The organism is unidentified bacterial endosymbiont, from assembly GCF_918320885.1.
In the GTDB taxonomy this organism is placed as follows: Bacteria; Pseudomonadota; Gammaproteobacteria; order Enterobacterales.
The window spans coordinates 1,322,784-1,380,454 of record NZ_OU907312.1 but is presented as its reverse complement, the minus strand read 5'-3'; the positions used below and the strand labels follow the sequence as shown (position 1 = coordinate 1,380,454).

The 57,671-nt window shown below is 50.7% G+C and carries 50 protein-coding genes, 2 tRNA genes, 1 other RNA gene and 5 pseudogenes (2 of these 58 cut by a window edge); 20 read left to right on the top strand and 38 right to left on the bottom strand.

Going from position 1 to position 57,671, the window contains the following annotated elements; genetic code table 11:
* Positions 1-754: pseudogene (locus NL324_RS07005) on the top strand (reverse transcriptase domain-containing protein) (its annotated part extends 266 nt beyond the left edge of the window); the annotation flags it as partial.
* Between the two features lie 40 nt (positions 755-794).
* Here NL324_RS07005 and NL324_RS07000 read toward each other — a convergent pair.
* The 4 genes and pseudogenes from NL324_RS07000 to NL324_RS06980 form a co-directional block, all read right to left on the bottom strand.
* A pseudogene (locus tag NL324_RS07000) lies at positions 795-1,960 on the bottom strand (IS3 family transposase).
* A gap of 58 nt (positions 1,961-2,018) precedes the next feature.
* Complete coding sequence (locus tag NL324_RS06990) at positions 2,019-3,641, bottom strand: phage/plasmid primase, P4 family (protein ID WP_253306889.1); 1,623 nt, start codon at positions 3,639-3,641, stop codon at positions 2,019-2,021.
* Between the two features lie 94 nt (positions 3,642-3,735).
* Positions 3,736-4,299, bottom strand: a complete 564-nt coding sequence (locus tag NL324_RS06985; protein WP_253306888.1) for a hypothetical protein — start codon at positions 4,297-4,299, stop codon at positions 3,736-3,738.
* Positions 4,300-4,414: 115 nt separating this feature from the next.
* Complete coding sequence (locus NL324_RS06980) at positions 4,415-4,612, bottom strand: DNA-binding protein (protein ID WP_253306887.1); 198 nt, start codon at positions 4,610-4,612, stop codon at positions 4,415-4,417.
* 375 nt (positions 4,613-4,987) lie between these two features.
* Between NL324_RS06980 and NL324_RS06975 the strand changes: the two genes are divergently transcribed.
* The 4 genes from NL324_RS06975 to NL324_RS06960 are packed head-to-tail and all read left to right on the top strand — an operon-like array spanning position 4,988 to position 7,489.
* Positions 4,988-5,206 carry a hypothetical protein gene (locus NL324_RS06975; RefSeq protein WP_253306886.1) on the top strand — a complete coding sequence of 73 codons (219 nt, stop codon included), beginning with the start codon at positions 4,988-4,990 and terminating at the stop codon, positions 5,204-5,206.
* Positions 5,203-5,709, top strand: coding sequence for a DUF2924 domain-containing protein (locus NL324_RS06970; protein ID WP_253306885.1), 507 nt, complete (start codon positions 5,203-5,205; stop codon positions 5,707-5,709). Before NL324_RS06975 ends, NL324_RS06970 begins: the two co-directional genes overlap by 4 nt.
* On the top strand, positions 5,706-7,061 hold the full coding sequence (locus NL324_RS06965; RefSeq protein WP_253306884.1) for a recombinase family protein: 1,356 nt from the start codon (positions 5,706-5,708) through the stop codon (positions 7,059-7,061). Before NL324_RS06970 ends, NL324_RS06965 begins: the two co-directional genes overlap by 4 nt.
* The gene (locus tag NL324_RS06960) at positions 7,058-7,489 is read left to right on the top strand and encodes a hypothetical protein (RefSeq protein WP_253306883.1); all 432 of its coding nucleotides are present in this window, start codon (positions 7,058-7,060) and stop codon (positions 7,487-7,489) included. Before NL324_RS06965 ends, NL324_RS06960 begins: the two co-directional genes overlap by 4 nt.
* On the opposite strand, the gene NL324_RS06955 is transcribed toward NL324_RS06960, so the two are convergent.
* From NL324_RS06955 to NL324_RS06935, 5 genes are read right to left on the bottom strand one after another with little or no spacing between them, the layout of a single operon-like run.
* On the bottom strand, positions 7,480-7,998 hold the full coding sequence (locus NL324_RS06955) for an immunity 42 family protein (RefSeq protein ID WP_253306882.1): 519 nt from the start codon (positions 7,996-7,998) through the stop codon (positions 7,480-7,482). The two genes, NL324_RS06960 and NL324_RS06955, sit on opposite strands and share 10 nt — an antisense overlap.
* Complete coding sequence (locus tag NL324_RS06950; RefSeq protein WP_253306881.1) at positions 7,995-8,810, bottom strand: immunity 42 family protein; 816 nt, start codon at positions 8,808-8,810, stop codon at positions 7,995-7,997. The genes NL324_RS06955 and NL324_RS06950 overlap by 4 nt, the downstream gene beginning before the upstream one ends.
* Complete coding sequence (locus NL324_RS06945) at positions 8,807-11,038, bottom strand: hypothetical protein (RefSeq protein WP_253306880.1); 2,232 nt, start codon at positions 11,036-11,038, stop codon at positions 8,807-8,809. Before NL324_RS06945 ends, NL324_RS06950 begins: the two co-directional genes overlap by 4 nt.
* A 13-nt stretch (positions 11,039-11,051) precedes the next feature.
* Positions 11,052-11,357 (bottom strand): hypothetical protein, encoded by a 306-nt coding sequence (locus NL324_RS06940; protein WP_253306879.1) that lies wholly within the window; start codon positions 11,355-11,357, stop codon positions 11,052-11,054.
* Positions 11,358-11,362: 5 nt separating this feature from the next.
* On the bottom strand, positions 11,363-15,670 hold the full coding sequence (locus NL324_RS06935; protein WP_253306878.1) for a polymorphic toxin type 17 domain-containing protein: 4,308 nt from the start codon (positions 15,668-15,670) through the stop codon (positions 11,363-11,365).
* 49 nt (positions 15,671-15,719) lie between these two features.
* Here NL324_RS06935 and NL324_RS06930 point away from each other — a divergent pair, with 49 nt between their 5' ends.
* Together NL324_RS06930 and NL324_RS06925 are read left to right on the top strand one after the other, a co-directional pair.
* Positions 15,720-16,019 carry a transposase gene (locus NL324_RS06930; RefSeq protein WP_253305847.1) on the top strand — a complete coding sequence of 100 codons (300 nt, stop codon included), beginning with the start codon at positions 15,720-15,722 and terminating at the stop codon, positions 16,017-16,019.
* Positions 15,935-16,885, top strand: coding sequence for an IS3 family transposase (locus tag NL324_RS06925; RefSeq protein ID WP_366516351.1), 951 nt, complete (start codon positions 15,935-15,937; stop codon positions 16,883-16,885). Before NL324_RS06930 ends, NL324_RS06925 begins: the two co-directional genes overlap by 85 nt.
* A gap of 37 nt (positions 16,886-16,922) precedes the next feature.
* On the opposite strand, the gene NL324_RS06920 is transcribed toward NL324_RS06925, so the two are convergent.
* The 4 genes from NL324_RS06920 to smpB form a co-directional block, all read right to left on the bottom strand.
* Positions 16,923-20,756: a two-partner secretion domain-containing protein gene (locus NL324_RS06920; RefSeq protein WP_253306877.1), complete on the bottom strand. Its 3,834-nt coding sequence runs from the start codon at positions 20,754-20,756 to the stop codon at positions 16,923-16,925.
* Between the two features lie 65 nt (positions 20,757-20,821).
* A complete protein-coding gene (locus NL324_RS06915; protein WP_253306876.1) occupies positions 20,822-22,603 on the bottom strand; it encodes a ShlB/FhaC/HecB family hemolysin secretion/activation protein in 1,782 nt (593 codons plus the stop codon).
* Between the two features lie 390 nt (positions 22,604-22,993).
* Positions 22,994-23,379, bottom strand: a transfer-messenger RNA (tmRNA) gene (gene ssrA, locus NL324_RS06910).
* A gap of 100 nt (positions 23,380-23,479) precedes the next feature.
* Positions 23,480-23,959 (bottom strand): SsrA-binding protein SmpB, encoded by a 480-nt coding sequence (smpB, locus tag NL324_RS06905; protein ID WP_253306875.1) that lies wholly within the window; start codon positions 23,957-23,959, stop codon positions 23,480-23,482.
* Positions 23,960-24,126: 167 nt separating this feature from the next.
* Between smpB and NL324_RS06900 the strand changes: the two genes are divergently transcribed.
* Positions 24,127-24,573, top strand: coding sequence for a type II toxin-antitoxin system RatA family toxin (locus NL324_RS06900; RefSeq protein WP_253306874.1), 447 nt, complete (start codon positions 24,127-24,129; stop codon positions 24,571-24,573).
* Complete coding sequence (locus NL324_RS06895) at positions 24,551-24,853, top strand: RnfH family protein (RefSeq protein ID WP_253306873.1); 303 nt, start codon at positions 24,551-24,553, stop codon at positions 24,851-24,853. Before NL324_RS06900 ends, NL324_RS06895 begins: the two co-directional genes overlap by 23 nt.
* Before the next feature lie 102 nt (positions 24,854-24,955).
* On the opposite strand, the gene bamE is transcribed toward NL324_RS06895, so the two are convergent.
* From bamE to nadK, 4 genes and pseudogenes are all read right to left on the bottom strand, one after another.
* The gene (gene bamE / locus NL324_RS06890; RefSeq protein WP_253306872.1) at positions 24,956-25,357 is read right to left on the bottom strand and encodes an outer membrane protein assembly factor BamE; all 402 of its coding nucleotides are present in this window, start codon (positions 25,355-25,357) and stop codon (positions 24,956-24,958) included.
* A 78-nt stretch (positions 25,358-25,435) separates the two neighbouring features.
* Complete coding sequence (recN, locus tag NL324_RS06885) at positions 25,436-27,103, bottom strand: DNA repair protein RecN (protein WP_253306871.1); 1,668 nt, start codon at positions 27,101-27,103, stop codon at positions 25,436-25,438.
* Positions 27,104-27,225: 122 nt separating this feature from the next.
* Positions 27,226-27,539: pseudogene (gene sugE / locus NL324_RS06880) on the bottom strand (quaternary ammonium compound efflux SMR transporter SugE).
* 188 nt (positions 27,540-27,727) lie between these two features.
* A complete protein-coding gene (nadK, locus tag NL324_RS06875) occupies positions 27,728-28,615 on the bottom strand; it encodes an NAD(+) kinase (RefSeq protein WP_253306870.1) in 888 nt (295 codons plus the stop codon).
* Positions 28,616-28,783: 168 nt separating this feature from the next.
* Between nadK and grpE the strand changes: the two genes are divergently transcribed.
* The 6 genes from grpE to NL324_RS06845 all read left to right on the top strand — a co-directional run bounded on the left by grpE (position 28,784) and on the right by NL324_RS06845 (position 34,942).
* Positions 28,784-29,377, top strand: a complete 594-nt coding sequence (gene grpE, locus NL324_RS06870; protein WP_253306869.1) for a nucleotide exchange factor GrpE — start codon at positions 28,784-28,786, stop codon at positions 29,375-29,377.
* Positions 29,378-29,428: 51 nt separating this feature from the next.
* Positions 29,429-31,468, top strand: coding sequence for an excinuclease ABC subunit UvrB (gene uvrB / locus NL324_RS06865; RefSeq protein WP_253306868.1), 2,040 nt, complete (start codon positions 29,429-29,431; stop codon positions 31,466-31,468).
* Positions 31,469-32,272: 804 nt separating this feature from the next.
* A complete protein-coding gene (locus NL324_RS06860) occupies positions 32,273-32,689 on the top strand; it encodes an ankyrin repeat domain-containing protein (protein ID WP_253306867.1) in 417 nt (138 codons plus the stop codon).
* Positions 32,690-32,749: 60 nt separating this feature from the next.
* Positions 32,750-33,268, top strand: a complete 519-nt coding sequence (locus NL324_RS06855) for a helix-turn-helix domain-containing protein (RefSeq protein ID WP_253305868.1) — start codon at positions 32,750-32,752, stop codon at positions 33,266-33,268.
* Positions 33,235-33,759: an IS630 family transposase gene (locus tag NL324_RS06850; RefSeq protein WP_301282740.1), complete on the top strand. Its 525-nt coding sequence runs from the start codon at positions 33,235-33,237 to the stop codon at positions 33,757-33,759. Before NL324_RS06855 ends, NL324_RS06850 begins: the two co-directional genes overlap by 34 nt.
* A complete protein-coding gene (locus NL324_RS06845) occupies positions 33,725-34,942 on the top strand; it encodes a hypothetical protein (RefSeq protein ID WP_253306866.1) in 1,218 nt (405 codons plus the stop codon). The genes NL324_RS06850 and NL324_RS06845 overlap by 35 nt, the downstream gene beginning before the upstream one ends.
* Here the strand turns inward: NL324_RS06845 and NL324_RS06840 are convergent.
* From NL324_RS06840 to NL324_RS06815, 6 genes are all read right to left on the bottom strand, one after another.
* On the bottom strand, positions 34,931-36,190 hold the full coding sequence (locus NL324_RS06840) for a Na+/H+ antiporter NhaC family protein (protein WP_253306865.1): 1,260 nt from the start codon (positions 36,188-36,190) through the stop codon (positions 34,931-34,933). The two genes, NL324_RS06845 and NL324_RS06840, sit on opposite strands and share 12 nt — an antisense overlap.
* Before the next feature lie 90 nt (positions 36,191-36,280).
* Positions 36,281-37,555, bottom strand: a complete 1,275-nt coding sequence (tyrS, locus tag NL324_RS06835) for a tyrosine--tRNA ligase (protein ID WP_253306864.1) — start codon at positions 37,553-37,555, stop codon at positions 36,281-36,283.
* Between the two features lie 31 nt (positions 37,556-37,586).
* On the bottom strand, positions 37,587-38,225 hold the full coding sequence (gene pdxH / locus NL324_RS06830) for a pyridoxamine 5'-phosphate oxidase (RefSeq protein WP_253306863.1): 639 nt from the start codon (positions 38,223-38,225) through the stop codon (positions 37,587-37,589).
* On the bottom strand, positions 38,222-38,578 hold the full coding sequence (gene grxD / locus NL324_RS06825) for a Grx4 family monothiol glutaredoxin (RefSeq protein WP_253306862.1): 357 nt from the start codon (positions 38,576-38,578) through the stop codon (positions 38,222-38,224). Before grxD ends, pdxH begins: the two co-directional genes overlap by 4 nt.
* Positions 38,579-38,729: 151 nt before the next feature.
* The gene (locus NL324_RS06820; protein WP_253306861.1) at positions 38,730-39,314 is read right to left on the bottom strand and encodes a superoxide dismutase; all 585 of its coding nucleotides are present in this window, start codon (positions 39,312-39,314) and stop codon (positions 38,730-38,732) included.
* 123 nt (positions 39,315-39,437) lie between these two features.
* A tRNA-Arg gene (locus NL324_RS06815) sits at positions 39,438-39,511 on the bottom strand.
* Positions 39,512-39,674: 163 nt separating this feature from the next.
* Between NL324_RS06815 and folD the strand changes: the two genes are divergently transcribed.
* Positions 39,675-40,532 carry a bifunctional methylenetetrahydrofolate dehydrogenase/methenyltetrahydrofolate cyclohydrolase FolD gene (folD, locus tag NL324_RS06810; RefSeq protein WP_253307158.1) on the top strand — a complete coding sequence of 286 codons (858 nt, stop codon included), beginning with the start codon at positions 39,675-39,677 and terminating at the stop codon, positions 40,530-40,532.
* Positions 40,533-40,598: 66 nt separating this feature from the next.
* Positions 40,599-41,267, top strand: coding sequence for a uracil-DNA glycosylase (gene ung / locus NL324_RS06805; protein ID WP_253306860.1), 669 nt, complete (start codon positions 40,599-40,601; stop codon positions 41,265-41,267).
* Between the two features lie 122 nt (positions 41,268-41,389).
* Here the strand turns inward: ung and NL324_RS06800 are convergent, their stop codons facing one another.
* The 6 genes from NL324_RS06800 to mnmA all read right to left on the bottom strand — a co-directional run bounded on the left by NL324_RS06800 (position 41,390) and on the right by mnmA (position 47,527).
* On the bottom strand, positions 41,390-41,758 hold the full coding sequence (locus tag NL324_RS06800) for an RES family NAD+ phosphorylase (protein WP_366516348.1): 369 nt from the start codon (positions 41,756-41,758) through the stop codon (positions 41,390-41,392).
* Between the two features lie 33 nt (positions 41,759-41,791).
* A complete protein-coding gene (locus tag NL324_RS06795; RefSeq protein WP_253306859.1) occupies positions 41,792-42,217 on the bottom strand; it encodes an Xre family toxin-antitoxin system antitoxin in 426 nt (141 codons plus the stop codon).
* Between the two features lie 121 nt (positions 42,218-42,338).
* Complete coding sequence (gene ychF, locus NL324_RS06790; protein ID WP_253306858.1) at positions 42,339-43,427, bottom strand: redox-regulated ATPase YchF; 1,089 nt, start codon at positions 43,425-43,427, stop codon at positions 42,339-42,341.
* A 359-nt stretch (positions 43,428-43,786) separates the two neighbouring features.
* Positions 43,787-44,563 (bottom strand): porin family protein, encoded by a 777-nt coding sequence (locus NL324_RS06785; RefSeq protein WP_253306857.1) that lies wholly within the window; start codon positions 44,561-44,563, stop codon positions 43,787-43,789.
* 410 nt (positions 44,564-44,973) lie between these two features.
* A complete protein-coding gene (gene purB / locus NL324_RS06780) occupies positions 44,974-46,347 on the bottom strand; it encodes an adenylosuccinate lyase (RefSeq protein WP_253307157.1) in 1,374 nt (457 codons plus the stop codon).
* A gap of 22 nt (positions 46,348-46,369) precedes the next feature.
* Positions 46,370-47,527 (bottom strand): tRNA 2-thiouridine(34) synthase MnmA, encoded by a 1,158-nt coding sequence (mnmA, locus tag NL324_RS06775; RefSeq protein WP_253306856.1) that lies wholly within the window; start codon positions 47,525-47,527, stop codon positions 46,370-46,372.
* 233 nt (positions 47,528-47,760) lie between these two features.
* On the opposite strand from mnmA, the gene nfo reads away from it, so the two are divergent.
* Positions 47,761-48,618 (top strand): deoxyribonuclease IV, encoded by an 858-nt coding sequence (nfo, locus tag NL324_RS06770; RefSeq protein WP_253306855.1) that lies wholly within the window; start codon positions 47,761-47,763, stop codon positions 48,616-48,618.
* A gap of 115 nt (positions 48,619-48,733) precedes the next feature.
* Here the strand turns inward: nfo and NL324_RS06765 are convergent.
* A tRNA-Val gene (locus NL324_RS06765) sits at positions 48,734-48,809 on the bottom strand.
* Positions 48,810-49,073: 264 nt separating this feature from the next.
* Here NL324_RS06765 and NL324_RS06760 point away from each other — a divergent pair.
* Positions 49,074-50,432, top strand: a complete 1,359-nt coding sequence (locus NL324_RS06760) for an NCS2 family permease (protein WP_253307156.1) — start codon at positions 49,074-49,076, stop codon at positions 50,430-50,432.
* A gap of 8 nt (positions 50,433-50,440) precedes the next feature.
* On the opposite strand, the gene nth is transcribed toward NL324_RS06760, so the two are convergent.
* The 6 genes from nth to NL324_RS06730 all read right to left on the bottom strand — a co-directional run bounded on the left by nth (position 50,441) and on the right by NL324_RS06730 (position 54,758).
* A complete protein-coding gene (nth, locus tag NL324_RS06755; RefSeq protein ID WP_253306854.1) occupies positions 50,441-51,076 on the bottom strand; it encodes an endonuclease III in 636 nt (211 codons plus the stop codon).
* A 9-nt stretch (positions 51,077-51,085) separates the two neighbouring features.
* Entirely contained in the window at positions 51,086-51,802 is a 717-nt protein-coding gene (locus NL324_RS06750) for an electron transport complex subunit E (protein WP_301282764.1), read from the bottom strand.
* Positions 51,799-52,425, bottom strand: coding sequence for an electron transport complex subunit RsxG (rsxG, locus tag NL324_RS06745; RefSeq protein WP_253306853.1), 627 nt, complete (start codon positions 52,423-52,425; stop codon positions 51,799-51,801). Before rsxG ends, NL324_RS06750 begins: the two co-directional genes overlap by 4 nt.
* 28 nt (positions 52,426-52,453) lie before the next feature.
* On the bottom strand, positions 52,454-53,221 hold the full coding sequence (locus NL324_RS06740; RefSeq protein WP_253306852.1) for a TraB/GumN family protein: 768 nt from the start codon (positions 53,219-53,221) through the stop codon (positions 52,454-52,456).
* Positions 53,222-53,370: 149 nt separating this feature from the next.
* Positions 53,371-53,835 carry an NfeD family protein gene (locus NL324_RS06735; RefSeq protein WP_253306851.1) on the bottom strand — a complete coding sequence of 155 codons (465 nt, stop codon included), beginning with the start codon at positions 53,833-53,835 and terminating at the stop codon, positions 53,371-53,373.
* Complete coding sequence (locus NL324_RS06730) at positions 53,832-54,758, bottom strand: SPFH domain-containing protein (protein WP_253307155.1); 927 nt, start codon at positions 54,756-54,758, stop codon at positions 53,832-53,834. Before NL324_RS06730 ends, NL324_RS06735 begins: the two co-directional genes overlap by 4 nt.
* A 452-nt stretch (positions 54,759-55,210) precedes the next feature.
* On the opposite strand from NL324_RS06730, the gene NL324_RS06725 reads away from it, so the two are divergent.
* A complete protein-coding gene (locus NL324_RS06725; protein WP_253306850.1) occupies positions 55,211-56,551 on the top strand; it encodes an ankyrin repeat domain-containing protein in 1,341 nt (446 codons plus the stop codon).
* Positions 56,552-56,627: 76 nt separating this feature from the next.
* Here NL324_RS06725 and pta read toward each other — a convergent pair.
* Positions 56,628-57,614, bottom strand: a pseudogene (pta, locus tag NL324_RS06720) (phosphate acetyltransferase); the annotation flags it as partial.
* A gap of 40 nt (positions 57,615-57,654) precedes the next feature.
* Positions 57,655-57,671: pseudogene (locus tag NL324_RS06715) on the bottom strand (IS3 family transposase) (it continues 1,149 nt past the right edge of the window).

The following is a 57,671-nucleotide window of genomic DNA, read 5'->3' as shown; positions in this document are numbered from 1 at the left end:
GGAAGCGGTAAAACGAGTCTATATTCCTAAACCACACGGCAAACGGCGCCCTTTGGGTATCCCAACAATTCGGGATCGCGTAGTGCAAACGGCGGTGATGTTGGTCTTAGAACCTATATTTGAGGCTGACCTGCCCCCTGAGCAGTACGCCTACCGTCCAAAGCGTGGGGCGCTTAATGCCGTGAAACAGGTCCATCGCCTGCTCAGCAGAGGGCTAACGCAGGTGGTTGATGCCGATCTATCGTCGTACTTTGACGGCATCCCACATGCGCAGCTACTCAACTCTGTGGCCCGCCGTATAGTGGATCGGATGCTACTGCATTTAATCAAGCAGTGGTTGAAGGCCCCTGTGGAAGAGAGTGATGCCCAGGGGAGCAAGCGACGCACTACCCAGAATCGGGACAGTGCGCGTGGCACGCCACAAGGGTCGCCAATCTCCCCCTTGCTATCAAACCTCTATATGAGGCGGTTCATTTTAGGCTGGCGCAAATTAGGTTTACAACGGCGGTATCAGGCACATATTGTGTCCTATGCCGATGATCTAGTGATCTGTTGCCGCCACGAGGCAGGGAAGGCTCTGGCAGCGATGCGCCAGTTGATGATTCGGTTGGGGCTGACAGTCAATGAGGAGAAGACTCGTATTTGCCAGGTTCCTGGAGAAACCTTTGATTTTCTGGGGTACACCTTCGGTCGATGTTACTCCCCCAAAACGGGGCGCGCGTACCTAGGTACACGCCCCTCGCGGAAGAGCCTATGATCTTGCCACCTTTTTTTAGACACAGAGAAGAGAAACCTTAAGCGACCTGGGATAACCAATTTTTTTCAAAATTTACAGGAGACAGATAGCCTAGCGTTGAGTGCCGTCTCTGTCGGTTATAAAACACTTCTACGTATTCAAAAATGCTCAATTTGGCTTGTTCTCTGCTCTCAAAACGTTCAAAGTGGGTGTGCTCTGTTTTTAAGGTATGGAAAAAACTCTCTGCTACTGCATTGTCATAACAATTGCCCGTACTACTCATGCTAAGCGTTATCTGGTGATGCGCCGATACAGCCTTGAATCCTTTGCTGGTATACTGGCTGCCTCGGTCGGAGTGGTGGATGAGACCTGCAGCAGGCTTCCTCCGTGTTATTGCCTGGCGTAATGCTGCGGCTACTAACTCGGTGGTCATGTGAGCTTGCATATCCATCCCCACGATACTACGAGAGAACAGGTCCAGTACGATAGCAACATACAACCATCCCTCTTGGGTCGGAATATAGGTAATATCTGCTGCCCAGTATTGATCAGGGCGAGTGGCTGTGAACTTCTGCTTGAGTAAATTAGGCGCCACTGCGGCCTTTGGATCGACTATTGTGGTTACCTTAAATCGTTTTTTCATCTTAGCCGCAATATGGGCTGCTTTCATTAGCCGACAAACCCGTTTGCGTGAACAGCGCTCACCTCTAGCTCGTAACTCAGCATGGATACGTGGGCTACCGTAAATTTGGTTGCTTATGGTATAAACCTCTTTAATTTCAGATATTAAACGCTCATCCTCACAATAGCGCTTGGATGGCTCAGCCTTGATAAACTGATAATAGCCACTGCGGGATACACCTAACACGTTGGACATCCTCTCTACGCTGAATTCCCCAGCATGCTTTTGCATAAACTGGTATTTTACTTGCGGGCCACTGAGAAGATGCCCAAGGCTTTTTTTAGGATATCCCTCTCTTCGCGTGCTATCGCCAATTCTTTCCGCAATTGACTGAGCTCAGCATCAGACGCTTTCAGGTATCCTTTGCCCGGGAAAGCCTCTGCACCATCCTTGTTATGCTGATGGACCCACCCTGCCAATGTACTCTTGGGAACTCCCAATTCCTCGCTCAATTGACAGAGCGTTTTACCAGTGCTGTGATACAGCTTTACCGCATTCAGCTTGAATTCCTTATCATAGCTCCTTGATTCCCCTTGATTCATAACTTCACCTCAAAAAGTAACAAAAAATTATACGCTTTGTTCCTCTTCGTTGTGTCCGTTAAAGGGTAGCAAGATCAGCCGCATAGTCACCCACCAGGGTGGACAAGGTGTTCACAAAAACACTTTTGCCATTGGCCCCGGTGCCATAGAGAAAAAATAGCGCCTGCTCCCGCGTGCTCCCGGTTAAGCAATAGCCAAACACCCTTTGCAGGTAATTGATCTGCTCTGTGTTACCGCCGGTGACTTGGCAGAGAAACTGTAACCAGTTTGAACAGTGACTGTTGGGCACTAAAGTCGCCGTTGCCATTTTGGTCATGCGATATTCACGGTTGTGGGGAGAGAGCTGCCCAGTTTGTAGATCGACTACCCCACCCGGGGTGTTCAGCATCCACTCATCAGCATCCCACTCATCGCTAGTAGCGGCGTGTCGTCGATCGCTTTTTATCAGCCGTTCCACGCTGCTCATGGTACTGGCTGCCGCCAATTTGCAGGCCAGTCGCGGAGTCTCTGCCTTGAGGGCTGCTTGCCGGCAGAGGTGACGAACCCGATCGGCCGCTGCTAAGGTCTCTTCAATCCGCCAGCGCTGACCCTCCCAGAGTAGCCATTTGCCCCAGGCGGCCACATAGCGCCACTCCTGTTGATAGTGATGCGTAAACAGCAGCGTGAGGGCATCTTCGGTGTTGATAATAGAGGGTATTGAGAGATTATCTGCTAGGATCTGATCGCTCTCCGCGGCCGGGGGCTGGAGGAGTACCCGGGTCCCATGTTGAATAAAAACCCTGCAGTCAAAGTCTTCAGCGAGGGCATCGGCAGCATCCCAGCCAGCGGGTTTATTGGGGGGAAGGGTTAGAATAGCGACGGAAGCGGCCTGTGCCGCTAGGATGGCTTGGGCAGCGCGCTGAGCGTACGCCTGGCCGGGCGGATCGTTGTCTGGCCAAATCAGCACCTCTTTCCCCGCTAATGGCGTCCAAGCGGTTTTTGCTATCGGCGCCTGCGCGCCATTCATGGCGGTGGTCGTGGTGATGCCGATTTTTATCAAGGCTGCCGCACACTGCTCCCCCTCGACTAAAACTACCTGAGTGGCTTGCTTAATGCCTGGAAGGTGATACAAGGGGCGTGGCGTGGGCGCTTGATACTTTCTAGCACGCACATCCCAAGGGCAGAACAGCTTGCCTTGAGGCGTATCATAGCGATAAACGCAGGCAAGCAGCTCGCCTTGGTCGCTGAGATAGTGCCACTGCTGGGTAGGTGCGCCCCGCTCGTCAAGATACACCCCTGGCTGGGGTTGGCGAGGTGGCGTAGGGAGCGGGGCGGTAGAGTCCATTCCCAACCACTGCTGGAGCTCCTTCAAGAGTTGGAGGAAGTCATTCGTGGAGGTGAATTGTTGTGAGCCAGCACACAGTGCGAACACATCGCCACCCTCATCGGTGGCAAAATCTTTCCAAAAACCGCGTTTGTCCCCTTGGAGCTCGACCACCAGGCTTTTGCCACGATCACCGGCCAAATTACCGATAAAAAACTTACCATGGCGGCTATACCCTTGGGGAAACAGCGTTTGTAGCAGGCGCTCTAGCTGTGCCAGTAGCCCGTTCCGGAGTGCCTGCAGATCATGGAAACCGCTCACCATCTGTTGATCAAGGGCGTTATTAAAATCAAACCAGTTAGGGTTATTATCAGTCATGAAAGGTATTCTCCAATAATTAGTCTGTTGGGCTGCCAGCGCCCTCCAATGGCGCCAATAATGAGTGGATAAGTTATCTAAGAAGGGGTAGTAGTTATCTATCACTGCCCCAGAAGGTAGGCAGGTCCTGATGAGAATCATCACTACCCCTGGGGGCCAGCTGCTCTAGCAGCAGCCCTGGATAGTCGGGATGGCCCGGCATCAAGGCGGTTTTAATAACATTATTACCACTGGCTTTTTCCACCTCGATTTTTGCCAGAAACTCCAGGCCCTCAAGCGCCTCAAAACCATAGATTAAGCGCGCCTGTTGGGCTGCCGGGCTCTGGTCCAGGGGCTGAATACCATTTGCGGAGTGGAGGATCGCCTTAATAAAACTGCGACCCCGGAGGCCCCACTCTGCGCCTTTGGGGCTGTAGAGGCCGATCAGCGACCAGATTTTGCGCTGTTGATAGAGGCCTGCTAGTACAGTAAATTCACAGTTTAGGTAAATAGCGCCGCTGCTCTCATTTTTAGTTGCCCAGCCGCCCTCCCAGCCTTGTGCCTGATCGTTATAGCCACCCGGTCGAATATGTAGACTGACTTGAGTCATCGTCCCATGGGGAATTAACGCCACGGTGTGTTGATCGGGCGCAGTATTAAAATCAAAAAAGTTCATCATTAAGCCTCAAGTTAGTTGGTTAATTCAATGAGTTAAAATCTTAACTACTCATTTTTTAAGACAAAAGGTACAGCCTTAGTGGTTTTTTATGGATTTATTCAATAGTAGTCAGGTTTTATTTTCTGCTATGAGAAGTACTCCGACGTAAACTGGTTAATTCAAACTCTTCAATATCCTCCAGACGATACAGTACTCGCCCTTGCAGTTTTAAAAAAATAGGACCGATTCCCTTACTGCGCCAACGCTCTAAAGATCCTTCACTTAGATCCCAACGGGTCGCCAATTGATTTTGATTCAAGTGTCTAATGCTCATAAAGTTCTCTGATGGATAATGTGTTTTATTATTTATTCACCCGGTCAATTGAGTAGGGTTCTTGAGTGACCATCATCCGTGCCACTGATCAAAAATGCCAGCCAGAGATTCAGGGCATTTGTGGAGTATTGAGGGCTATTGCGAGGATAACGCGATTTTATTTAATTTTATTTTTGGCCGCCAAAGCTATTTGGGGTAGCCATCGATTGCCAACCGTAGCCACCAGCCCGTTGTCACCGAATGCTCAGAGCCCATCAGCTGTCAAATTCTGTCAACGCTAGCCCGTACTCCCCGCCAGCGGCTAGAAATCTCTGCCTAGCATTCCAGTGTGGTGATCGGGATGATAGCGTTTATTGAACCCCTGGAGTGCTACCGATGGAGACCATCCACTCATTACTGCCCGCGCAAATGACCCCAGAGCAGCGCTGCCTAGCCATCGCCGCCATTCTGGCCACTGGCCTGTGCCGACTGCGGGCTAAAAACAGCGGTATAACCCCGGATAAACTTACAGAGCGTCAGGTTTTACTTGGCTTTCGCAGCCAGCCGAGCGTTCATAGGGGCCCTGCTACTCTCTCACCCAAGGAACCTGCATGAAAATTCGGAGAAGCAGCCCTTCGAGCGGCGCCTCAGTGATGGCACAAATTGTTAATCTGCCGCAACTGGGGATGCCAGAACTCAAAGCGCTATGGCAACAGCTCTTTAGCAGTGAAGCCCCCACCCATAATCGCCGCTTTCTAGAACGGCGGATCGCCTACCAGCTGCAGCTACTGGAGTACAGCAAAACCAATCAGCCGCTAGTCACGCGTAATCAGCAGCGTATTGAGCAGCTAATCGCCCTAGAACAACAACCATCGCCAAAGCGCGCCGCCAGTCGGGCGTTGCTGCCGGGGACACTCCTGAGTCGCCACTACCAAGGGGTTGATCATCAGGTGGTGGTCCAGGACGCTGGCCGCTTTATCTATCAGGGGAGGCCCTACAGCAACCTGTCGCAGCTAGCCAGAGAAATCACTGGCACCCGCTGGTCGGGGCCGCTATTTTTTGGCCTAAAAGCGCGCCCTAAAGGCTCCACCGCGACGAAACAGCGGGGTGGTCGATGAACGAGGTGATTCAGCAACGCCAGCGCTGCGCAGTCTACACCCGCAAATCGACTGATGAGGGGCTAGAGCAGGAGTACAACTCCATCGATGCCCAGCGGGATGCTGGTCATGCCTACATTGCCAGTCAACGCACGGAGGGCTGGCTGCCGGTGGCGGATGATTACGACGATCCCGCTTACTCCGGCGGCCATATGGAGCGTCCAGCCCTGCAGCGGCTGCTGGCAGACATTGAGGCGGGGCAGATTGATATCATTATTATCTATAAAATTGACCGCCTGACCCGCAATCTCAGCGATTTTTCCAAAATGGTCGAGCTATTTGATCGCCAAGGGGTCTCCTTTGTCTCGGTAACCCAGCAGTTCAACACCACCACCTCGATGGGGCGGTTGATGCTGAATATCTTGCTCTCCTTTGCGCAATTTGAACGGGAGGTGACCGGCGAGCGCATCCGCGATAAGATTGCCGCCAGCAAACGTAAAGGGATCTGGATGGGCGGCACCCCACCGCTGGGCTACGATGTTCAAGATCGCCGCTTAGTCCACAACCCGGCAGAAGCCCAACTGGTGCAGCAGATTTTTCACCGCTTTATAGCCCTGGGTTCTAGCACCTTGTTAGTGAAAGAGCTACAGCAAACGGGCGCCACCTCCAAAAGCTGGACCACCCAGCGGGGACAGGTTCGCCAGGGCAAACTGATTGATAAGAGTTTGATCTACAAATTGCTCAATAACCGCCTTTATTTGGGGGAGCTGCAACATCAAGGGCAGTGGTACCCGGGGGAGCAGGCAGCAATCATCGATCAAGCCACCTGGGATAGCGTCCAGGCGATCTTGGACACACACCGCCGAGTCCGCAGCAACCACACCCGGGCCACGGTGCCTTTTTTGCTGAAGGGGTTGCTGTTTGGCAGTGATGGCCGGGCACTATCGCCCTGGCAGACGGTCAAGAAGCAGAGTGGCCGCTGCTATCGCTACTACATCCCACAGCGGGATGCCAAGGAGTACGCGGGGGCCTCAGGCGTCCCCAGGTTACCGGCGGCACAACTAGAGGCAGCAGTCTTTGAGCAGCTACGCCGCCTACTGCGCTCCCCCGATTTACTGGAACCGATACTAACACAGGCCCAGCAACACGATCCCAGCCTGGATGAGGCCCAAGTCACAGTAGCGATGATTCAGTTGGATACTGTGTGGGCAGAGCTGTTCCCAGCGGAGCAGGCAAGGATTTTTAAGCTGTTAATTGAGAAGGTGGTGGTCTCAGCGGATAATTTAGAGGTGTGCTTACGGGCTACCGGCCTGCAACGCTTGGTCGGTGAGCTGCGCCAACCGCAGGTCCAAATAAAGAAAACCGCCGCATGAAAGAGATCAGGATCCAGAGCAGTGGTGAAACAGGCGTGCTGACTGCCAGCGATGGCCGGGTAACCTTATCAGTGCCTATCCAGATCAAGCGCCGTGGCTGGCATAAGGTCGTTAGGCTGCCGAACGGCAACCCACTAAAGCCACCGTGCCCAGAGAAGCCCACGCCACTGCAGTTAGCCTTGGCCCGCGGCCACCGCTGGCTAGCGCTGCTGGAGTCAGGCCAGGCGTCCAATCTAGCCGAGGTCGCCAAGCAAGTGGGGGTGGATAGCGCCTATGTCAGCCGGATAGTCAACCTCACCACCCTGGCACCAGATATCGTTGAAGCTATCCTTGATGAGACTTTGCCGTCCACCGTTACCTTATTCATGCTAGCCTCTAATACGCCCCTGCTGTGGGAGGAACAGCGGCAAAGGTTCCGTTATCGATAACCCTTGCCGCCAGTTTGTTCAAATCGAGTGACTTTCAAAGGGCCCGGGTAATTCCTGACTATCTCTTGGCTACAAAACTCGACCTCTTCGATTTTTGGCAGGCTATTAATCAAGCGTTCAATAGTTCCTCGAGGGTAACGTTGTTCTTGAAAGGTTTCGGCATAATCTGTCGAATAAAAAAATCGATCATCCTTGGTGGTAAACCCTAAACAACAACAGAACCCAAAATCTTCCAACATACCCACTTGTAGCCGGATAATACCGGGCGGCGGTTCTACAAAATCAATTGCTGCCAGCGCACCTGAAGCTAGCTCAGGGGGCTGCTTTGATAACCCAAGCTGTAAACTGCTCTTTAGCCCCTCGAGCGTGGGGTATAGATCGACTAAGGTTCCTTGTCCCGGCAATAACCTTTCATCAATCACAAAGTTGATCATGCCATACTTAACCGTATCATAAATCGCTACTAGCTCAAGCTGGATGCCGATAACAAAAATATCGCCATAAATCATTTGATTGACCACCCGAATTCTTTATGTAAACTGGCTTTCACATCAAGAGGCAACTTCAGGGGATTGCTACAGTGATTGGTACTGCCGCTCCAGTAATAATCCCCGGTATGGGTCGGTGAGAAGCGATGAATATGACCCTCGGCATCTTGGGTATACCGATGTAGTATCGCTTTGGGTAGTCGACGTGAAGCTTCAAAGAGTCTTTGACAATGCGGGGGTACATTCTCCAATTGCTTAACTTTATCATTCATCCATTGTTCGCTTAATACCAGAGGGGATTGATGATCATTGCTGCTAGAGTAATCCCAGTCGCTGGTTTGTTTAAATCCAGTTGCACTTAATTGCCCTACAAAATCTTTGACTACATCTTGGCTACAAAAGTCAATATCTTCTATTTTGGGCAGGCTGTTAATTAACCGTTCAATGGTCCCCTGGGGGTAACGTTTTTCCTGATAGGTCTTACCATAATCCATAGAATAAAAAAATCGATCTTCATTGCCATCAAATCCTAGGCAACAACAGAATCCAAAATCTTCTGCCATGCCAGATGACAAATGAATAACACCTGGGGGTTCATCTAAAAAATCAATTTGCTCTAAAGGCAGCATTCCGATATCGGGCATCCTTTTTTTTAACCCAAACTGTAGGCTATGCTGTAAATCTAAAATTGTTGGGTAAAATTCTATCCCCATCCCCTGACCCGGAAATAATTTCCCATCAAATACAAAATTAAACATTCCGCACTTGATGGTATCACAAACCATCCCTAACTCTAGCTGAATACCAATAACCAAAACATCACCGTAAATCATTTAATTTTCCACCCAAATTCTTTGTCCAGCTTTGCTTTTACTTTATTCGTTAAATCCAATGGATTGTTTTTATCGGCGGTACTACCATTCCAGTGATAAATACCATCTCTGGTTTGGGCGAAGCGGTGGATATTACCTGCTGGGTCTCTAGTATACCTAACAGTGCTCCCGGGCAGCGCTACTGAATCACCGAATAGCTCCTGGGAGTTTCTGGGCTCAATTCCTACACGAGGGTCAAATCCTTGCCCTCCGGGGGTGTGTTTCTCATTGGAGTGCACACTCAAGCCATTATCAGCAGGCACCGTCGAAGGGATTGGTAAGCGGTTATCGACACCATTCCCAGCCTTCCTTGCCTCCATTATAAGATCTTTGAAGTGCGTTTCTGGAATTGATTGACCAGGGAGAGTGGTTGGCTCTGTTTCAACAATCGGTAAACTTACTGTCGTCGACAGCGGCTCAGCGGCCGGGGTAGTATATTTATTAGGCTGCTGCTCTGCCGTTGGGGTGGTATATCTGTTGGGCAGCGCATCAGGGATTTGCTTCTCACCAGTGTGGTTTGGTAAAGTTCCTGAAGGAAGTGCTGAAAAACCGGCGGGCAGGTACTTATCCTGTAGGGATTCCAGGTAGCGTTTGCTGCCTTCATAGTCATGCAGCGAGCGCCTCACGAGCAGCTGCTCTTTATCCGCATGGGTCATATGCTGATTGAGCTGAATCTCCATGATACACAGCTCAACCTCTCTTCCGCGCTGACTGCCGCGTTCAGCCACCACCTGTTCCATGGCCTTCCTGCCAGCAAGTATTTCTTTGGCATCTCGGTAGTCTTGATGCCCCTCTTGAACCACAGAGGCTGTCTTAGCTAATAGGGCCCCTACGGCACTCCCAACAGCTGCTGTGCCCACTGCAGTGGCAGTTATCGGCGCTCCAATTGCTGCCAGACCCACCAGAGGCACTGCGGCGGCGCTATTGTTCTCTGTTTCAATAGTTGCCGCCGCATTGGCCAGAGCCGCCTCGCCGCCGAGGGCGTGGGTGGTGCCGGTGATGAGGGTGGAGACGAGGTTTTTGCGGGCTTCCCGCTCCGCTAGGGTGAGTTGACTGCTGGTTTCCCCATAGGCGCTGTCTATGAGGTTGTTCAGGACCACGCTGGCACTAGCCCCCAGGGCGGCGGGGGTGGCGCTCTGTCCTTGGGCGGCGGCGCCAGCACCAGCCAGTAGCCCCTGCAGGGCAGTGCGGGCCACTTCACTGTTCATGCTGTCGGCTAGCAGCTTAATCTGCTGGGCACCGTAGCTTTGAATGACGTTGACGGTGGCTGCTTGCAACATCTGGCCGGTGCTGCCGGTGATGTTGCCGCCGGCAGCCAGGGTCAGGGCGCTCATCAGAATACGTCCTTGGCCGCCCATCTCCCACAGCTGGTTCTCTTGTAAGCGCTCCTGTAGCGCCGCTATTTTTTGGGTATTTTGCTGCTCGAGCGCTTTGCCTTGCTCCTCGGTTAAGTCCGTTTGCGTTTTCGTCTGCTCCTTAGCTCGATTGTCTAGGAAAGTGCCGACTTCGCGGGTGATGGCCTCGACAATCTGGAAGCCCGCTTTTATCTCTTCTAGGTTGAAGCTGTTGGATAGTGCGTTGCTGCTGTCCTGTTCACTGGTGACGCTGGCATCGAAGGCGGCGATGGCCTGCTCTGGAGTTTGGCCGGTGAGTGCTAGTTGAGCAGCGGGATTGGTAAGGGTGACGGATTGCCCGGCGCCGCTAATACCACTGCGGGTGGTACTGCGGTCGTGGCCACTGGCGTTCATTACGATGGGTATGGTAGCGGAGAGGCCATGGTGGCTCGGCAGCCCACTGCCGGGTACCTGCAGGGCTCCTGGAGCGGCTTGCCCTGACTGGTTTTTGCCAACACCCCCATCCTGCAGGGCGGGCTGACCTGGCTTCTGGGGATGTTGGCTAAAACCGATGCCACCTGCGATACTCTGGGCATCATGGTTGTTATAGTTGTCAAGCTGGCTCTGGGTTAAGGTGCCGGTTACCACGGAATTGAGGTCGTCGGTCACTGCCTGTTCATTGCTGGCGATGTCGGCAGCTCCCAGGTGGAGGTTGAGTTTTATCGTCACTTGGCAACCCTTGTCGCCCGCCTTGAGGCCAGCCTGCTGCTGGACGCTTTTAAAATCGCTGCGGTAGTTACTTTGGTTGACATTAATGCTGCCACTACTGTAATAGGAACGACGCGTAAGTTGCACGGCATAACTCGTGTTAGTGATTTGATGGCTTATTAGTCGTTTCATCAACTAAATGAAGGTCCAGCAGCTCACCAGTGGGTGATACCTTAGCATAGGAGCCATTATAAAAATCTTCTCGTTTAAAACGAACCCCCGTGGGAATGATTTCACCCGTGCTGAATCCGGCAACACGTTCTACATCATAGATATATACATCATAACCTTCTATCTCCTCATTCTCTTTTCCTATCCCTAAAACTATTCCTTTAAATCCTATATATTTTTTAGTTTTATCGTTTCCAGATATTATTTTAACTTCCTGGAAAAAATCAATTTCCATGAATATCACCTATGAGTTATTTTGCCATCTAAGGAGACATTTATATGTTTTCCATCACGGCTAGCCCACCCCAATTGCTTTTGCCCTCTATCTGAAAAAATAACATCCCATTCAAATGGTTGCCCTGCTGTACGAGAGGGGCCTTTAGTCCATTCGTTACCGAACCTATCAATATATCCCTTGTTTACACTCCTGCGCAGCGATTCATTTGGTGCATAACCTTCACGTGGAACAAACCTTATTTTCCCCTTGGTTGGCAACTGAGCCTCTTTAATTCGTCCCTTGACGCTCCATATTTTATTTACTGGATTAACGGAAGGCTGAGGACGATTGACCTGGTAAATGCCATGGGTTCGGCTATTTATCTGTCCAGCTTGCCGGCTAAATTGCTGGGTTGCACCTGCCGTAGCCGTAGCTAGCTGTGGGCCGTGGTGTGTACCCTCTTTGATGGCCTTAGCAACCCATTTTCCACCCTGTTTGATGGCTTTGTAGCCATGGCCGGCCAGGTTACCCACCAACGCTCCGATAATGTACTGCTCGCCGCGCTCAAGAGCAATTTGTTCTAGAGTTTTTTCACCACTACGTAGAGCAGTAACATCTTGGTGGATGTAGTAAGCAGTCAGTGCCTTATCAGCTATCCACATGGTCCCCAGGGCAACAGGAATTAACGGGGCAAAAACGGCATTATTCTCTGCTTCAATAGTTGCCGCTGCATTGGCCAGGGCGGCCTCGCCGCCGAGGGCGTGGGTGGTGCCGGTGATGAGGGTGGAGACGAGGTTTTTGCGGGCTTCGCGCTTCGCTAGGCTGAGAGTGCTGCTGGTTTCCCCATAGGCGCTGTCTATGAGGTTGTTCAGGACCACGCTGGCACTGGCCCCCAGGGCCGCGGGGGTGGCGCTCTGTCCTTGGGCGGCGGCGCCAGCGCCAGCCAGTAGCCCCTGCAGGGCAGTGCGGGCCACTTCACTGTTCATGCTGTCGGCTAGCAGCTTAATCTGCTGGGCGCCGTAGCTTTGAATGACGTTGACGGTGGCCGCTTGCAACAGTTGGCCGGTGCTGCCGGTGATATTACTGCCGGCGGCGAGGGAGAGGGCGCTCATCAGAATACGTCCTTTGCCGCCCATCTCCCACAGCTGGTTCTCTTGTAAGCGCTCCTGTAGCGCTGCTATTTTTTGGGTATTTTGCTGCTCGAGCGCTTTGCCTTGCTCCTCGGTTAAGTCCGTTTGCGTTTTCGTCTGCTCCTTAGCTCGATTGTCTAGGAAAGTGCCGACTTCGCGGGTGAGGGCCTCGACAATCTGGAAGCCCGCTTTTATCTCTTCTAGGTTGAAGCTGTTGGATAGTGCGTTGCTGCTGTCCTTATCACTGGTGACGCTGGCATCGAAGGCGGCGATGGCCTGCTCTGGAGTTTGGCCGGTGAGTGCTAGTTGAGCAGCGGGATTGGTAAGGGTGACGGATTGCCCGGCGCCGCTAATACCACTGCGGGTGGTACTGCGGTCGTGGCCACTGGCGTTCATCACGATGGGTATGGTAGCGGAGAGGCCATGGTGGCTCGGCAGCCCACTGCCGGGTACCTGCAGGGCTCCTGGCGCGGCTTGTCCTAACTGGTTTTTGCCAACACCTCCATCCTGCAGGGCGGGCTGCCCTGGCTTCTGGGGATGTTGGCTAAAACCGATGCTGCCACTGATGCTCTGGGCATCATGGTCGTTACGGTTTTCAATCGCGCTTTGGGTTAAGGTACCGGTCCCCCAGTGATTGAGGTTGTTGATCACTGCCTTTGCACTGCTTTTGAGGCCGCCGCCTCCCAGGTGGGTATTGAGTTTAACATCCCCTTGGTAACCCAGGTCGCCCGCTTCGATGCCTGCCTGCTGCTGGACACTGGCAAAATCATGGTGGTAGTTACTCTGGTTGAAATTAACGCTGCCACTCGCCATGGGACCGATATCTAGGTTTATCCCAATCTGCCGCTGTTCACCCTCCTGGTGGTCGGTGTCTTCCAGGCTTTCAATCGTGCAGTTGGCGCCACAGCGCACTTTGACGTTCTGGGCGCTCACCACCCCCTGCGCGAGGATATTGCGACCACTCTCTAACTCGATTTTTTGGCCGGCCCGCGCCTGGGCGAGCTGGTAGCTGCAGCTCTCCCCTTGGCTGCTGCCTTCGCCTTCACTCATCCCCATTACGAGGCCTCGGCCAACACCGAATGAGTGGCTGCTGGAGCTCTGACTACTTTTCTGCCGGCTGCGGTTTTCACTGGCCAGCAGTTTCAGATCGCCGGCAGCGGTTATCAGTCCTCGCTCCTTGGCTTGCAGGTCGCCCTGTATCGTGGCATTTCTCCTGTTTGCTTGAATGAGGAGGTTTTGTCCGGCCACCAGCGAGCGCTGGGCGGTGGTGTGGTGCTCACTGCTTTCACTGTGACTTTCACTACTGCCGAAGGTGGCGGTGACGTTAATTCCACCTAGCTGTTGCGGCTTGCACTGCAGGGCATCATAGGTGTTCTTAGCGGCCAGGCCACCGGCCGCGGCGGCTAAGGCGTGCATCCGTGGATCGCTGGTCTGGCTGACGGCACTCTGCAGCTGTTTAGCCGTTTGGAGAGCGCTCAGGGCCGGGTTGCTGACACTCACGGTGAAGCCGCTGGTGCTGCTGCTACTTTCCTGGGTGAGTTGCAGTTGGTTGTGCTCATCCAAAATAGCGAGCTCCGCGGCAGTGATTTCAACATTGCCTTGCGGAGCCACCACCTGACTAGCGAGCTGCTGGTAGTGCTCCAGGGCCTGGATAGTCACATCGCCCTGTAAGCTGCCGACACTACTGCTATTATGAGTAATGCCCGCCCGCTGCTGCTCGAGGCTCTGGCGCTGGCTGCCAATACAAAATGAGGCCCCACCCGTGGAGAATAGGCCACTTTTTTTCTCCTGCCGAGTGTAGTGTTGCTGTTGGTGATTCTCGGCGCTGGTGATGCTGATAGTGTTGGCGACCAGGGTGGTTTGTCGATCACTCACCACGCTGGAACCATCCACGCTGATGTGGCCTTGACCGGTTTTTTTCGCCTGATCCCCAGCAATCATTGTCACCTGACGGCCGCTGAAACTACTCCCAAGGGCCATGCTTTGGTGGCGAATATCACGGGTGCGGATGGTCTTGCTACTAAAAAAACCCTCTTCGGTGTGCTTAGTGGCATGATCATAATCCTCTGTAGCTTCGCCACTGAGGAGTTCAAGCTGCTGAGTAGCTGCCACCTGCACAGCCCCATCACGGCTGCTCACTTGAGCGGCGGTGGCTTGGAAGCGCTCACCAGCCTGACAGCGCACATCACCGACAGTTTGTATTGAGCTGCCCACCGCTGCGGTGCGACTTTGGTGTAGAAAGTTGTCGGCATCCTGGACCCTGCTCTGCTGTTCTTCGCTACGCAGGGTATCTAGCGTGAGATGGCGGCCGGCGGTGAGGGTGGTGTGGCCAGCTGCGCCACGATTTCTGAGCTGCACGGCGCTCAAGCAAACATCCTGTTGAGCTGCCACTTGTAGCTCACCTTGCGGCGCTTCTACTGCCAGCTGCGCTTCCTGGGCTAGCACCTCCTGGCCAGCTACCGACCGATCGCTTCCCCTCCAGTGGCTTTCCTTATGGTGGCTTGCTTGGCCTGCTTGGATATCGATATTATTGCCAGCCTGAATACGCAAACTACCAGTGGCACGTTGGGGGTCGGCACTGCTTGTTGCTAGCGACTCAGCCGGCAATAGGCTCTCTTCGCTGCTGCTAGGAGCAGTCATAGCGGGGTCACGCTCCCGCCTGAGGCTGAGAGCCCCTGAATGATTCACACGGATGCCACTGCTTAACTGGGCAGCTATGGCAGTGAAATTATGGCCAGCCTGGAAGCTAATATCGCCAGCGGTTTTCAGTTGACTACCCACATCACGGCTGCTGCCTTGCGACTGGGTGTAGTAATGATCGATGTGTTTATGCTGCTCCCCCACCTGGACCGCGCCAAGGTTAATATCACGACCGGCGGTGAATCGGGTTTGACCATCCACCCCAGCATTTAGGACGCGGGCGGCGGTCAGGGTGATATCGCGCCCCGCGGCGGCCTCTAGTACCCCTTGTGGTTGCAGGACATACAGCCCTGCCCGCTGGCCTAGGGTGGTGTGACAATGGCTCTCATGATAGCCTGGACGGTCGCTACTCGTCTTGCTGGTGTGCGTGACCGTCTGGTTGATAAAGTCCCGCTTGGCACGAAGCCGGAGGTGCTTCTCGGCGCCGAAGTTGCCCCCTTGGTTATGTATATCACCACGCGCCGTGAGGTGATTGATCTTGCTACCCTTTAACGGACACAACGAAGAGGAACAAAGCGTATAATTTTTTGTTACTTTTTGAGGTGAAGTTATGAATCAAGGGGAATCAAGGAGCTATGATAAGGAATTCAAGCTGAATGCGGTAAAGCTGTATCACAGCACTGGTAAAACGCTCTGTCAATTGAGCGAGGAATTGGGAGTTCCCAAGAGTACATTGGCAGGGTGGGTCCATCAGCATAACAAGGATGGTGCAGAGGCTTTCCCGGGCAAAGGATACCTGAAAGCGTCTGATGCTGAGCTCAGTCAATTGCGGAAAGAATTGGCGATAGCACGCGAAGAGAGGGATATCCTAAAAAAAGCCTTGGGCATCTTCTCAGTGGCCCGCAAGTAAAATACCAGTTTATGCAAAAGCATGCTGGGGAATTCAGCGTAGAGAGGATGTCCAACGTGTTAGGTGTATCCCGCAGTGGCTATTATCAGTTTATCAAGGCTGAGCCATCCAAGCGCTATTGTGAGGATGAGCGTTTAATATCTGAAATTAAAGAGGTTTATACCATAAGCAACCAAATTTACGGTAGCCCACGTATCCATGCTGAGTTACGAGCTAGAGGTGAGCGCTGTTCACGCAAACGGGTTTGTCGGCTAATGAAAGCAGCCCATATTGCGGCTAAGATGAAAAAACGATTTAAGGTAACCACAATAGTCGATCCAAAGGCCGCAGTGGCGCCTAATTTACTCAAGCAGAAGTTCACAGCCACTCGCCCTGATCAATACTGGGCAGCAGATATTACCTATATTCCGACCCAAGAGGGATGGTTGTATGTTGCTATCGTACTGGACCTGTTCTCTCGTAGTATCGTGGGGATGGATATGCAAGCTCACATGACCACCGAGTTAGTAGCCGCAGCATTACGCCAGGCAATAACACGGAGGAAGCCTGCTGCAGGTCTCATCCACCACTCCGACCGAGGCAGCCAGTATACCAGCAAAGGATTCAAGGCTGTATCGGCGCATCACCAGATAACGCTTAGCATGAGTAGTACGGGCAATTGTTATGACAATGCAGTAGCAGAGAGTTTTTTCCATACCTTAAAAACAGAGCACACCCACTTTGAACGTTTTGAGAGCAGAGAACAAGCCAAATTGAGCATTTTTGAATACGTAGAAGTGTTTTATAACCGACAGAGACGGCACTCAACGCTAGGCTATCTGTCTCCTGTAAATTTTGAAAAAAATTGGTTATCCCAGGTCGCTTAAGGTTTCTCTTCTCTGTGTCTAAAAAAAGGTGGCAAGATCAGTGAGCGACTATCGGGATATAGACCTGTGGATATAACACTTCGGTCGTCTGGTCAGATGTCAAGGTGGCCGGCTTAACTACCGGCCAGACAATAGCCTCAGTCAACTGGGCTTGTTGGGTGGTCGTCAGGGGTTTACCTGGGGTAAGCTGTAGTGCTCGGGCAGTAGCAATTCCTTGGGTGACTAAGGCCTGTTGCTGCTGGGCATCACTGTGATGGCCGGGTAAAAAACGGTGGTTTGTCAATTCGATGACTTGGTCACGTAGCCGCTGCTGCTCGTGAAAACTATCGCTATAGAGTCTGGGTAGGGCCTCCGTGTTCAGGCGGAGCTCCTGGAGTAGGTGCTGGGTACTGAAGCCGCTGTGATAGTTGATAAAGCGCGGATCGGTAGTAATCAATGGGCGATTGCTGGCACTGGCATCAATGGTAAACAGACCACTGGTGGGCAGGATTATCGGGGCATTGCTACTGCGAATCACCATCGCTAGCCCGCTACTAGGATGGCGCGCCAGTGCGGCCACTTCGCTGATGGCTGGCAGTGGGTTGAACGGTGCTAACTGCCCATGGTCAGTGGGCTGTAAGGTTAGCTCCGTCCGTTCAGCGATCTGTAGGCCACTGCCCGTCGGGCGGGTGTTGCGCTGCTCTACGGCAAGCTGGATGGGGGTTTTTTTGCAGTCATAATAGGGCAAAGGTGTGTCCCAGCAGCGATCAGTTCGTTGCCTAAAGCCACCCCGCCATTCGGTATAGGTAAATTCTGAAGTGCCAGAATATTCAACCTTCCGGATCCACTCAGGTTCACCGTTATTGATCGTCTTCAAAGAGCCAGTCATGGTTCCACCCATCACTACCTGGCTTTTATCGTTTTTGAAACTATTTCCAGTCAGCCTCAAGTTACCACCAATCAATACTTTAGCGGGATCTCGATGGATTATTTGCTTTTCAGTCGTCTTGATACTGTAATCAAATGCGGTGTAATCATTCGGTCTATCAGTACGTGGACTAGGCTCTGTACGTCGTAATCCAGCACTATAACCGACTTGCACCTCACGGCTTTTAAAATGGATATCACGGTTATTGAAGATACCAATGTTGAAATGAGCGTCACCTTGGATATCTATGGTAGCGGACTCATTATTTAGTGCAAAGCTTTGGCCAGTCACCTCATTTTTATTGACCAGTTTTTCACCGATAACGGCTGGGTTCCCACTAAAAATGAGTGCACCATGCTTATAGTTGTGAATATACTTTGCGCCAATCACCAAGCGCTGACGGGCGGCAAGGGTGGCTGGCAACCAATTAACGCCATCAAAACACTCTGAGTGGTTGTTCAGGGTGGTGTGGGCACCAATAGTGATGTTATCTCCGTACAGCCGACTGCCACCAAAATTGTTGACAAAGTTAGCGCGTATCTCCACATGCTCCCCATCAATCAATCCACGGTTTCGTACCTCACCATCTTGGGTGTCGCCACCCCGCACTAGTGTCTGTTGGGCTTGAATAATCCCCGGACCATAATTACGAAAAATATAAGCTTGTGCCGTTAACTGCTCCCCCGCTTCCAGCCGACCGTAGTTATTCAGTTCACCGTTGGCGGTGAGTACCAGGTTGTTCTTGGCCTTGAGCTGCCCGTCCAGTTTTTTCGGCTGATCGCTGGTGAGAGTCACCTGCAAATCACTCCCCGAGGTGATCGGTCCCTCCCCATTGATGCTGCCACTGTGGATAGTCAGCTGCTTTTCAGCGTGGATAGCACTTTCGGCATCGTTATTGATGGTAGCGATCGTGAAATCGGCCTCGTCCTGGATCTCAATCGTTGACGATTGATTAGTCAGAGTGAGGGCTTGACCCGTCACTTGTTGCTGATCAAGTAGTTGCTTACCAATCACTGCGGAGCCCTGACTGGCGATCTGCGCGTGGTCGTCATTGTGCAGATGCTGGGTGCCGATCACTAAACGCTGCCGGGCAGCAATGGTAGCGGCCTGGTTGTTCAGCGTGTGGCTGGCCCCAATCGCCAGCTGATCTCCATTCAGTTGGCCGCCACCCAGATTATTAATGGTGGTAGCGCGCACCTCAACGCTCTTGCCATCAATCAGCCCGCGGTTTTGTACCTCACCATCCGGGATATCTCCACCCCGCACTAGCGTCTGTGGGCTTTGGATAATCCCGGTTGCTTGATTACGCAGGATAGGGGCTTGTGCTGTTAACTGAGCGCACGCTTCTAGCCGAGCATAGTTGTTCAGTTCACCGAAAGCGGTGAGTGTCAGCTGACCATTGGCCTGTAGAACTCCTGTGAGATCTTGGGGCTGCTCGCTGGTAAGGCTTAGCTGTAGATCGCCGGTAGCCTTAAGTTGACCCTGACCACTCAAGCGACTGCTCTCAATCCTCAAGTTTTGGCCGTTGATGACACCCCGACGATTCAGCAGCTGGCCGGTGGTTAAGCTGATTTTCTGGCCGACAATCCCTTGCTGAGTAGCGGAGTGGCTGTTGATAAGTGTTTTCCCGTGAGTATTGACGGTGAGTGTGCTGCCAGCCTGTAGTAACCCCTGGTGGTTATTAAGCACACCGCTCCGTACCTGGAGTTTGCCACTGCTGCTCAGGGTACCCTGACGGTTATCCACCGCCTGTTTTTGTGTATCGACGGTAAGTCGCGTACCTGCGGTGATGACGCCTTGAACATTGCGCAGCGCCAAACTGCGGCAGTGTAATGCTTTAGTGGCCCGTAACTGCCCCTGATGGTTGTTGATAGGTTGGCTACTCGTTATCTTCAGTGTTGAGCCGACTGAATTGATCTGCCCTTGGCGATTATCCAGGCCTGCGATCTCCAGTTTGAGGGTGTCGTCACTCTGGATAGTCCCGTTATTCGTTAGTAAGCCTTGATTATTAAGGAAGAGTGAACCGGCATTGGCTTGCAACAGGCCACTATTGCGCATCCCCACGCCGTTCTCGGTGCCGACGATGAAAATATGATGGGCATACATACCACCCAGTTTAGCGACATCAAGGGCAAACTCAGGCGCTTCAGTACTACTGGCGATTGGAGTAGCTTGACCGTTATCCACTTTGACGAGGTTATTGCCGGTAGTGACCCTCAGTTTTTTGGCGTGCACTGCCGCATTCAGTTGCACTGCTTGGGCGAAGATGTGGGTGTAGTCGGCGGAGCGGGTATCTAACCCCTCGCCATCAATCTTAATGAGACCACCGGTCACCCGATAGCTGTCGAGGTGCCCATTTTGCAATTGTGGGGTACCGGTGGTCAGGGTGACGCCACTGGTGTTGATAAAGCCACCCCCTTTGACATAAATCCCTGAGGGATTGGCTATGACCACGTGGGCTCGTTGCCCGGCCACCTCGATAAAGCCCCGCAACAGGCTGGGGTTGCTGGAGTTGACTTCATTCAGAATGATCTGGGCGGGGCCAGTGGTGAGGTGAGGGTTGCCAGCGATAGTGCCGGCTAACTGGGTGTGCACCGCTTGGCGGCTGTTATTGAGAATGGCCCCTGCTGGCTCGACATCAAAGCGGCTATAGGTGTTATGTGAGATCCCGGCGGCATTGGGTGTTTGAATATTGACCAGGGGTGAGGCCCCATTGGGGGCGGTGACGACGTTGGGCTGTTGGGCGCTTGGGGCGTTGGCATCGGCGACGATAGTGGCGTCCGCTCCAGGCATCCAGCCGAGGGTGACGATCAAAACGAGAGGCAGGGTACAGCAGCGCCACCGGGACTGTCTGGGCACGCTGCCAGCGCTACTCACGTGACCTGGCGTCCGCGCCAGTTCGCCGACGACGATCGCTTGGCCGCGTGGTCGATTGAAGATAACCCGAAAACAGCGCTGATTCATACCTGACTCCTAATGTCCCTATCAAGGGTATTTATGACTGGACCACGGTATTGGCAAGCGTGCTCCTAAAAGCTGTAGAGCAGGCTAAAGCCGCAGAGATGGCGGGCGCCGGTAAAGTTTTTGGTTGTTTTCAGTGGCCAGCTGGTAAACAGCGTATAGCTTAGGCCTTTTAAATTGCCCCGCAGACCCAGGGCGGCACCGGCGAGGCGGCGGCCCTCTGTTAAATCGTGGGCGAGTGGGCCGCTGACTTTGCCATAATCCAGCCCCAGATAGAGCTCAGAGCCGGTGTGACCCAAGGCGACGCCAAACTCATTGCGTAGCCACCAACCGCGCTCCGAGGAGAGTGGGAGCAGCGGATCACTATACCCAAAACCCCGGACGGTGTGGCGACTGCCGATACTAAAGCGCTCTGAGGGAGGCAATGGTGTACGGTTGTATTGTGCGTTCCAATTGCCGTGGTAGTGACAGGCCAGCTGTGCAATCTGCACCGGCAGTTTGCAGGAGAGCTCTAGAGTGATCACTTTAAAGCGCGGGGTTCCCTCCCGGGTGTTCTCAGGAACCGCTTGGGCACCAAAAGCACCGGTGCCCCGTTGATAACTGAGGCTGGCATCGAGGATCGCCTTGCCAATAAATTCCCGATGCGCCAGTGTGCTGCCCCAGCCGCCGAGCGCGTGCCGCTGGAGAGGTGAGTCGATGCCTAAAAGTTTATAGCCACTGTGATTGTTCCGGCGAAAGCCTTTGAAGGAGAGGGTGGTTTTACGCCGGGCATCGCGGTAGAGCAGGCGGGCCAGTTGGGCCTCTGAACGAGCGCTGCTGCCGCTGCGTAGATCGAGGCGATCGGGCCGTTGACTGTAGTCATGGGCCTCTTGCGTCTGGGTGAACTCTAAGAACCAGTAGCCCCAGGGTAGCCCATAGTGCAGGGTATGCCCGCGGGTGATCCCCCGGCCTACCGAGCAACCACCGAAGCCTTGATGCAGATTGATATAAAATAGATCGTTGAACCCCAAGGGTTGATCGTAGGCTAGGGTAAAGCCCCCTTGGTGTTTTTTAGTCAGCGGATTGCCAGAATCCTCTAAAGAGAGCGTTCCGCGTAGCGGCAGCTGCTGTTGCCAGGTGATTATCAGATCGCTGGTGCCCGCTGGAGCCTCTGGATCGCTGGCAGGGGCAATTTGGAAGGTGGCGGTAACGCTGGGGAGTCGTTTAAAGTTCTCTAAGGCTTGCTCGATATCCCGTAAATTGAGTAGATCACCAGGCTTGGCGGGCAGGGCGTTCCAGTGTCTAGCCTGCTTATCAGACTTTTCTGAAAAATAGAGACGATGCAAGCGTCCAGGAATGAGTGTGAGCACCAAGGTGCCACTGGCCAGGTTTTGTGGCTCTGCCACCACCTGAGTGGTGATAAAGCCGCGCTGCACGATGGCATGGTGCACCCGCTTGAGGATCAAGTTGATGCCGTTAGCCCCCAGCCGGCGACCCAGCGGGCTATCTGGAGCACTCCCCGCGCGGTGAGCGGCGGCTAAGGCCCATTGAAACTGCTGAGCGGCCTCGCCCTGGAGTTGCAGCTGTTTAATCTTAAAGCAGGGGGTTTCATCACTGGGAAGGCGCTGCAGTAGCTCGGGTGAGGGGGTCGGCTGTAGTTGTACATCAGGGACGCTCTCTTGCTGTTGCCGCAGCTCACGCTCCTGTTCACGTGCTTGCTGCTGTTGGGCAGCAGGCTCGGGCGCTACCGCAGAGGCTGGTAGTGAGGTGCCTAGCAGGGCACTCAGGATCAGTGAGATAAGGGAGCGTCTGATGGCGTTAAGGCCAAATAAGCGGTGCAGCCAAAGCGTAGTGAGGTTGGAAAATAACAACGCGATGCCTTCCCTGGTGATAAACCGAAAAGTCCGTAATGAGGTGAAATTCTAGCTGGAATATTTTGGTGTGACAATAAAATTAATGATTGAACAATATTAATGGATGGTTAGTGATTTCACGCTGCTAGGCAATGCTGGGAATAAACAGGGTCGCTGGGTCTGTAAGTCATCTATTGATTTATAAGGAATAAAAAAACAGGCGCTTCCGGACTTCGAAAATTCTCGGCGCTCTCGATTTGGAGAACATGGGCTCGCAGAGAGCAAAATGGGGGCTTAACGGGGTAGGGGATCTGGAAGGCAAAGTCCGGAACGATCAGCAGCACCTGCCCAATGGCGTGGGATTAGACGAAAAAAAACCTCAGCAGAGAACGGCTGAGGCCTGGAGATTGGTGGAGCTGGCGGGATTTGAACCCGCGTCCGTAAACCCTCACTTCTTAGTACTACATGCTTAGCCTGATCATCTATTTTCGTCTGTGATCGCCGATCGGCAGGCTACCAGAGATAGAGCTTATTTAGTTTTAACGCCTTCAGCCTAAAGCACGGCTTAAACGCGAGCCTGCTAAATTATGACCACCACGTTGCTCTTCACTGCAGACAGGTGTCGAGCGGGTGGGCCTTAGCCGCAGTTAAGCGGCGAGCAACACCCCATTATCAGTGTTGTAGGCGTGAACGTTGTCGTTTACATCTATTGTTTTGCGGCTTTTTACGAGGCCTACCGCACCTCGGCATGCACCTTGAAGATCGTAATTTCCGTCGAATCCAAAATCAGCCCCAAGTGCTCCATAGTATAGCTGTTAGCAAGCTGGCGTCAAGTTCACGTTAGTCGCTTCATTAAGTATACAAAGGACTAGCGTAGTGGAAAGCCACTATTGATTAACGAGATTTTAGCAAACGTGCTTTGGCAACCTGCCACTCCCGATCTTTGATACTCTCTCGTTTGTCATGCTCTTTTTTGCCCTTGGCAACACCCAGAGAGACTTTACTCCAGGCACCTTTCCAGTAGAGGGAGAGGGCCACCGCTGTATAACCTTGCCGATTAATTTTGCCATAAAGGGTACTGAGCTCTCGTTGCTTTAGTAACAGCTTGCGAGTGCGGGTGGCATCACAGACAACATGGCTAGAGGCCAGGCTAAGTGGTGTAATAGTGCTACCGAGTAGCCAGGCTTCGCCATTTTTTAGCAGAACATAACTATCACTCAAATTGGCTTTTCCCGCACGAAGGGCTTTAACCTCCCAACCCTGTAGGACTAAACCTGCCTCGAAGGTCTCTTCAATAAAATAGTCATGACGCGCACGTCGATTCTGGGCAATAACCCGGGCGTCGCTAGATTTCTGAGCACTCTGTTTAGACATGATAGGGTGACTGATCCATAAGGCCAATAGGTGGTCGGTTGTAGGCAATTACCGAAGGCAAGCCAGAGATTTTATTAGCAAAAAAGCAGGCATTGACTACAAAACTTCGCTTTATCAATGCAGTGGTGTTATCCTGCCTATGAGGCTAATCACTCTCTCCTACCAAGATGTCGTCTATTAAACGCACGGTACACGCTGACCACAGCGTACAACAAATGTATCAGCTGATCAATGATATTCCAGCTTACCCCGCTTTTGTGCCAGGCTGCATCAAAGCTCAGGTATTGGCACAGCAGGAGCATCAAATGATGGCCTCTCTGTGGTTAAGCTTTGCAGGGATTCAAAAAACGATGACCACTCAGAATCACTTGATCCCCAACGAATCTATTACACTGCAGCTGATTGACGGTCCCTTGCGCCACCTCAGCGGCGGCTGGTATCTACGGCCTTTCACGCCGCAAACTTGTGAGATAACGCTCGACCTACAGTTTGAACTGAATAGCCCTCGGCTTGATTATCTGTTTGGTTGCTTATTTAAGGAGTTGGTTAGTCGTATGACGATGGCTTTTACCCAACGTGCTGCGGTGCTCTATGGCTGCCACTATTACAGTTGAACTGGTGTATGCCGAGTCACCGCTCCAGCAGTTTATGGTGACGTTGCAGCTCCCTAGTGTGAGCACTATCGCTACGGTGATCCAAAAGTCCGGGGTTTTGATCCGCTATCCTAACCTTGATTTAGCCAAAAATCGGGTCGGGATCTATGGCTGCCACAAGGCGTTGACTGATAGCGTACAAGCTGGCGATCGGGTAGAAATCTATCGACCGTTAATGGCTGATCCACGTGAGATCCGCCGAGCAAGGGCGCTGCAGCAAAAAAATAGAGATGCTCTTTAATTGATCTCCGTCGTGGGCGCTATCCCACCGGGTGACTACCCTGAGTGAGTAACAGCGCCCATGTTTTATCTATTGTCTTCTGGTTCCCCCGGCGGCTAGCCGTTAGTGAGCGGCTCGAGTGCTTCGGGATTGTTGAGCAGCGCTCGGTGACTTTAACTGGGGATTTTGCCATGGAAAGTCACTCTCAATGCGTTCTAAGTGACCTTGAGCATTAAAAGTCAATTTCAAATTTTTCTGGGTGGCCACTTGATGGGCGCACTGTTGACGAAACAGGTAGTGCCAACTGTTATCCTGGGTAAAAGGATCACGGAGCGCTGGAGTCCCTAATAAAAAGAGTACCTGCTCTTTGGTCATACCGCGTTTCAATTGTTTGACGTTGTGCTGTTCCAAGTAGTTGCCTTGGTTCACGTCAATGCGGTAGAGAAGCCGTTTGAGCGTTGAACAACCCGTAGTGCCCAGTAATGTCACCAGAATACTGATAGAAATTAAATGACTACACCTCATCGATTACAAACCTTATTTGTCTGCTAAGATCAGAATCATAATGAAGCTTGCGCCCAATGTAAAAGGGTACGTGTTTTTTTAGCCCGTTGCCAACAGTTCGCGCGCAGTGGCTAAAGTCTGTGGTGTAATGACAGCTCCGGCAATTAGCCGTGCTAACTCTTGTAACCGTTGATCCAGTTCCAGTGGTTGTAGTTGAATGATCGTTTCAGCCCCGTGGCTCTGTTTCTTCACTAATACATGATGGTGACCACAACCCGCTACCTGGGGTAAATGGGTGACACAGAACACTTGAGTAATTTCACCTAATTGACGTAGGTGTTGACCCACTGCTAGAGCGCTGTGACCGCTGATACCGGCATCAATTTCATCAAAAATTAGGGAAGGGGTGGCTTTTTTATGAGCAGTCAGTAGTTGAATGGCTAGTGCCATGCGAGATAATTCGCCACCGGAGGCCACTTTACTCAAAGGTTGCAGGGGCTGTCCAGGATTAGTGGTGACTAGAAATTCTACCCGGTCGCCTCCCTGTGTGGCCAGTTGATCAGGTAGAGCGGGGGTCACGGTGATAGCAAACTGCGCGTGCGGCAAAGCCAGGTGCTGCAGTGTGGTGGTTAAGCGCTGCGCGAGGATCTCTGCGGCTTGTTGCCGGCTGCTCGTCAGCACTGCGGCGGCCTGCTGGGCGGCACTCTGATCAGCCAGCAACCGCTGTTGAAGCGCTTGTTGGTCAACCGCTCGCTGCTCTAAATCTTCCCAAGCTTGCTGCAGCTGCTGTTGTCGCTCAGGCAGCGCTTCAGGAGCAATCTGGTGTTTACGGGCTAATTGAATGGTTTTAGCCAGGCGTTGTTCTAAATAAGCTAAGCGTTCTGGATCAAGTACTAAACGGTCAGGATAGTCCTGTAATGCATGAGCCGTTTCAGTAATATGAATGGCCGCTTCTTCCAGCAGGCTGAGTAGTTCAGATAAACGATCATCCAGCTGTAGCAGCTGCCGCATCTGCTGAATGGCTTGGGATAATAGCTGTGAGAGATTATGATTATCATCCTCTACCAGCAACTGGAGTAACTGCTGGCTCAGCAGTAAACGTTCACTATAACGGGCTAATGCCTGATGCTCCTCGATAATTTGTTGATACTCATTGGGTTGTGCTGCAAACTCCTGCAATTCTTGTAATTGATAGTGCAGTAATTCCGCTTGAGCGGCCTGTGCTTCAGCCTGCTGTTGCTGTTGTAAGCAGTATCGCTGGGTGGTTGACCACTGTTGGTAGGCACTGTGTAGAGCTTCAACCAAATCAGGATGCTGGGCAAATTGATCCAGTAGTTTCCGCTGATGACGATTTTTAAGCAGCTGCTGATGTTCATGTTGACCATGAATTTGTACTAAGCAGTCGCCAAGTTCCCGTAACTGTGTCAGTGGCACTGGAGTGCCATTAATAAAGCTGCGTGAACGGCCATCGGCTGTGAGGGTGCGGCGGAGAATACACGTTTCGTCACGCTGCAGCTGCTGTTGAACTAGCCACTGGTAGGCTTGGGGATTGCTAGCTACTTGAAAACAGGCTGAGAGATCAGCGCGGACGCTGTTAGCTCGGACTAACGTGGACTCAGCCCGCTCGCCGAGGCAGAGCCCTAGGGCATCGATGAGAATCGATTTGCCCGCGCCGGTTTCCCCGGTGATCACCGTCATCCCTGTGTCAAAATCTATGTGCAGCTCTTGGATCAGGGCGTAGTGATGAATGGTTAACTGCGTTAGCATAGGGCCATCTCATCCTTTGACTTGGGGCTACCCGCTTGAAATAACGCTCTTATCATGCATGAAATGCCTTGAAATGCCCAGTGGCTGTTGATGTTTTAAGGTCATTGATGAAACCATCGCCCCTAGGAAGCAGAAAGTTTTAACCCGATAATGCCAGTCAGAATCAATCCAATACAGACCAACCGGGGGGTTGAAGCCACCTCGTCCAATAATAAAATCCCCATGATAACTGTTCCAATGGCACCAATTCCTGTCCAGACTGCATAAGCAGTTCCTACAGGTAACGATTTCATAGCGGCCGCAGGGATACACTGATCACCATCGCTGTTATCGTGCCAACAGAGGGCCAAAGCTTACTAAACCCGTCAGTGTATTTTAGACCGATGGCCCAGACTATTTCGAATAAACCTGCAACTCCTAATACAATCCAAGGCATATTTTATCAACCTATTAATATTCGTAGGAGAGCGGCCAGTCAACCAGGCACCACTTCGGGGATCCGGGTAGTATTCCTAACTGATCATTGGGCTAGACTGTCTGCCCAAACAAGGCGGTTTTTGGGGGTAGTGATGGCAGTCAATGGTTGCTCCTATGAAGCCTTATCTCTCAACAGTAGCTAACTCGTTAAAATAATTTTTTCAGCCAACCCAGTTTAGCACTGAGGCGATTAAAATAGTCATAGCCGAGCGGGTGAATTAAAGAGAGTTGGTGTACGCTTTTTTGGATGACCACGTGCTCGTCTGGCCGGATCGGTAGCGTAATATGGCCATCACAGCTGAGTTTTAGGGTAGGATTGTGTGGCAGCGCTGAGAAACAGAGTTGAATGCAGCTGTCACCATCAATGACCAGTGGACGGGCCGAGAGCGACTGGGGAAACATCGGCATCAATAGGATTGCATTCAGTGTCGGCGACAAGACAGGGCCGCCACCAGACAGTGAATAGGCGGTTGAGCCGGTTGGCGTCGAGAGAATTAAGCCATCTGCCCGTTGGGCAAACGTAAAACGGTTATCAATATAGACCTCAAATTCAACCATATGGGCTACTTGATCTGGATGCAATACCACTTCGTTAAGGGCTAAACTGTGCTGTTGACACTGCTGGTCAGCCGTATTCACGCTGGCTTTAAGAACTAAGCGCTCTTCTTGTTGATAGTGACCAGCCAATACGGCCGCCAGTTGCTGTTGGGCCGTATCGGGATCGAGATCGGTTAGAAAACCAAGATGGCCACGATTAACGCCAATCAGCCGGGTCGAGTGCTGCACCAAGGTTTGTGCAGCACTGAGCAGATTGCCATCACCGCCAATAACGACCACCAAATCTGCTTGTTGTCCCAGATCAGAGAGCGGCATTACCCCGTCGTTGTTAACCCCTAATGCCTGGGCTACTTGTGGTTCTAGAAGTACCTGATAGCCGGCAGCGCTGAGCCAATCATACAGCAAGGCGTGCGTTGTAGTGCCGTGGTGACTTCGAGGTAAGCCCACTAGAGCAATAATCTTAAAATCTTTATCCATGACTTGTCCATCACTGGCTTGTCCAATAAAACTGAAAATGGCTGCTTAACTTGCACAGAGAATGCTTGAAATGCGCGCGTCTGACCCCATAATAAGCTAATTAGTACGTCACAGGCTAGTCATGCTGTTATGGCGGAGACAATGATGAATAATGGAGCAAAGTTACCGATGAATAACCCACAGCACGTGCAACCAGCAACCACTGAAAATTCACAACACACTGCTGATGAGGCATCGCTTGAGAAACCTGCTGAGGTAGGAGAGCCGGACTCAGTAGTGCAAGCTCCTCAGGAGCAACAGATCCAACAGCTTCTGGCACAGTTGGCGGCGTATGAACAGCAGCAGCGTGAGCTCCAGCTGCGGATGCTCGCAGAAAAGCAGAATCTGCAACGCCGCTTTGACCAAGATTTGGAAAAAGCCTATCAATTTTCTTTAGAAAAGTTTGTCAAGGCCCTGCTGCCGATTCTCGATAGCTTTGAACAAGCTGTGGCGTTGGCTGATAGAGACAATACCGCGGCAATGCCAATGATTGAAGGGATTGAATTGACCTTTAAATCATTGCAGGATACCTTGCATAAGTTCAAGGTTGAAGCGGTTGGAGCATGTGGAACCCCTTTTGATCCCCAATGGCATCAAGCGATGACCCTAGTCGATTCAGAGGAGTTCCAGCCCAATCATATTGTTACCGTCATGCAGAAAGGCTATAGTTTACAGGGTCGGCTATTGCGCCCTGCCATGGTAACTGTGGCGCGCTCTCAATAGCTGGATAGTGACTCGCTCGATTAGAGAGCACCCAAGTCATTGTAGAGGGCTATGAATAGCACTCAGTTATCCAAAAGGTTTTGCTTGCGGAGCTCCTTTAAACCCGCCGGTGATCAGCCTCAAGCCATTAGCCAGTTGGTGTCGGGGCTTAATCAGGGTTTGGCTCACCAAACGCTTCTGGGGGCGACCGGTACGGGGAAGACTTTTACTATCGCCAATGTGATTGAGCAACAACAACGGCCGACGCTCATTTTAGCCCCCAATAAAACCTTAGCCGCACAGCTTTATGGTGAGATGAAAGCCTTTTTCCCCGAGAATTCGGTGGAGTATTTTGTCTCCTACTACGACTACTACCAGCCAGAAGCGTATGTGCCGAGTACCGATACCTTTATCGACAAGGATGCCTCAATCAATCAACATATTGAGCAGATGCGACTTTCGGCCACTAAAGCGCTGATTGAACGCCGAGATGTGATTGTAGTGGCCTCTGTTTCAGCGATCTACGGGTTAGGGGATCCAGAGCTCTATTTACAGATGATGCTCCATCTGCGGCGAGGTGAGCTGATCGATCGCACCGCTATTCTGCAGCGCTTAACGGATCTACAGTATACGCGCAATGATCACAGTTTCCAGCGGGGAACTTTTCGGGTACGTGGTGAGGTGATTGATGTTTTTCCTGCTGATGCGGACGCCATCGCACTGCGGATTGAATTATTTGATCGCGAGCTAGAGCAGTTAACGCTATTCGATCCACTCACTGGACAGGGGCAGCAGGTCGTCTCACGGTATACTATCTATCCCAAAAATCATTATGTCACGCCACGTTCCCGTATTCTAGAGGCCATCGAGCAGATCAAACAAGAGTTGGCAGAACGGCGCCAGGCGCTACTGAATGATAATAAATTGTTAGAAGAGCAGCGCTTGGCACAGCGTACCCAGTATGATCTAGAGATGCTGCAGGAGCTAGGGTACTGCTCGGGCGTTGAAAATTACTCACGCTATCTCTCTGGCCGAGCAGCGGGGGAGCCACCGCCGACCCTGTTTGATTACTTGCCGGCAGATGGCTTATTGGTGATTGATGAGTCCCATGTGACTATCCCTCAGTTGGGGGGCATGTACCGTGGTGATAGGGCCCGCAAAGAGACGCTGGTGACTTACGGTTTTCGATTGCCCTCGGCCTTAGATAACCGCCCCATGCGTTTTGAAGAATTTACCGCATTATCCCCGCAAACGCTGTATGTTTCGGCCACCCCGGGTCCGTATGAGTTACAGCAATCGGGTAACGATTTAGTCGATCAGGTGGTACGTCCTACAGGGTTACTGGAGCCAGAGGTTGAAGTTCGGCCAGTAGCGACTCAAGTGGATGATCTACTGTCTGAGATCTACCAGCGGGTGGCGAAAGCGGAGCGGGTCTTGGTCACGACCCTCACGAAGCGTTTATCCGAAGATCTCACGAGTTATCTAGAAGAGCACCAAGTCAAAGTCCGCTATTTGCATTCAGAAATCGATACGGTTGAACGGATGGAGATCTTGCGGGATCTCCGGTTAGGGGTTTTTGATGTTTTAGTCGGGATTAACCTGCTGCGAGAGGGGTTAGATATTCCAGAGGTCTCGTTAGTGGCCATTTTAGATGCGGATAAACAGGGTTTTTTGCGTTCAGCTCGATCACTGATTCAAACTATTGGTCGTGCAGCGCGCCATCTGCACGGCAAAGCGATTTTGTATGGCGATACGGTGACAGACGCTATGGCGCAGGCGATTGAGGAGACCGATCGGCGCCGGATCAAGCAGCGGGCCTATAACCAAGCGCATGGTATTGTGCCACAGGGCCTACAAAAAGCGATTACCGATATTTTAGAGTGGGGGGTAAAACCCAAAGCGCGTAGGGCCAGTGCTGCCTCAGTGGTCCATGAGCGTCTTAAAGCACTGACCCAGTTAACTCCTGCTGAGCAAGCAAAAGCGATCAACCGCTTAGAGCAGCAGATGTACACACATGCACAGAATCTAGAGTTTGAGCAGGCCGCCCAGCTGCGGGATGACATCCAACAACTACGCCAACGGTGGATTACCGGTACCCCAGTGACTGGATGACCAACGCTTGGTCGTACGTACTTCATTGATTTTGATTTAGCTTATTAACTATAAAGATAATGTAATTATATTTTTTGTTTCTAGCAGTCTCACTTAAAACAGTTTTAAATCAATGATTTATATTATTTGACAATAAAATATAAAAATTAGTTTATTTTGTTTAATTTTTAATGTATTTTATTGTCAAATTTTAGTTAAAAGGTAGCACAAAAACTGATCATTTTTTTAATGATTGCTAATAAAATAAAAATAACTTATTAATGTTTAAATACATAATTAATTTGATTGGTATATTATATATTTTATTTTTTTAGTTACTCTATCATAAAAGGTAAACATTATAAGTTGTAATACAGGTTCGATAAACGAATGATATTACTCCCTGGATTAACAGTCTAAGAGGAATCCTCAAAACGAACTCTATTGATAGTTAACTAAGTGAAAAAGTATCAGTTTATATGCAACAATAGTTTCATCCAACAGAGCTATTTGAGTGTGTCGTGGTTTAATGCATTAAGAATTGAGATGTGATTCAAACCGGGGAGTTGATTATAAAAACGATAATAATCGACTGAAATTTATAGATATAAAACTATGATCTTATTTGCCACTTAGAAAACTGATTTACAAAAGCAGTTATAAAATATTTTAGATAATTTTATGTATGTTATGAGTATCAGACAATATAAATCTTTATAAGATTTTGAATGATCTACTAGTTAAATTAAAAAATCTGTATTTATAATATAGCGAATAAACAATATTTTTTATTTTAATTTTATTAAAAGAAAAAGGGGAACATCAGTGGAACAAACAAGTGTGAATTTGAAACCTAACACACAACAATTGGCTTATCTGCCGATAGAGTATCGAAAACTAAATCCTTTATCATCAGCTGTTTTAAATGCTGATTATGATGAGATATCACGTCTAATAAAGCTTGGTGCCTGTGTTAATAAAATCAATGACTATAAAATTACTCCATTGATGGTTGCCGGTTTTAAAAATGATAAAAGGGCTTTAGATACTTTATTGAATTATAACGCAAATCCATTCCTTACTGATGTATTTAACCAAACAGTATTAGATATAATAACTAATAATGAAATTAAAAAAGATATGCGGTCAAAAATTAACAATCTAGAACCAAATATAAAAAATAGTGCCTCTAATATAAAAGTTAATGGTACTGATGAATATAAAGAGTTAAGTGCTCTATAAAAATGAAATGCAATGAGTTATGCTAAAGATATGAATTTTCACTCTGCATGCTGTTGCCCAATGAAATTGTCCATAAAATTGACAGAAACTGAGCGCTTTACATTACAACAACTATCTTTAAACCATCATTATAGAGAGACCAGGATGCGAGGAGCTGGACTGTTACTACTAGCCAAGGGACTCAAACCGGTTGAAGTTTCCAAGGAGCTTTTGGTTAGTTTTCGAGCGGTGTATAACTGGATCCATAGGTGGCGCCGAGCAGGTATTTGTGGCCTGCTTTGTCAATATAACGGCGGCCGACCACGAGCGCTGTCGCCAGAAATGGTTGCCAGTGCTGTCGACGCTGCATGCTCGGAATCATTGAGTTTAGCAGGCATAGCCAAACGAGTGGAAGCTGAACATGGTGCCTTACCTTGCACGCTAGAAACACTCGCTTCGGCGCTTAAAGAGCAAGGGCTCTCCTATAAAAGATCACGTTATTCACTTAAAAAAAACGTGATGAAGCCTGTTACATTGCAAAATCAGCTGTACTCTCAAGGCTCAAATTGCTCTCCCGTGAAGACAACAAATATCGTTTGATCTATTTTGATGAAAGTGGTTTTTCCTCTACCCCTCCTGTTCAGAATGGTTGGGGACCTAGAGGGCAGCCGCATCGGGTAGAACCAAAACCACACTGCAGACGTTCGGTACTGGGGGCTTTAGATTTTTCAGCTAACACCTTGTCCCATAAGATTATTGAGCAAAATGTGACAAGAAAAGAGGTCGTTGACTTTTTAGAGGATATTGCCCAGAAGGGTGAGCAACGCTATACCTTTGTGGTATTAGATAATGCCAGTATTCATCATGGCATTGAGCAAGAGACATTGAAACGGTGGTTCGTGGAGAACAATATGGTACTTCTTTATCTTCCCGCTTATAGTCCAGAGCTTAATTTGATTGAGATAGTTTGGAAACAAGCTAAGTATCATTGGCGCCGCTTGGTAACCTGGAGTAAACAAACTATCAATACAGAAATTAACCGCTTGTTGAGCTCTTATGGCAATATTTTTGCAGTTAATTTTTCGCGATAACTTATCACCTTTATCACAAGCTGCTTTAGATATGAATCACGATGAAATGCTAGCGCTAATAAATATAGGTGTCTGTGTTAATAAAGCCAATCGGTATGGAACCACCGCCTTAATGATTTCTTCAATTAAAAATGATAAAAAAGGGGTTCTTATTTTACTTAATGCTGGTGCAAATTCTTTGTTGCGTAATTCTGGAAATCAAAATGCGTTGTCTATGACAAATAATGATGAAATTAAAAAAATTATCAAGAAATCATCGGATGAGTTAAGAAAATTTCGTTCCAATTTTGAAGACCACAAGATTTTTTCTCTTCCCGTCACTAATATGATTCCAATCGTTGAATCTGATAAAAACAAAACAATCTCAGCATCTGTATTAGGCATTGCAGGTTTGTCTTTAACGACGGAGCTCGCAAGATATGCTATAGAGAATATTTCTGATCAAAGTGAACCCTATCGAATAGATGTCAATCAGACAAGAAGTGTCTCTTTAGAGACTGACAATTATTTTTATAAAAATCTCTGGTGGATAAGTGGAATTACATTACCGATTATGGCTTTAGTAACTAAAAAATTAATCAGTTATTTCAGGAAGAGATCTGATGCATCTACTACAAATTCATATAATAATAATCCCTTGTTAGAAGATAGTAGTCCTTCCTCATCGGTAGATCAATTTAATGAATTTATTGAATATTCAAAAAAAGATATTTGTTCATCAATAAATTTCCAAACGTTAGAGACAAATTTTGAGTTGTCAAGTCTCACATCTCCGATAGAGTCAAAGACAAGTCTTGGACTAATTCAAACTTTATCGATCTCCTCAATTAAAAAAGAAGAGCCTATTTATGATGTTCCAAGAGTTGTTTATGCTGTTCCAAATCCAATTAAAAAAGCCCCTAATAATCTCACTGGGCCAAGAATATCTACACTATCTACAATATCTGCCCAGGGCCATGAAGTTGAAAAATTCATACTTGAACTCGAAAAATTGCAAGCTCGGAGAGAATCCACACCATTTTTTGATATACAGTGTATACGTGATGCTAATATAACAAGCGGTGAGATTAATGAGTTACAAAAACTTATTGCTTGTTGCGCCAGCGAAAGAGAATCACCCGCTGTCAGTTATCGGTCTGAGCAAACTGTTAACCCTGTTGAAGCTCACCTGTTACTGGTTTAGCTTCGGTTTCAGACCACTCAAGGTCAAGATAGTGATCAGGGCAACAGCCCCCAAGGCATAGCAGTAGTACACTTGACCGATAACATTGAGGGGTGAGACGCCAGCGAGGCTACTAGCTAATAGGATCTGCGCACTATAAGGGATGAGGCCCTGAACCACACAGGAGAAGATATCTAGCCAGGTTGCACTATAATGGGGGGGGATGTGATATTTCTTAGCAATCTCTCGAGCTAGATCGCCACTACAAATGATGGCGATCGTATTGTTGGCCAACAGCAGATCGAATAGGCTAACGATAGCGGCAATCAGCAACTGCGCCAGCTTTTGACCCGCTTTGCGGTGTGCCAACCAGCTAGAGAGTTGCTCAGAGAGCTTCAGGGTCCCTTCGCCGACGAGGCCAGAGAGGCCGCCGACCAGCATGGAGAGCAGCATCATCTCCTGCATACTGGTAAAGCCAGAGACAATGTCTCGGCTATAGTGTAGCCAGCCATAACCGCCATCGACCATTCCCAGCAGGCCAGCAGCCATAATACCCATCACCAGGGTGATCAAAACATTAACACCACAGAGAGCCAGAATAATGAGCAGAGCATAGGGGGCAACCCGTAGCAGTGAGTAGGGTTGTACCAGGATTGGCACACTGCTATCACAGTGTAACAATAGACAGCCTAGGGTGATCAGTGCGGCGATGGTGGCTATCAGCGCATTCAGGCGTAATTTAGCCTGCAGATCAGCCCGTTGTGACATGACAGCCGCGATGGTGGTATCGGAAATAATAGAGAGATTATCCCCAAACATGGCACCCCCAACGACCGTCGCGGCCCCTAGAGCAGCTGGAAAGGCACCGTGGGTACTAAGACCATAAGCAACCGGTGCAATAGCAGCGATGGTCCCCATGGAAGTGCCCATAGCCACCGAGATAAAGGCTGCCGTGATAAACAGTCCCATCAGTAAAAACTGCGGGGCAATCAGCGATAGCGCCAGCTGGACCGTGGCTTCTACGCTGCCGATAGCTTGGGTGACGGCACCGAAAGCACCCGCCAGCAGGAAGATCAAACACATCGTGATAATATCCCGGTGTCTGATCCCTTCGAGCAAAGCGTGCAGGCGATGTTCGGTATTGCCTCGGTGTAGCAACCATCCCAGCACGATAGCGGGGAGAATGGCGGCCAAGGGGGAGAGCTGATAGAAGGCGTTATCTACCCCAGACAGTGAACAATAGAGACCAGTGCCCACGTAGATCGACACAAACGTTACCATTGGAAGGAAACTGCTTATCATAGTCTCAGCTTTATCATTGAATAGCCAGATCGGCGTTCTGATGCTTTATGGAAGCTTTTAGGGGGTCCAACAGAGTAAGCAGTGCTGTTTTTTGCCGCGCTTGAGGAGCGTGTAACGGCCATAGCAGCGATCTGCTTCGGTGAAGGCGTAGTGGATCTCATGAACTTTTTGACCATTCACGGCAATCGCTTGTGCAGCAATCAAGGTGCGTGCCTGGCTTTGGGAGGGCGCTAAACCGGCTATCATCAGTGCTTGTGCTAAAGAGGTCACAAGCGGCAGCGATACGGTCGGGATCCCATCCTGAGCCAGTTGCGCAAAATCGGTCGCTGTTAATTGTGTGACATCACCACTAAACAGGATCTGCGTGATACGTTGTGCAGCCAAATACGCTGCTTCACCATGCACCAGTTGCGTGACTGCTTTTGCCAAGATCAAGGCCGCTTGAGGCGGTTGTTGGCTGCTGTGGTCCTGCTGTTGAATCGCTTCGATCTCTGCTGAACTCAACAGGGTAAAGAGCGATAAAAAGCGGTAGACATCAGCATCTGCTGTATTGAGCCAAAATTGGTAAAAGCGATAGGGGCTGGTTTTTTGGGGTGAGAGCCAGAGGGTGCCAGTTTCGGTTTTGCCAAACTTGGTGCCATCCGCTTTGGTGATCAATGGCACGGTGAGGCCATACACCGTTTTTTTAAACAAGCGCCGGGTTAGATCGATGCCTGCCGTGATATTCCCCCACTGATCGGATCCCCCGAGCTGTAACTCCACCCCATGGTGACGCTGTAACATAGCGAAATCGTAGGCTTGCAGCAACTGGTAGGAGAATTCAGTATAGGAGATCCCCTGTTCGGGACGCGACAGGCGCTGACGGACTGACTCCCTATTGATCATCGTATTGACTGAAAAATGCTTGCCAATATCTCGTAAAAAATCAAGGGCGTTGAGATCTTGAAACCAGGTGGCATTATTGAGCAATAAAGCTGGATTAGGCTGCGCTTCAAAATCAACAAAACGTTGTGCTTGCGTGCCGATAGCGCTGCTCCAAGCGGCAATGGTGTCGGGGGCGTTGAGTGAGCGTTCGCTGGCTTTAAAGCTAGGATCGCCAATCAAGCCGGTGGCACCGCCTATTAAGAGGATGGGTTGATGCCCTGCCAGTTGAAAACGCTTTAAGCAGAGCAGAGGGACTAAATGGCCCAGGTGTAGACTCTCGGCAGTCGGATCGAATCCACAGTAGAGCGTGAGCGGCCCTTGCGCCAGGCGGGCAGACAATCCTGATGGGTCGGTGATCTGGGCGATCAAACCACGCTGCTGTAGCGCTTCTAGTAAATGAATCGTCACCTGATCTCCAGAGGGTGTTCAGTGGCTCGGGTCATGGTGCCAGGCGGTCGATCTGCCAATCGTTATCCCGACGCTGGTAGAGAAAGCGATCATGCAAGCGGTCTATACCCCCTTGCCAAAACTCAAAGGTCTCTGCACGTACACGGAATCCGCCCCAATACTCAGGTAGTGGTACCACTTGGTTAGAGAATTGTTGTTCATACGCCTTAAAGCGATCGGTTAACCACTGCCAAGAGGGGATCGGTCGTGATTGAGTAGAGGCCCAAGCCGCTAGCTGACTATCCCGTGGACGAGTGTGAAAATAGGTGAGTACTGTATCACGATCGAGTGGTTCAGCCTGCCCAGTGATGATCACTTGGCGATCCAGCGCCTGCCAAGGGAACAGCAAACTCGCCCGCGGGGCAGCGGCGAGCTGGGTCGCTTTGCGGCTTTGTAGATTGGTGTAGAATAGGAACCCCTGCTGATCATAGTGCTTTAATAAGACTAGCCGTTGGTAAGGCTGCCCTTGGCAGTCCACGGATGCGACACTCATCGCCGTCGCATCCGGGAGGTTCGCTGCAATGGCCTGCTGTAGCCAGCGATCGAAGAGATCCAGTGGCTCAGCGGTCAGATCATGACGCCGTAAACTACCCTGCGTATAATCATGTCTGGGTTCAAAAAAGAGGCTCATGGCTCTTGGGCGAGATCACATGAGTTGTTTGAAGCGGCTGCGGTACTGGCCGCCGCCAGCAGCGGTTGCAACTCATGGCTCTGAAACATCTCTAACATAATATCACAGCCGCCAATCAGCTCACCACCGACCCATAACTGTGGAAACGTCGGCCACTGAGCAAATTCGGGCAAACGGGCACGGATATCGGGATGTTCTAAGATATTGATGGATTCAAAAGGATAACCCAGGGTGCGTAGGACTTGGACCGCTTGGGCGGAGAAGCCACAACTGGGAAAGTCTGGGCTCCCTTTCATATAGAGTAGAATGGGATGGTCAGCAATTTGTTGTCTAATACGGTCTAAAGTATCCATGAGTGTGGTCGGTGTTCAGCACAAGAAAAAAGAGAAGAGGGTGATCCTACACGGCGATGGGGCAACACACAACCTACAAGAGGGAGTATTCAGTGAATACCCTCACCAAGGAGGGTACTCTGGCAAAGCCCACAGTTATTTGAACAACAGGTTAAGAATCCAGACGGTGATTGACAAAATCCCAGTTGACTAGCGACCAAAAGGCATCGAGATAATCGGGGCGCGCATTGCGGTAATCGATATAGTAAGCATGTTCCCAGACATCGACCGTTAATAGTGGTTTTTCACCCAAGGTTAAAGGGCAACCGGCGTTGCTGGTATCGATAATTTTTAGTTCACCAGCATCAGTTTGTACTAGCCAAGTCCAGCCCGAGCCAAAATTTTTGAGTGCAGACTCGGTAAATTGTTTTTTGAAAGTTGCGAAGTCGCCAAACCTGTTTTGGAGTTGAGTGGCCAGTGATCCGGTGGGATGACCACCGCCTTTCGGTTTAAGGCAGTTCCAATAAAAGCTGTGGTTCCACACCTGTGCGGCGTTATTAAACAGAGGACCTTTAGGCGCCTGCTGGATGATAGTTTCCAAGGATTCTGTAGCGAATTCACTCCCTGGGGCTAACTGATTTAAGTTGGTTACGTAAGTTTTATGGTGTTTTCCGTAGTGATATTCCAGCGTTTCGGCTGAAATATAGGGCTCTAAAGCATTGGGTGGATAAGGCAGTGCCGGCAGTTCGAAAGCCATCAGCGGATCTCCTAACCCCTATGGATAGGGTTTCTGTGCAATGATCAATACAGCTTGGAAGGGCAGCCCATACAGTCAATGGCGTTACCCTGCTATGGTTCACTTGAGCTAAAACTGTGGAATTCGAAGAGCCGGGAGTTGAACCCGGAACCTACGGCTTAGAAGGCCGTTGCTCTATCCGATTGAGCTACTCTTCGATTAGGCAGGGATTATACGGGAGTCGGCGCCTCAGTCAATGAATTGGTGGTTGTCCGGTGCCGGTGAGCCTTATGAGCAGAATAGTGCCTGACAGCACCCGCAATCTTTGACACAATAGCCTCCCTTTCTAGGGTAGGGTTGTTAGAAGCGGAGTGGCGGGTGATGGCAGCACAGCTGATTGATGGCAAAACGATAGCACAGCAGTTTATACAACAGGTCGCTGATCGGGTCCAAGCACGTCTGCAGGCGCAGCTGCGCCCGCCAGGATTGGCAGTGATTATGGTGGGTGATGATGCGGCCTCACACCTCTATGTGGCTAAAAAACAGCAGGCCTGTCAGGCGGTCGGTTTTCTCTCAAAGGTTTATCCGGGTTCAGCCGCGATGACCACCACAGAACTGCTGAGCTTGATTGCTCAGCTCAATGAGGATCCCGGCGTCGATGGCATTCTGCTCCAGCTGCCTTTGCCGCCCCAGATTGATACGGTCACCGTGCTGGAAGCGATTCGCCCTGATAAGGATGTCGATGGTTTCCACCCCTATAATATGGGGCGTTTGTGTCAACGAGCGCCGACACTGCGCCCCTGTACCCCCTATGGCATTCTGCAGCTCTTAAAGCACCTGGCGATCCCCTTGCGAGGGCTAGACGCGCTAGTCGTGGGTGCTTCCAATATTGTTGGCCGCCCGATGGCCCTGGAGCTGTTACTGGCGGGCTGTAGTGTCACCGTGGCTCATCGGTATACTCGCGATCTCGCTGAACAGGTTAGCCGTGCTGATCTACTCGTAGTGGCGGTGGGTCAGCCTCAGCTCATCCAAGGGGCCTGGATCAAACCGGGCGCGATTGTGATTGATGTGGGGATTAATCGCCAAACCTCAGGGAAAATTGTAGGGGATGTCGACTTTGCTGGCGCCTGCGAACGCGCCAGTTGGATTACGCCCGTGCCCGGCGGAGTGGGACCGATGACGGTGGCGATGCTCTTACACAATACCTTAATGGCCTGTGAGCAGTACCATCCAGCGTGAGGTGGGTAGATTATAATAAGGCAGGGCACAGTGGCCCTGATGGCCTCTGTTAGGGAGCAAGCGAACATGAATGATTCCACAGTACCGGATTGGCCAGCGGTGCTCGGCGACGAGAAGCAGCAGCCCTATTTTCGTACGATGATGGCCACCGTGCAGGCTGCCCGTCACGCTGGTCGAACGATCTATCCCCCGCAGGACGAGGTGTTCAATGCGTTTCGCTGGACCCCGTTTGCGCAGATTAAAGTTGTGATTTTGGGACAAGATCCCTACCACGGTCCTGGGCAGGCACATGGTCTCTGCTTTTCAGTGCCCCCAGCAGTGGCCTTACCCCCCTCTTTAGTGAATATCTACAAGGAGTTAGCAGCAGATATTCCTGGATTTAAACCCCCGCGCAGTGGCTGTTTACAGCGCTGGGCTGAACAGGGGGTATTGCTGCTGAATACCGTCTTAACCGTTGAAGCAGGCAGAGCCCACTCGCATGCACAGTTGGGGTGGGAGCAATTTACCGATAGGGTGATTGCGGCGATTAACCAGCATCGGCAGGGGGTGATCTTCCTGCTGTGGGGGGCGCATGCCCAAAAAAAGGGGGCGATAATTGATCGCCAGCGGCACCACGTGCTGACTGCCGCCCATCCCTCTCCGCTATCGGCCCACCGTGGTTTTTGGGGTTGTCGGCATTTTTCACAGTGCAATCAATGGCTACAAGCCCAAGGATTAACACCGATCGATTGGTAGCCTGAGGGGAGTAGCCATTAAGTCACGTTAGGTCGAGGGGCTGCTGTTAAAGAGGCGCTGGTCCCAAATGATTGGCTGCGGTTTGGAGAGCTGGGCCTGTGCCTCAGGATGGGCCAGGTTGACTACCGCATTCCACTCCTCACGGGCCACCACTGAGGGAACCAGGAGTAGGGGGGGCGCTGCTCTGCGAGCCACTGATCGCCAAAAGCCCGTGCAGAGGGGCTCTCTGGCTGATCCCACCCTGGCGGTAAGCGGGACCGATCCGCGCGTTCAATCGCCAGATGATCAGGGATCTCCGCCATCACAAAAACTTGCTGCCGCGGGAGTTTACCAATCCGCGCCTGGGCAAGGATCTCCAGCAGGGCGCCGGCGTAGGTTAACGCGGCAGACACCACCGGCTGATCGGGGCTATTAAAGCGTCCCCCAAGCCGCAGGGCACCCTGACCATCCCATAACGGGTGACGGCTATCGGCAATGCGGAACAGGCGCACGGGAAGGGTTAGCGCTCCAGCTTATCGCTGTGATTAAGTCGGTAGACCGTAGAACAGTTCCCACAGCAGCTGCTCAACGCGTCGGGCGCCTAATTCGCTCATGGAGATCCTCAAAGGGGTCTCGCCGTCGAGACGGGGATGAGGGGTATGCAAAAATTCCCGGGCATCGTCGTCAGAGTCCCAGACATAGGCGGCGGTGGCAAAAATGCGGGCCAACCGCTCAGCCTTGGCCGATTCATCCGGTTTCAGGCGATCTTGGCGCCGCTTAAAAGTCGCTTCCGGAATAATCTCAAATAGCAGCGACCGGCGCTCTTCTGTCGTGCGACCAGCCTGCTCAACCCCCGAGCGCAGGGCTGATTTAGGCAGCCCGCAGCGCACGCGGAGATCGAGCTCAGCTAATGAGGTTAGCAAGGGGGTCAGCGCCATCACTTGGGCAATGGTTTGAGGGGCGATAGTCATGCTACGCAACTCCTACGGTGATCACTTGATACCATCGTTATAGCTCAGCTGATACTAGTTGCCAAAGAGAGCTTCACTGACAGCGCCGCTGGGGGGATTCACGACCGCTGAGGACTGAGGACTACACATTAAAGCGAAAATGGATGACATCCCCATCTTTGACCCGATAATCCCGCCCTTCAGAGCGCCAGGCGCCGGCCTCTTTGGCACCACGCTCTCCCTGGTGGGTGATAAAGTCCTGGTAACCGACCACCTCAGCACGAATAAACCCTTTTTCAAAGTCGCTATGAATTTTACCAGCCGCTTGGGGTGCCGTGGCCCCGACGGGGATGGTCCAGGCGCGCACCTCTTTTACCCCGGCGGTAAAATAGGTCTGCAGATTCAGCAACTGATAGCCGGCGCGGATCAAGCGGTTCAGGCCGGGCTCACCGATGGCTAGCTCTGCTAAAAACTCTGCGCGCTCTGCAGGCTCTAGCAGGGCAATTTCTGCCTCGAGGGCGGCACAGATGGGTACTACGCTAGCCCCTTCCGCTGCGGCCCGCTCGCTGATCAGCTGTAAAAAGTGCTGATTAGGTTCGTTGTCCTTCAGATTAGCAATATAGAGCATTGGCTTGAGGGTTAATAAATTTAAGGGGGCAACCAGCGCCTGCTCCTCCGGAGTCAAGGACAAAGTGCGTAGCAGCGCTCCCGCCGACAGCTGCTGTTCCAAGTGCTCTAGGATTTTGAGCTCTAATAAGGCACTTTTATCCGGGCTTTTAGCTCTTTTTTGTACCCGCTGTTGGGCGCGGTTGATCACCTCTAAATCGGCCAGGGCCAATTCTAAGTGGATGGTTTCAATATCACTGAGGGGATTGACCACGCCTGCCACATGGATAATCTCCGGATCCTCAAAGCAGCGCACTACCTGGGCAATGGCATCGCTCTCGCGGATGGTGGCGAGAAATTGATTCCCTAACCCCTCGCCCTGTGCTGCCCCCTTCACCAGTCCAGCAATGTCGACAAAGGTCATGGTGGTAGGAATAATGCGCTGTGGCTTAACGATGGCCGCCAACTGATCCAGCCGCGGATCGGGTAGTGGGACGGTGCCACTGTTCGGTTCAATGGTACAAAAGGGGAAATTTTCTGCCGCAATCCCCGCTTGGGTTAACGCATTAAACAGCGTTGATTTGCCGACATTCGGCAGCCCGACAATGCCACATTTAAAGCCCATGAGTTAGCGTACCTTGATGAAATGAATTGAGAAAACCTGTGCTAATGTGCAGCAGAGGAGATTTAGCGCTGTTCTAGGGTACATGCTTTAGCGTCTGCTGCTCACTGGGTTGCTGCGGTCAAACTGCTAAAATGAACCCGGAATATTCGACAACTTTGCTAATTTACCAGATAGGCGTTGATACTGCCATGATCGCATCGAGATCGGGATATCGGGTCTAACCAGTAGGGTTATAACACCAAAGGCAGGGGGGATTAAGCATCAACGAATGAATAAAAAAGGAGCAGATAAACTGCCCCTTAAAGTATTTAGCCTAAGCTGCAGCAAACGAAGCGCTGCAGTTGGTCTAAATAAATGAGTTAAAAGATATAGCGCAGACCAACTTGACCCCTGTGGTCTTTAAATGTACCTTTTGAAAAGGAGTTATAAGTGTAGCCGGCTTCAAGTGCTAGCGTGTCGGTTACTTTATAGTACCCAACAATACGCCCTTCATGTAGGTTTTCTTTTTCAGTAAAAATTGTTTCTTTACCAAATTGAGAAAAGCGGTAGGCGACCTGAACGCCAGCTAAATCATTTAGGCGTGCTTTAACCCCTATTTCTACAGTCGGTTGAATTTTGTCTTGGTAGATGGATACTAACTCCTTGGGTGATTCTAAACTTAAAGCATTTATGGAAGCATCTGCTTGTTGTTCTGTTATTTTTCCTGTTGCTAATAAATTTTCAAAAAAATGTAAATTAGATAGTACTTTTAAGGGAGTAACGTTAAAATCGCGTTTACTCATACCCAATAAGCCGTAAAAATCTACTTTTTGCCCCAATGGGTAGTGGTAACCGACGCCTAGCAGATAGTTGCTGAATGCTTTGCTGTTCTGAATACGGCCTTCAGCAAAGAAATTGTTTTCAAAGCCAACACTACCATTGAGGTAGAAACCAGCCCCGCTGTCTTTAGCTTTTAGCCCTTCTTTTTGTTTATCGGTAGGCAGTTTATGATTATCGATCGTTTTGTTTGTATCAGATAAAAATCCTGATTTATCAAGCGACAGTCCTACAGAAAGGTAGGTGAAGTCATCAGCCTGAACGTTGGCGCCCAGGGCAGCGGTGGTGATCAGTGCTACGGCGCATAATTGTTTTTTCATAAGACTATTTTCCTAGTTTGACAAGCTCTGTTTGCTTAAAATCGTTAAAAAACTCAGTACTGACGCAGCAGCATTGCCCCTTAATAAAGGCTCTGTTCACGGAAGTCAACCTCGTGATCGCGCGTACCGGCAGCACTCTAGCTTTAAAAATCAGCGGGGTCAATACTATTATAGGCGTTTTTCAAAAATTTTTCCTAATTAATATTGACAAACTAAAAAAATTGTGATCATTTAGTTAAAATTAGTCAGTAGTATCGGCGCCACTATAATTAACAATCAACTTAAAAACCACTTTTTTTGTTTTTTTTGTGCTTTAGATAGCGTTTTTTAGATTTTTGATGAACTTTTTAAAGTGATAAGCGACCGCTTCTCTTTTGCTGGCCCTGATAGGGGGGCGTCAGCGCGCACCCTTAGTCAGGCAGTTCATCCACCAGACGGGTGGCTAGACCGATGTAGTGCGCCGGGATCAGGGTTTGTAATCGCTGCTTTTCTGCGCTTGGGAGATCTAGCTGCTGAATAAACTGCTGGAGTGCAGCATGATCAAGCTGCCGACCTCGTGTAAGTTCTTTAAGCTGCTCATAGGGCTGCTCGATCCCATAACGGCGCATCACTGTCTGCAGCGCTTCGGCCAGCACCACCCACTGCGACTCGAGCTCTGTTGCTAGCGAGGCTTCGTTGACCGACAGTTTGCTCATGCCTTTTAGCAGAGATTGATAGGCCAGTAGCCCATGCCCTATCGCCACCCCCAGATTGCGCAACACGGTTGAGTCGCTTAAATCCCGTTGCCAGCGTGAGATAGGCAGCTTGGCCGCTAGATGGTTTAGCAAGGCATTGGCTAACCCCAGGTTGCCTTCAGCATTTTCAAAGTCAATCGGGTTGATTTTATGCGGCATGGTTGAGGAGCCGATCTCGCCTTCCAGCCGCTGCTGTTTAAAGTGATCTAAAGCAATATAGCCCCAGAGATCGCGACTGAAGTCGATTAAAATAGTGTTCCAGCGGGCGATAATACTGAGCATTTCACTGAGAAAATCGTGCGGCTCAATTTGAGTGGTATAGGGGTTCCAGGTGAGTTGTAGTGAGGTGACAAACCCTTCGCTTAAGCGGTGCCAGTCCAGCGTGGGGTAGGCGGCCACCTGGGCGTTATAGTTGCCGACGGCACCGTTGAATTTTCCTAAGATCTCTGCCTGCTGCAGCTGCCGCAGTTGCCGGCTCAATCGGTAAGCGAAATTGGCCATCTCTTTGCCCAGGGTTGTCGGGCTGGCGGGTTGGCCATGGGTACGCGACAGCAGGGGGGTCGCGCGGTAGGCGCGGGCCAGCTGGGTGATCGCGGTGATCAGCTGCTGCCAACTAGGCAGCAGGATCGTCGCCCGCGCCTCTTGGAGCATCAACGCATAGGCTAAATTATTGATATCTTCAGAGGTGCAGCCAAAGTGAATATACTCGGAGACCGCTTGCAGCGCTGGCACCGGCGCAATCTGCTCTTTAAGACAGTACTCCAACGCTTTAACATCATGCTGAGTGGTCTGCTCGATCGCTTTGATGCGCTGGGCCGTTGTCAGATCAAAGTGGTCGATCAGCTGCTCTAAAAAGTGCTGGGTTGCCTCATCAAAGGCGGGCACCTCGGTAATCGCTTCACAAGCGGCTAACTGTTGCAGCCAGCGGATTTCCACGCGGTGGCGAAATTTTAGTAGAGCATACTCACTAAATAGCGCCCGCAGCGGCGCTAGCTTATCGGCATAGCGGCCATCTAGTGGTGAGAGGGCGGTGAGGGGAGACGAAGTTATCAGCAAGCGTTGAGATCCTTAATCAATCAATAGAGCATTCACCAGTGAGCGGCAGCGCCTTAGTAATCGTGGCGCCCCCCAGACAGCGATCACCTTGGTAAAAGACCACGGCTTGACCCGGGGTGACGGCTAGTTGCGGCTGCTCAAACTGCACCTGAATAGTGTCCGTTGTCAGCGGGATCAAGGTGCAGGGCACATCAGTTTGGCGGTAGCGAATTTTTGTGCTGCAACGGAGTGGCGCGGTGGGCCGGGGCTTCGAAACCCAGTGGAGCTGCTCAGCGTACAGTCCCCGCGCCTGCTGTTGTGGGTGATCCTGCCCCTGGGAGACTATCAAGAGATTCCGCGCTTGATCTTTGGCTACCACATACCAGGGCTTGGTTTGCTGTGGGCTGGTGCCCCCAATGCCCAGCCCCTGCCGCTGCCCTAAGGTGTAGTAGAATAGCCCGGCATGCTCACCTAGGACAGCGCCTTCAGTGCTCTGAATCAACCCGGGTTGTGGTGGCAGGTAACGGGCCAGAAAGTCCCGAAAGCGCCTAGGGCCAATAAAGCAGATGCCAGTCGAATCTTTTTTATTAGCCGTGACTAAACCCAGCCGGCGCGCTAATTGGCGTACGGCGCTTTTAGAGAGTTCACCGACCGGAAATAAGCTATAGGCTAGTTGCTGTTGGTTGAGGGTATAGAGGAAATAACTTTGATCTTTTTGCGGATCAAGGCCCCGCCAGAGCTCCTGTTGACCCGCTACTAGAGAGCGTCTGGCGTAGTGACCGGTGGCGATCGCCTCCGCTTGCAGCTGCGTCGTAGCATACTGTAGAAACGCGGTAAACTTGATGGCTTTATTACAGAGAATATCGGGATTAGGGGTCTGTCCGGCGCGGTAACCCGCTAAGAAGCGTTCAAACACTTCTTCCCAATACTCGGCAGAAAAATTCACGGTATGCAGGGGGATCCCTAAGGTATCACACACCGCTTGGGCATCTGCTCGATCGGCCGCCGCAGCACAGTAGTGGTCGCTATCCTCCTCTTCCCAATTTTTCATAAAGAGCCCTTCGACCTGGTAGCCCTGCTGCTGGAGCAGCCAAGCAGCCACTGAGGAGTCAACGCCGCCTGAGAGGCCAACGACCACCTTGCGGGGTGGTTTAGCGGATCTGGTCGTGGTGGTCAAGGGTAGATCGGTGGACATAGGATCACAGTTAGCAAACGGCTCAGTACAGCACGTCTAGTAAAAAAGCCCAGTCTAACACAACGCTGGCCTGCCGCACAGCCATGATTGCCCTGTGCGGCTCAGCGGGCAGTCCAGGTGATCCTAAAAAATAACCCCAATCCTCAAGTAGGGTTCATGGTATACACTGAGCGGATTGAGGATCGCTGTATCAGCTGTCAATGCCATTCTTGTTCACCTTTGGGGGAAAATCAGTGAAGTATATCGGTGCACATGTCAGTGCCGCGGGGGGGGTTGATCAGGCGGTACCGCGCGCCCAAGCGTTGAACGCCAATGCTTTTGCGCTCTTTGTTAAAAATCAGCGACAGTGGCAAGCCCCACCGCTCAGTGCTGAGACAATCAAGGCTTTTAAGCAGCAGTGTGCTGGCGCCGGTTATCAAGCGGCCCAAATCCTGCCACATAATAGTTATTTGACCAACCTAGGTCACCCCGAATCAGCCCCAAGAAAAAAATCACAACAGGCTTTTATCGATGAGTTGCAGCGCTGTCAGCAATTGGGGCTCACGCAACTCAATTTTCATCCCGGTAGCCATCTACGGCAGATCAGCGAAGCGGCCTGTTTACAACTGATAGCGGAATCCATCAACGTTGCTTTCAGTCAAACGCAAGGGATCACGGCAGTACTGGAAAATACCGCTGGCCAGGGCAGTAATCTGGGCTACCGTTTCGAGCAGTTGGCGGAGATTATAGAACAAGTCGACGATCCATCGCGGATCGGCGTCTGTTTGGATACCTGCCATGCGTTTGTCGCCGGCTATGATTTGCGTACTATCGCCGGTTGTGAGGCGGTATTTGCTGAGTTTGAGAGAATTGTTGGGTTTCGCTATTTACGCGGAATGCATTTGAACGATGCTAAAACAACCCTAGGCAGCCGTGTTGACCGACATCAGTGTTTGGGGGCCGGCTATTTGGGTGAAACGGTGTTTCGCTATCTCATGCAAGACCGGCGTTTTGATGGGATCCCGCTGATTTTAGAGACCATTGAGCCCGAACGGTGGGCAGAAGAGATTGCCTGGCTCAGGGAACAAGAGGCTAGTTCAATCAGCAGGTAAACCATGGAATCAAGCCCCTGAAAGCGAGCAATGGCTGCCCTGTTCAGCGGCCAGGTGGCCGCTGGCAGTGCAGGTTCTGACAAGCCCTGTATGCTGCTTGAACAGGGCTTAAATTTGGTGCGTCCGAGTAGACTCGAACTACCGACCCCTACCATGTCAAGGTAGTGCTCTAACCACTGAGCTACGGACGCTAAGGACTACTGTAGGCAACAGCAGCTTTTGTTGTGGGATAAGCCGCTGCTCACCTGTGCCGGCGCATACTACGAGAAAGCGTCCCAGGAGTCAACTGCCTTCTCTCGTAGCTGAACCGGTTAATGACCCCATCAACCACTGCCCACCCTCTCCAAACCCTCTCCAACCGTCACGCCGTGTCAGCTGGAATGCACTGATTGCGTGTAACAGGGGTGAAACTAAGGTATATTAGGGTGATAATCAGTGAGCAGGGTCAAATGAAGATGCAACAGTTACAGCAGCGGTTGAAAGCGACGCAACACTCTCTTGATCGTTGGTTTTCTATCAGTCAGTTAGGCAGCTCGCTGCGGCAAGAGATCACCGCTGGAATGACGACTTTTCTAACGATGGTTTACTCGATTGTCGTGGTTCCCGACATGTTGAGTAGTGCCGGATTTGATCGCGGTGCGATCTTCATCGCGACCTGTCTGATCTCTGCCTGTGGTTCGTTGCTAATGGGACTCTGGGTTAAATTACCCATGGCCATTGGTTGTGCCATCTCGCTCAGTGCCTTTACCGCTTTTAGTTTAGTCCTAGAGCGAGGAATGAGCATTCCAGTGGTACTGGGTGCGGTGTTTGTCATGGGGCTGCTCTTTACCTTAATGACACAGACGGGCATTCGTCAATGGCTGTTAAACCATCTACCGCTGGGCATTGCTCAGGGAACGGGGATTGGCATCGGCCTCTTTTTACTGTTAATCGCGACTTCACGGATTGGCTTGGTGGTTTCCGATCCGGGCGCTGGTTTGCCACTGAGTTTGGGGGAGCTGACGACCTTTCCGGTGGTGATGACTCTAGGTGGTTTGGCCACTATCTTTGGTTTGGCACAGCGTCGAGTGAACTGCAGCCTGTTACTGGTGATGGTCGGCATCTCTCTATTGGGCCTGCTATTTGATCCCGACGTGACGTTTCAGGGGTGGGTCGCCTGGCCTACTTTGAGTGACACAGCGCAAGGCGGTTTATTCGGTACGTTAGATATCGTGGGAGCCTTGTCCCCTAAGGTGCTGCCCAGCGTGTTTGCTTTATTGTTAACGGCCATTTTTGATGCTACGGGTACGCTACGCGTGGTGGCTGGACAGGCCAATTTATTGGATAGTGATGGGCAGATCATCAATGGGGATAAGGCCTTTATCGCTGATTCAGTCAGCAGCATGTTGTCCGGTATCGTGGGCGCTCCGCCGGCAGCAGTCTATATCGAGTCGGCTACCGGGGTGATGGCCGGCGGGCGTACGGGGTTAACAGCCGTTGTAGTTGGCCTGCTGTTTTTACTGATGCTATTTCTATCGCCACTGAGCTATTTGGTCCCTAGTTATGCGACTGCGCCACCGCTGATGTATGTCGGTTTATTGATGTTAAGGCAGGTGACCCAGTTAAATTTTAAAGATAGTGTGGATACATTGTCAGGGCTGGTCTGTGCTGTCTTTATTATGTTGAGCTGTAATGTGGTCACGGGTATCACCATAGGGTTTGGTTGTTTAGTGGTGGGCCGTTTGATTGCCGGTGAGCAGGACAAATTAAATAGCGGCACCATCCTGATTGCGCTGCTATTATGGCTATTTTACGCTGGGGGTTGGGCCATTTAGCAGGCTACCTACAGACTCTTGGCGGGGTATTCACACAGATCAGCCATCTTACAGTGATGACACCGCGGTTTGCGTGCTGTACAAGTGTAGCGGCCATGTAAGATCAACCAATGATGGCAGTGCTGTTTAAACTCTTCAGGCACGACGGCCAGTAGTTTCTGTTCTACCTGGTGTACCGTTTTTCCGGGAGCGAGGCCAAGGCGGTTACACACTCGAAAAATATGGGTATCCACGGCAATAGTGGGCCAGCCAAACGCCGTATTCAACACCACATTGGCTGTTTTACGGCCAACTCCTGGTAAAGCTTCTAAAGCCCCTCGCGAAGCAGGAACCTCTCCTTGGTGTTCTAGAAGCAATTGTTTGCACGTCTGAATAATATGTTTCGCCTTGGTATGGTATAGACCGATTGAGCGGATAGTGGGCTCTAACCCTTCAACACCCAAAGAGAGCAGTGCTGAAGGCGTATTCGCTAGAGGAAACAGCACCGCTGTCGCCCGATTAACACTGATATCCGTCGCTTGGGCTGAGAGCATCACTGCTATCAATAATTCAAACGGTGTGTGATAGCACAGCTCTGTGGTTGGCTGCGGCTGATCCTGTTGGAACCGTCTAAAAACAGTCCAGCACTGTTGCGGGTTTAGCATGTGACTGATCTAGCGTTCAAGGGGTATTCTCGTGCGAGTGATTGGGTTGCCTATTGAGTGAGATTGGTTTTGTTGGCGTGCTCGCTGATAGTAGCTCCAGTAGTGCTCTAGGGCCTGTTTCAAAGCCAGTAATAGACCTAAGCCTAGGAAGGCGCCTGGTGGTAAGCTGGCCAGTACAAAGGGGTGCTCCAGGAGAAGTAATTCAATCGTGCAGCCCCGGGCCCAGGCCCCTAACAGTTGCTCAGCGCCCTGAAATAGCGTACCGCTTCCGAGGAGTTCTCGTAGACTACCGAGTAACAACAGAGCAAGGGTGGCTCCTAATCCCATGGCTAAGCCATCTAGCGCAGCGAGATGGGGTGGATTTTTAAGCGCGAAGGCTTCGGCTCGTCCCAGGACAATACAGTTGGTCACAATCAATGGGATAAAAATGCCCAAGGCTTGGTAGAGATCGGCCGCAAAGGCGTGAATCAGCTGTTGTACGCTGGTGGTGACGGTAGCAATCACCAGAACCATAATAGGCAGACGGATGCTCCGAGGGATCCAGTGGCGCAGCAGGGCGATGATCCCATTAGTGCCTAGCAGTACCAGTGTGGTGGCAAGCCCTAAACCCAACGCCTGCACTGCTGTACTGGAGACGGCAAGCAGTGGGCAGAGGCCTAGCAACTGCACCAAGGCAGAGTTACGCTGCCATAAGCCTTGCCAGAGTAACGAGGGAGGGGTCGTCATGGCGCCTCCGAGCAGGGTGGGGAGTGTAGGAAATCAGGCGGCTTCTCGGTGAGATACTGTAGCGTCTGCTCTACCTGGCGGATCACCGCGCGTGAGGTAATCGTAGCACCGCTCAATTGATCAAAATCGCCCCCATTTTTGCGCACATCCCACGGAGGATTAGGCCCCGCTACGCGCTGTTTTCCTGTAAAAATTTGGATCCAGGACGTGCGGGTGATCTCGATTTTATCGCCCAATCCCGGGGTCTCTTGGTGCGCAATAACCCGTACCCCCAGGATCCGTCCTTGAGGGTCGCTGCCTACCAGTAAGCGAATGGGCCCGGCATAGCCGGCCGCTTCGCTGGTGATGAGGCTGGCAACCTGCTCTCCTTGACGATAGGCTATATAGAGACGTTGAGGCTGTTGGCTGCCCAGCAGCCGATCTTGTACCAGATAACAGGCCCGCAGCAAATCGTTATCGTAATCGGTGGCGGGCAGGAGTTGGTTGAGCAACGTTCGCTGTTGTGCGACTGCCTGCTGTTTGATCTGCGGTTCGGTCAAGCGCTGGACCAACACCAGTACACTAGTACAGACGACCGCAAACAGCACTAAAATAGCATTCTGCTGGGAGAGTGTTTTAAGCATCCTCAGAGGAGCGCGCTTAGCAGTGGGTCTATTGGACTGCTAGCTGGGCTAGCAGGGCATTGGGGCCGAATAGATGTAGGGCCCCGACGGCGACTAAGTAATTACCAGCGGGTAACTGTTTGAGGAACGCTACCCACTGGGGGTGACGGGCTGTCATCACCCGCTGGTGCAGTGGGTAGCAGAATGCCTGAAGCAGTGAGGGGGAGGGCTCGGCACCTGATAACCACCAGGTTTCAACCTGGTGTAATGCTTGTTGGCTTTCATGCCACTGCTGTAGGGTAGTCTGTAGCAGCGGTAACCCCGCCGCTACTAACGATGACCAGAGCGTGTGTTGTAAGGGCTGCCCCTCCAGTTCAAGGATCGTTCTATTCTGCTGTTGGCGTTCGGTTAATAACTGGTACTCAACACCATATTCAGTGAATAGCCCCTGCTGTAACGCTTGGTAGGTTTGCAACATCAGGGCCACTTGCCAATAGGGCAGGGTATCGATGCGTGATAAGGGTAAGTTGACCGATTGGCAACAGTGCAGCAACAGCGTGTAGTCAGAGGGCTGTAAGCGGGCAGCTAATGCTGCCTGTGGTTCCAATCGTTCCAGCTCAGGAGAGAGCGTTAAAATATCGCTTTCAACAATCAGCGCATCAGCCCAATCTAATCGCTGTAGCAGCGGTTCAGGCAAGCTGGCTAGTCGATCGGTGGCCATCGGTAGGTTGGCGACCAGGTGTAGGTGTGAGCCAGTAGCCAGCGTGAGATCAGCACAGGGATACGGTGTATTAGGCTGATAGAACAAGCTAGCCAAGCGCTGCCCTAAGTAAGTGAGTAACCGGTTCAGAGTATTGTCTTTCAGTTAAAGTCTCCCTGAGACAGCCCAAAGACCTGCTGTCGTTGGGGTTCCAGTCTGTCCTATTCATCCTAGATCCACACTGCTCTTAGTAGGCAGTGCCTAGACTACAAGGGTTTCACACGCAGCGTGATCCCTTCGATAGCAATGACCACTACCTGGGTGCCTGCTGATAGCGGTTGATCCGCTTGGATCCGCCAACTACTATCGCCCACTCGCAGACGACCGATCCCATCGATGAGTGCGGCATCTAAAGTGGCATGATAGCCGAGCAGCTGCTGTTGTGGTTGATTCAGTACCTCTGGCGTGCTGGAGGCGGTTTTTCGTTGTTGCCAGTAGTGCCATCCTAGAAGCGTGACAAAACTCAGCAGCGAAAAATAGGCCCACAACCAAGGCCAGCTGAGAGTGGGCATTAGCAGGCTGATTAGCATCACTAACCAAGCAGAAAAGCCTGGCCAGAGGAGATAACCTGCAGCACCCAGCAATTCAGCAGAGAGTAGCAGCCCCCCGATAGCCAACCAAAACCAGTGGGGATAGTCCAGCCACTGGTTCCAACTTAACACGGTTGTCACCCCTTAGCTCCCCGAGCTATTTCGCTTTTTTCAGGTTGCAACAGCTCTTTGATGCCGCTAATGGCGCCAATCAGATTAGTCGCCTCTAGGGGCAGCATAATCACTTTACTATTATTAGATTTTCCAAGGGAGTGCAGCGCTTCTATATATTTCTGTGCCACAAAGTAATTCACGGCATTGACACTACCAGCAGCGATAGCCTCTGAGACCATTTGGGTTGCTCTGGCTTCTGCTTCTGCCGCCCGTTCCCGCGCTTCGGCTTGTAAAAAAGCGGCTTGACGGGCCCCTTCTGCTTTGAGGATCTCTCCTTGCTTTTCGCCTTCTGCTTTTAAAATAGCCGCTTGTCGAACCCCTTCAGCCTCTAAAATATCGGCCCGTTTGGTCCGTTCAGCCTTCATCTGTGCATTCATCGAAGCGACCAGCTCTTTGGGAGGACGGACATCACGGATTTCGATGCGGGTCACTTTAACGCCCCAAGGATTGGTCGCTTCATCGACAATATGTAACAGGCGTGAGTTGATAATATCCCGTTGTGACAGCATCTCATCGAGTTCCATCGCCCCCAACACAGTTCGCATGTTAGTCATGGTCAAATTTTTAATCGCGTACTCTAACTGGCTCACTTGATAAGCAGCGCGGGCAGCATCAATCACCTGGATAAAGCAGACCGCATCGATAGTCACACAGGCATTGTCTTTGGAGATCACCTCTTGGGAGGGAATATCGAGGACCTGCTCCATCATATTGACACGATGACCGATGCGATCAATGAAGGGGGAGACCAGAGTGAGTCCAGGCTTTAGGGTGTGAGTATAGCGACCAAAACGCTCTACCGTCCAGTGAGATCCTTGAGGAACCATCTTCACAGTACCGACCAACAGTGAGACGGTAAACAGCAAGACAACTATTAGGACAATACTCATCATATCCATGTTCAGCTCCGTAGTTTGGTCGATCTAATCGTTTTGTCAACACCCTTACTAATGTAGCAGATAGGAGCCTTGATCGCTAAGGATTTGGGAATGGATATCACCTCAGCCAGGGCTAAGGTCTCTTTTGACAGGCCTATGGGGTGTGATGAGCTCCTGTCAGCCACCCTGAGTGAAGGGTCATCAGTGGACTCATTTAAGGATTGGAATGCACCGTTGTCATCCATTGTAAAATCATTTACAATAATGATGCATTTTTGATGAAAATAATGCTTTTTAGACGGACCAAAAGGGTGTTAGAGGTAAATTGTTATCTAAGATACAGAAAACACTCGGCTGAGTGTTTAGCAGAAAATGGGGTGTCGGTTAAATCGTACGGAGCCTGCTAACGCCCGTATTAATTTTACTCAATCCCTCAAAAAATTGATCTACAAGGAATGTATATTATGTTAAATATTTTTCGGAGTGGCCTTAATCCCGTGTATCATGCCCCAAGAACGCTTTATGAGGCACTTCAAAAAAATGATATAGAAGGTGCTAAACTTTTAATAACAAGTGGTGTGGATATCGATCAAGTCATCGAATTAGATAGACCTCTTCTTCACATTGCTTTGATAAGCAAGAATATAGAATTTTCTAAACTTTTAATAGAAAGTGGCGCAGATATTAATAAAGAATCCTACAGGGGAGATACTTCGCTTCATGTGGCGGCTGGGATTGGTGATATAAAAATTGTTAAACTTTTAATAAAAAATAGGGCTAATACTAATCATGCCAATAATCAGGGTAGAACTCCATTTCATCGAGCAGTTACCACTGGTGATATAAAAATTGTTAAACTTTTAATAAAAAATGGGGCTAATATTTATCATGCCGATAATGAGGGTAGAACTCCATTGTTCATGAGTTTGTTTCAGAATATAAAGTTTATTAGCTCTTTAATAAAACTTGGTGCAGATTTTAATAAAAGAGACCCGTTTAACAAAACTCTGGCTTATAGGGCATTGGAATTAGGTCGGTCAGAAACTTTTAAGTTTTTAGCCAGTCAGGGTGCAGACATTAGTCAATGCAAAAATGGTGGTAAAAATATTTCTTATAATGTAACATTTCTTCACAAGGCAGTTGAAGAGTGTGATATTGAACTTGCTAAGATTTTAATAAAAAATGGTAGCAATATCGATGAAGTCAATACACGTGGTGTAACTGCCCTTGAGGTAGCCTTGGATTTAGATTATATAGAACTTGCTAAGACCTTCATCCTAGAAGGTGCGGATATCAATATACTCTCTGGTAGTAATAAAGCGTATGATTTCTGTAGTCGAGCTGTTCATGAATTAAAAATCAAACTGAGTTCAATTATAGAAAAAATGACTCTCAGTGATTTTCTTAAAGAAGAAAATCAAGAAAATCTTGTTAGCTATCTGCGTGATAAATCTATTACCTCTACATTAATTTCACTGAGAAATAATGATTCTTTAATATTTAATAATTTTATAGAAAATAAATATAAAGAAGCAGAAGAACAAAAATCACTGATTGATCAGTTTAGAGAAATACCACTGGAATTGAGTCAAGAACTTCCTATATTACCACCTGAATTAGTAGAGAAGATTGGTTATTATTTACCAAAAAATGATCAGAAAAAACTAATCAATTCCTTTTTGGACCCTGGAAAGATGACTGAGGATTGTGCAGCGCTTCCAGTTGATGAAAACTCGCTGAGTGCCGCTGGGTTGACTGACGATGAAAAGCATCAGGAAGTGTTTAGGATGGCACGTCCTGATTAGGATATTCGCTCAAGTTCAACGGGATGCTAGACACATTGATTAAAAATGGTAAAGCCCCTAATGGTTTCAACAGCCCTTAGGGGTGAGGATTGTCACCACTCTGCTGCTGAGTGGTGGTGCTTCGGACCGCTTGAATGGCGGTTAACGCGATAGTGTAAACAATGTCATCTACCGAAGCACCCCGAGAGAGATCATTCACCGGTTTGCGTAATCCCTGTAACATGGGACCAATCGAAAGTAAGTTCGCCGAGCGTTGAACGGCTTTATAGGTGGTGTTTCCGGTATTGAGATCAGGGAAGATAAAGACGGTCGCTCTGCCAGCGACTGGGGAATCTGGTGCCTTAGATTGAGCCACCTCTGCCATAATGGCGGCATCGTACTGTAGCGGCCCGTCGATGATCAGATCAGGACGGCGCCGCTGTGCAATTTGCGTGGCGGTCCGTACTTTATCGACATCACTGCCAGAGCCAGAACGACCAGTCGAGTAAGAGATCATCGCCACCCGGGGCTCAATCCCAAACGCTGCTGCAGAGTCGGCAGATTGGATAGCAATCGCCGCCAGCTGCTCTGCTGTGGGATCAGGATTGATGGCACAGTCGCCATAGACCAGTACTTGATCGGGGAGCAGCATAAAAAATAGCGATGAGACCAAAGGGCTTCCCGGTGCGGTTTTAATCAGTTGCAAGGCTGGGCGAATGGTGTTGGCGGTAGTGTGTACAGCCCCAGAGACTAAGCCATCAACCGCTGCTTGCTCTAGCATGAGCGTTCCTAATACCACAGTATCTTGTAGCCATTCACGAGCCAACCGTGTCGTCATCCCGCGTGGCTGTCGCAGTGCCATCAATCGTGGCAGATAGTGGTTTCTTAAGGGTTCTGGATCCAGAATTTCAACACTGGCTCCCAGAGTGATTCCTTCAGCTTCGGCGGTGCGCCGGATCCGTGCTGGATCACCCAATAGAACGCAACGAGCGATTTGGCGTTCCCCACAAAGGGCGGCGGCGCGGATAGTCCGCGGTTCATCCCCTTCAGGTAATACAATGCGTTTATTCGCTTTGCGAGCGAGTGATCTTGCCACCTTTTTTTAGACACAGAGAAGAGAAACCTTAAGCGACCTGGGATA

What these genes read in the sequence shown, in the direction of transcription:
- NL324_RS06975 (WP_253306886.1), top strand. Translation starts at nt 4,988, where the DNA reads ATGGAGACCATCCACTCATTACTGCCCGCGCAAATGACCCCAGAGCAG.
- uvrB (WP_253306868.1), top strand. Translation starts at nt 29,429, where the DNA reads ATGAATAGCACTCAGTTATCCAAAAGGTTTTGCTTGCGGAGCTCCTTT.
- NL324_RS06785 (WP_253306857.1), bottom strand. Translation starts at nt 44,563, where the DNA reads ATGAAAAAACAATTATGCGCCGTAGCACTGATCACCACCGCTGCCCTG.
- NL324_RS06980 (WP_253306887.1), bottom strand. Translation starts at nt 4,612, where the DNA reads ATGAGCATTAGACACTTGAATCAAAATCAATTGGCGACCCGTTGGGAT.
- pdxH (WP_253306863.1), bottom strand. Translation starts at nt 38,225, where the DNA reads ATGAGCCTCTTTTTTGAACCCAGACATGATTATACGCAGGGTAGTTTA.
- folD (WP_253307158.1), top strand. Translation starts at nt 39,675, where the DNA reads ATGGCAGCACAGCTGATTGATGGCAAAACGATAGCACAGCAGTTTATA.
- smpB (WP_253306875.1), bottom strand. Translation starts at nt 23,959, where the DNA reads ATGTCTAAACAGAGTGCTCAGAAATCTAGCGACGCCCGGGTTATTGCC.
- NL324_RS06730 (WP_253307155.1), bottom strand. Translation starts at nt 54,758, where the DNA reads ATGAGTATTGTCCTAATAGTTGTCTTGCTGTTTACCGTCTCACTGTTG.
- NL324_RS06795 (WP_253306859.1), bottom strand. Translation starts at nt 42,217, where the DNA reads ATGACTATCGCCCCTCAAACCATTGCCCAAGTGATGGCGCTGACCCCC.
- rsxG (WP_253306853.1), bottom strand. Translation starts at nt 52,425, where the DNA reads ATGCTTAAAACACTCTCCCAGCAGAATGCTATTTTAGTGCTGTTTGCG.
- nth (WP_253306854.1), bottom strand. Translation starts at nt 51,076, where the DNA reads ATGCTAAACCCGCAACAGTGCTGGACTGTTTTTAGACGGTTCCAACAG.
- NL324_RS06845 (WP_253306866.1), top strand. Translation starts at nt 33,725, where the DNA reads ATGGCAATATTTTTGCAGTTAATTTTTCGCGATAACTTATCACCTTTA.
- NL324_RS06750 (WP_301282764.1), bottom strand. Translation starts at nt 51,802, where the DNA reads ATGACGACCCCTCCCTCGTTACTCTGGCAAGGCTTATGGCAGCGTAAC.
- ychF (WP_253306858.1), bottom strand. Translation starts at nt 43,427, where the DNA reads ATGGGCTTTAAATGTGGCATTGTCGGGCTGCCGAATGTCGGCAAATCA.
- recN (WP_253306871.1), bottom strand. Translation starts at nt 27,103, where the DNA reads ATGCTAACGCAGTTAACCATTCATCACTACGCCCTGATCCAAGAGCTG.
- NL324_RS06970 (WP_253306885.1), top strand. Translation starts at nt 5,203, where the DNA reads ATGAAAATTCGGAGAAGCAGCCCTTCGAGCGGCGCCTCAGTGATGGCA.
- NL324_RS06960 (WP_253306883.1), top strand. Translation starts at nt 7,058, where the DNA reads ATGAAAGAGATCAGGATCCAGAGCAGTGGTGAAACAGGCGTGCTGACT.
- NL324_RS06725 (WP_253306850.1), top strand. Translation starts at nt 55,211, where the DNA reads ATGTTAAATATTTTTCGGAGTGGCCTTAATCCCGTGTATCATGCCCCA.
- grxD (WP_253306862.1), bottom strand. Translation starts at nt 38,578, where the DNA reads ATGGATACTTTAGACCGTATTAGACAACAAATTGCTGACCATCCCATT.
- NL324_RS06920 (WP_253306877.1), bottom strand. Translation starts at nt 20,756, where the DNA reads ATGAATCAGCGCTGTTTTCGGGTTATCTTCAATCGACCACGCGGCCAA.
- NL324_RS06820 (WP_253306861.1), bottom strand. Translation starts at nt 39,314, where the DNA reads ATGGCTTTCGAACTGCCGGCACTGCCTTATCCACCCAATGCTTTAGAG.
- NL324_RS06895 (WP_253306873.1), top strand. Translation starts at nt 24,551, where the DNA reads ATGGCTGCCACTATTACAGTTGAACTGGTGTATGCCGAGTCACCGCTC.
- NL324_RS06855 (WP_253305868.1), top strand. Translation starts at nt 32,750, where the DNA reads ATGAAATTGTCCATAAAATTGACAGAAACTGAGCGCTTTACATTACAA.
- NL324_RS06990 (WP_253306889.1), bottom strand. Translation starts at nt 3,641, where the DNA reads ATGACTGATAATAACCCTAACTGGTTTGATTTTAATAACGCCCTTGAT.
- mnmA (WP_253306856.1), bottom strand. Translation starts at nt 47,527, where the DNA reads ATGTCCACCGATCTACCCTTGACCACCACGACCAGATCCGCTAAACCA.
- NL324_RS06930 (WP_253305847.1), top strand. Translation starts at nt 15,720, where the DNA reads ATGAATCAAGGGGAATCAAGGAGCTATGATAAGGAATTCAAGCTGAAT.
- nadK (WP_253306870.1), bottom strand. Translation starts at nt 28,615, where the DNA reads ATGGATAAAGATTTTAAGATTATTGCTCTAGTGGGCTTACCTCGAAGT.
- NL324_RS06950 (WP_253306881.1), bottom strand. Translation starts at nt 8,810, where the DNA reads ATGATTTACGGTGATGTTTTGGTTATTGGTATTCAGCTAGAGTTAGGG.
- bamE (WP_253306872.1), bottom strand. Translation starts at nt 25,357, where the DNA reads ATGAGGTGTAGTCATTTAATTTCTATCAGTATTCTGGTGACATTACTG.
- NL324_RS06965 (WP_253306884.1), top strand. Translation starts at nt 5,706, where the DNA reads ATGAACGAGGTGATTCAGCAACGCCAGCGCTGCGCAGTCTACACCCGC.
- NL324_RS06985 (WP_253306888.1), bottom strand. Translation starts at nt 4,299, where the DNA reads ATGATGAACTTTTTTGATTTTAATACTGCGCCCGATCAACACACCGTG.
- grpE (WP_253306869.1), top strand. Translation starts at nt 28,784, where the DNA reads ATGAATAACCCACAGCACGTGCAACCAGCAACCACTGAAAATTCACAA.
- NL324_RS06940 (WP_253306879.1), bottom strand. Translation starts at nt 11,357, where the DNA reads ATGGAAATTGATTTTTTCCAGGAAGTTAAAATAATATCTGGAAACGAT.
- NL324_RS06955 (WP_253306882.1), bottom strand. Translation starts at nt 7,998, where the DNA reads ATGATTTATGGCGATATTTTTGTTATCGGCATCCAGCTTGAGCTAGTA.
- ung (WP_253306860.1), top strand. Translation starts at nt 40,599, where the DNA reads ATGAATGATTCCACAGTACCGGATTGGCCAGCGGTGCTCGGCGACGAG.
- NL324_RS06760 (WP_253307156.1), top strand. Translation starts at nt 49,074, where the DNA reads ATGCAACAGTTACAGCAGCGGTTGAAAGCGACGCAACACTCTCTTGAT.
- NL324_RS06900 (WP_253306874.1), top strand. Translation starts at nt 24,127, where the DNA reads ATGTCGTCTATTAAACGCACGGTACACGCTGACCACAGCGTACAACAA.